Below are 56,284 nucleotides of genomic sequence, written 5' to 3'. Positions count from 1 at the left end.
TGCCGGGTGCTGACCCCCGAGGACGTGCTGCAGGCGAGCAACGCGACGCGCACGGTGGAGTGCACCGACAAGCACACCGCGCAGACGTACGCCGTCGGGCAGCTCCCCCCGCAGTTCGACGACGTGGCGTGGGACGACGAGAAGCTCGGCGCCTTCGCCTACACCACCTGCTCGACCAAGTTCCTCGCCTTCCTCGGGGCCGACGAGAGCCTGGCGATGCGCACGGTCGTCAGCTGGGCGTGGTTCCGTCCGTCGCAGAAGGCGTGGGAGGACGGCGCGCGCTGGTACCGCTGCGACCTGGTGGGCGGGGGCGAGCAGAGCGAGCGCTACGTCACCCTGCCCGAGACGGCCGAGGGCCTGCTCCAGGGGCGGCCGCAGGACCGGTGGATGGTCTGCGCCACCGGGGAGGCGTTGGCCGGCGCGCCGCGGATCCCCTGCACCGAGCCGCACGACTGGCGCGCCGCCACGACGATCAAGCTGGGTGACGCCGAGGCGCCCTACCCCGGCGACCGCGTGGTCGAGGTCAAGACCCGTGACTTCTGCTCCACCTCGGTGGGTGCCTGGCTCAACTACCCCGTCGACTACGACTTCGCCTACACCTGGTTCCACGAGGCCGAGTGGGAGGCCGGCAACCGGCGCTCGGTCTGCTGGGCCAAGACCCCCGACTGATGCTGCGTCCGTCGCGAGCCCTCGCCTCCGTCGTCGTCGCCCTGCTGCTCACCCTGAGCGCGGGGTGCAGCGCCGACGACGCCGAGCCGCCGGAGCCTGCGCCCTCAGCCGCGCCGAAGCCGACGGCGACCGCCGTACCGGGGCCGGCCAAGGGCGCCTGCTACCGGATGTCGTTCGAGGGGGCGCTCGCCGCGACCACGCAGGCCGACGAGGTGCCGTGCACCGAGGAGCACACCTCGCAGACCTACCTCGTGGGCACGCTGGACACGCTCGTCGACGGGCACCTGCTCGCCGTCGACTCCGACCGGGTGCTCGGTGACATCGCCCAGACGTGCCCGCAGCGGCTCCTGGACCTCGTCGGCGGCACCCGCGCGGACGTGCGTCTCAGCATGCTCCGGCCGGTGTGGTTCACCCCCTCGCTGGCCCAGGCCGACGCGGGGGCGTCGTGGTTCCGCTGCGACGTCATCGCCGTGGCCGGGCAGGAGCGGCTCGCGCCGCTGACCGGTCGCATCGCGGGCGTGCTCGACGAGCAGGAGGGGCGCGACCGCTGGGGCATGTGCGGCACCGACCAGCCCGACTCCCCCGACTTCGAGCGGGTGCTGTGCTCGGCGCCCCACTCGTGGCGCGCCATCGAGGTCGTCGACTTCGAGCCGGGCCCCTACCCGGGTGCCGCGACCGTGCGCGACCGGGGGCAGACCCCGTGCGAGGACGCCGGCCGCGAGGTCGCCGACGACGCGCTGAACTTCCAGTGGGGCTACGAGTGGCCGACCCGCGAGCAGTGGCGCTCCGGCCAGACCTACGGCCGCTGCTGGGCGCCGGACTGACCATCGCCGCAGGTCCGGGGGCATGGCAGGGGTTCCGGCCGGGTACCTGACGGCATGGATCGCCGCCGCATTCTCGTCATCTGGGCCATCGTCGTCTTCCTCCTCGTCGGAGCGGTGATGCTGTTCATCGGCATCACCCAGGGCGAGGACACCGACTACGGCGACCGCCCCGGCGGGAGCCCCCAGGTGGGACAGCCGTGAGCACGCGCGAGACGCCGGACACCACGGCGCCGGACCCCGAGGCGGACGGCAAGGTCGACTCCCCGACCGACATCAGCAAGCACTCCTGGATGTACGTCGCCCGCAAGACCGTCCGTGAGTTCTCCGACGACCAGTGCACCGACCTGGCCGCCGCCCTCACCTACTACGCCGTCCTGGCGCTGTTTCCCGCGGTCGTGGCCCTCACCTCGGTGCTCGGCCTGATCGACCAGGGCACGAAGGCCGTCGAGACGATCCTCGACATCGTGCGCGACCTGGGCGGAGCCTCGATCGTCGACAGCGTCGAGGGCCCGCTGCTCGAGCTGAGCAAGTCGCAGGGCGCGGGCCTGGCGCTCGTCCTGGGTCTGGCCGGCGCCCTGTGGTCGGCCAGCGGGTACGTCGTGGCGTTCGGTCGTGCCATGAACCGCATCTACGAGATGCCCGAGGGGCGTCCGGTGTGGAAGCTGCGCCCGGCGATGCTGCTGCTGACGGTGGTGCTCGTCGTCCTGGTCGCCGTGGTGCTGCTGGCGCTCATCGTGACCGGACCCGTGGCCCAGGCGGTCGGCGACGCGATCGGGATCGGCTCGACGGCCGTCACCGTGTGGAACATCGCCAAGTGGCCGGTGCTGCTCGTCGTCGTGATCCTCATCGTCGCGCTGCTCTACTACTCCACGCCCAACGTGAAGCAGCCCAAGTTCCGCTGGGTCAGCGTCGGCGCCGTGCTGGCCATCGTCACCTGGATCGTGCTGTCCGTGGGCTTCGGCTTCTACGTCGCCAACTTCTCGTCCTACGACAAGACCTACGGCACCCTCGGCGGGGTCATCGCCTTCCTGCTGTGGCTGTGGCTGACCAACCTCGCGCTGCTCTTCGGGGCCGAGCTGGACGCCGAGCTCGAGCGAGGACGCGAGCTCCAGTCGGGCATCGCCGCGGAGGAGGAGATCCAGCTGCCGCCGCGCGACACCCGCAACATCGAGAAGAGCCGCGAGAAGCAGCTGGAGGACGTCCGACGTGGTCGGGCGATCCGGGTGAGCAACCGCCGGTCCCGCCCCAAGGACTGACCGGGAGGGCGTCGGGTGCATGGGCGGCGCCCCCGCGGGCACCGGCGAGCATGCGCATCGTCGTCACCGGAGCCACCGGCAACCTCGGCTCGGCCCTCCTCCGCCTGCTCACCCGTGACGGTCACGACGTCGTCGGCGTCGTCCGACGCACCGTCGCCCAGCCCGTCGGCACCGGCACCGTCGAGTGGGTGCACGCGGACCTCTCGCAGCCGTGCGTGCCGACGCTGACCGAGGCCTTCACCGGCGCCGACGCCGTCGTGCACCTCGTGTGGGGCTTCCAGCCCTCCCACGACCTCGACTACCTCGAGCGGCTCGGCGTCGGCGGCACCCGGCAGGTGACCGAGGCGGTGGTCGCGGCCGGCGTGCCGCACCTGGTGCACATGTCGTCGGTCGGCGCCTACTCACCCCGCAGTGTCAAGGACCCGGTCACCGAGAGCTACCCGACCGAGGGTGTGCCCGGCTCGCCGTACAGCGCGCACAAGGTCGCCGCCGAGCGCCTCCTCGACGCCTTCGAGGCCGAGCACCCGGACGTCATCGTCGCGCGGATGCGGCCGGGGATCGTCGGTCAGCGCACCGCCGGCAGCGCGCTCCTGCGCTACGGCCTGCCAGCGCTGGTCCCGTCGTGGGCGCTGCGCGCGGTCCCCATCCTGCCGCTCGAGGACAGCCTCGCGATCCCGATGGTGCACGCCGACGACGTGGCCGACGCGGTCTCCCGGGTGATCGCCCGCGGCGCCGACGGTGCCTTCAACCTGGCGGGCCCGACCGCGGTCACGGTGCACCACATCGCCGCCGCCCTGGGCGCCCGGCACGTAGACGTTCCGGCGGGCGTCGTACGCCGCGCGGTCGCGCTGTCGTGGCAGGCGCGCCTCCAGCCGCTCGACCCGGGCTGGATCGACCTCGCCTTCAACGTCCCCCACCTGGACACCTCACGGGCGCGCGACGAGCTCGGGTGGACACCGAGCGCGGACGCCCCCGAGGTGCTCGAGGAGGTCGTGGCCGGCATGCGCGCGCGTGCCTCCGACGCGACTCCGCCGCTGCGCCCGCGCACGGTGGCGCGGTCGCTGCGGCGGAGCCTGCGGGTGGGTCCGGTCACGCGTCGCCGCGAGCCGTGACCCCGTGGGTCGGGGTGATCAGGGCGTGAAGACGACCTTGATCATCCCGTCCTCCTTGTCGCGGAACTTGCGGTAGGCCTCCGGCGCCTCGCTGAGGGGCAGGCGGTGCGTCGCGAAGCCCTCGGTGCCGAGCGGGTCGCTGTCGTCGATGAGCAGCGGCAGGATGTCGTCGCTCCAGCGTCGGACGTTGGCCTGGCCCATGCGGACCTGCACCTGCTTGTCGAACAGCTGGAACATCGGCATCGGGTCGGTCGCGCCGCCGTAGACGCCCGAGATGGACACGGTGCCACCCCGGCGCACGGCGTCGATCGCACCGTGCAGCGCGGCGAGCCGGTCGAAGCCGACGTTCATCATCAGCGGCTCGGCGAGCTTGTCGGGCAGCAGCCCGACCGCCTTGATCATCTTCTCCGCCACCGGGTTGCCGTGGGCCTCCATGCCGACGGCGTCGATCACCGAGTCGGCGCCACGGCCGCTGGTGCGGTCGCGCACCTCGGCGGCGAGGTCGTCGACCTGGTCGATGTCGATCGTGTCCGCCCCACGGGCGCCCACCCGGGCCAGCCGCTCGGGCACCCGGTCGGCCACGATCACGCGGCGACCCTCGTGCATCGCGATCCGGGCCGCCATGTCGCCGATGGGTCCTGCCCCCATCACCAGCAGGGTCCCGCCGTCGGGCACGTCGGCGTACCGCACGGCCTGCCAGGCGGTGGGGAGCACGTCGGAGAGGTAGACGAACCGGTCGTCCGAGGGGCCCTCGGGCACCTTGATGGGGAGGAAGTCGGCGAACTGCACGCGCAGGAACTCCGCCTGGCCGCCGGGCACCTGTCCGTAGAGCTTGCTGTAGCCGAGCAGGCTGGCGCCGGTGCCGTGCTCACGGTTCTGGGTCGTCTCGCACTGGCTGTGCAGGCCCTGGTCACAGGTCCAGCACGAGCCACAGCTGACGTTGAACGGCACCACCACCCGGTCGCCGACCTTGAGGTCGCTGACGCCCGAGCCCACCTCCTCCACGACGCCCATCGGCTCGTGGCCCACGATGTCGCCGGGCGTCATGAACGGCGCCAGCGGGTCGTAGAGGTGCAGGTCGGAGCCGCACAGGCCGGTCGTCGTCACGCGGATGATCGCGTCGGTCGGGTCGATGATCGTCGGGTCGGGGACGTCCTCGACCCTCATGTCCTGCGGGCCCTGCCAGGTCACTGCCTTCATGTGTGCTGTCTCCTCGAGATGGCTTGGGGGCTGGCTCTTCCGGTACCCGGCGCCTCCCGAGGCATGCCGGTGTCCCCGCCGGGGTGATGGTGGCGGGGTGTGGGGCGGTCAGGGTCGTCGTTCGGGCTCGAGTGGGGTGGTGCCGGTGTGGTCGCGGCGGTAGGCGTGGCCGAAGGGCGAGTGCCACAGGTAGGTGCCGCGGTCCAGGACGTCGTAGGTCCATCTGCCGTGGGTCTTGAGGCGGTGGTGCCCACGGCACAGTGGTGCGGTGTTGCACGAGCAGGTCGGCCCGCCCTCGGCGTGGGGGATGGCGTGGTCGATGTCGCACCTTGCCGCGGGTCTGGTGCACCACGGGAACACGCAGGTGTGGTCGACGAGATCGCCCTGCTCGCGCAGCCGGTCGGGGACCTCGTAGGCCGCGACGTGGACGTGGTCGGCCAGGTCGCGCACGGGCTTGACGATGACGCGGGTGCCGGGGTTGCCGCACCAGGTCCGGATCGTCTCGGCCAGCACCGGGCTCCGGGTGTTGCCCAGTCGGCCGACCCCGTCGAGGTCCTCGTGCACGTGGACCACGACTTCGGTGGTTGAGGTGCGAGCGGAGCGAGCCTCGAAACCACCCTCAGCGGCGTGCCCAGCATCCTCGAACGGCAGCGAGTCATACCCGCGAGCCAGGTCCCCAGCAGCGATCGACCGCCGCACGTCGAGCGACTCTTCGGAGCCGGCGGCCTTGATCTCAGCGGCGCGCCGGGAGAGTGCGGTGTCGAAGTCGAGGGCGTCGACGTAGTCCAGGGTCCCGGTGACCTCGACGGTCCCGTTGATCGACACCTCGCCCTTGTGGACCTCGAGCCGCCGCCCGTCCGCGGCGAGCCGGCGGGCTTTCTCGGCTGCTTCGGGGTCGAACCGGGCCTGCGCGGTGGCGATCTGTCGTTCGATCTCGGCGTAGGACACCGAGTGCGCACAGAAACCCACCGCCTGATCGACGTAGGCCGCGGCCTGCGGAGACAGGGCCATGGTGTGCTCGGCGATCCAGCGGGCCTTGTAGAACGGCAGCTCCATCGCCTCGACGCGTCCCCAGATGCGAGGCAGGCGATAGCGGGTCTCGAGGGTCGCACCGACGTAGCGCTTGGCAGCATCGGTCGACATGCCCAACGCGGCCCCGAGCTCCATCACCGCGAACTCGGACACCCAGGGTGCGCCGTCCCCGGCCAGCGGGATCCCGTGGTCCCCGAACGAGGCCTCGCCCTCGTCGGTGGTGGCGTGCAGGGTGCACCAGTCGATGACCGCGCGCAGGCGCTCCACCTCGACCGCGGCGGCGGTCCGGGTGGTGGTGCGCATGACCTCGAGGAGGTCGGCGGCGGAGCTGGTCATGGGTCCACTCAAGCACCCGCCACCGACAGTGAAGGGCCTCAGAAGGCCTTGTCCACAAGGGCTGTCGAAACTTTCTCAAGCTTTTTCCTGGGGTGGTTTCGAGACGGGACTTCGCCCCTCCTCAACCACCGGGCCGGCCCCCGGTGGTTGAGGAGGTTGCGCTAGCAACCGTCTCGAAACCAACCCCGCACCCGCACGCCCAGCCTTCCCTGCAGGGGTCTCGACGGACGCTCCTCGCCGGCGCTCGTCACTGCTCGACCACCGGTGGTGGTCGCTCTTCGTTGGTTGAGGAGGTTGCGCTAGCAACCATCTCGAAACCAACCCCGCAACCGCACGCCCAGCCTTCCCTGCAGGGGTCTCGACGGACGCTCCTCGCCGGCGCTCGTCGCTGCTCGACCACCGGTGGTGGTCGCTCTTCGTTTGTTGAGGAGGTTGCGCTAGCAACCATCTCGAAACCAACCCCGCAACCGCACGCCCTGCCTTCCCTGCAGGGGTCTCGACGGACGCTCCTCGCCGGCGCTCGTCACTGCTCGACCACCGGTGGTGGTCGCTCTTCGTTGGTTGAGGAGGTTGCGCTAGCAACCATCTCGGAACCAACCCCGCACCCGCACGCCTTGCCTTCCCTTCAGGGGTCTCGACGGACGCTCCTCGCTGGCGCTCGTCGCTGCTCGACCACCAGCGGGGTGGCTTCGTGGGCCGCTGCGCTCGCGCCTCAACCGCCGAGACTGACCAGCGCCTCGGCGAGCTGGTCGGGGCTGATGCCGGCACGGCGCGCCGCGGTGCGGATGCGGTCGCGGGCGGTGGTCGGATCGACGTGCTGCAAGTCCGCCACGACGGCGGCCGAGCGGTCCAGCACCGACTCCGCCTCGAGGATGTGGGGAGCATCCTCCGCCACCCCTCGTGTGGAGAAGGTGAGGTCGGCGTTGGTGACGATCCGGTCGGCGGTGGTCTCGAACAGCGCGGCCATCTGCTCGTGCGTGTCGTCGAAGGCGTCCGACGTGGCGCCGTAGAGGTTGACCGAGCCCTGGATGACGCCGTCGGTGATCAGCGGGAGGGTCAGGGTGGACCCGATCCCGGTCGCGGCGGCGGCGCGCGCGAACAGTGCCCACGCCTCTTCGTCGGTCGCCTCCGGGACGGTGTAGGCGACCTTCACCCCGCGCTCGATCGACTTCACGCACGGCCCGCCGTCGAGGAACTGCACGGCGTCGAGGAACGCGACCTGCAGCGCGGAGGCCACGAACGTGAACGTCACGCCGTACTCGCGGGAGGAGACGCTCATCCCCACGCAGCGGGGCGCGGCCCGCTCCACCTCGCGGCTCAGGGCGGTCAGGGCCTCCAGCAGCTCGCCCTCGGCCACGAACGGCCCGAGCTCCTCGATCGCTCTCACGGTCTCCGGAATGGGTTCCATCTCGTCAAGCTCCCACGCACGTCACGGTTCGGCAGTCGCGCACAGGTACCCGATCCAGGGCGACCCATCACACCGGCTCAGAAGCCGAGCTTGCGCAGCTGACGCGGGTCGCGCTGCCAGTCCTTGGCGATCTTGATGTGCAGGTCGAGGTAGACCGGGGTGCCGAAGAGCGCCTCGATCTGGAGCCGGGCGGCCTTGCCGACGTCGCGCAGGCGAGCGCCCTTGTGGCCGATCATGATGCCCTTCTGGGAGTCGCGCTCGACGTACAGGTTGGCGTGGATGTCGAGCAGCGGCTTGTCGTCGTCGCGACCCTCGCGCAGCCCCATCTCCTCGACGACCACCGCGATGGAGTGCGGCAGCTCGTCGCGCACGCCCTCGAGCGCGGCCTCGCGGATCAGCTCGGCCACGATCGTCTCCTCGGGGGCGTCGCTGAGGTCGCCGTCGGGGTAGAGCTGCGGGCCGGCCGGGAGCAGCCCGACGAGGAGGTCGGCCAGGAGCCCGACCTGGTCGCCGGCCTGGGCGGAGACCGGGACGATCTCGGCCCACTCGACGCCGGCCTCGGCGCCGAGCTTCTGGATGTCCAGCAGGTGCTCGCCGATCCGCTCGGCGTCGGCGAGGTCGGTCTTGGTGGCGATGGCGACCTTGACCGTGCGCTTGATCTTGGCCATCTCGCGCACGATGAACCGGTCGCCGGGGCCGGTCTTCTCGTTGGCCGGCAGGCACACCGCGACGACGTCGACCTCGCCGAGGGTGGTCTTCACGAGGTCGTTGAGGCGCTCGCCGAGCAGCGTGCGGGGGCGGTGCAGCCCGGGGGTGTCGACGAGGATCAGCTGGGCGTCGGGGCGGTGCACGATGCCGCGTACGACGGTGCGCGTGGTCTGCGGCTTGGAGCTGGTGATCACCACCTTGGTGCCCACCAGGGCGTTGGTCAGCGTCGACTTGCCGGCGTTGGGCCGCCCGACGAAGGACACGAAGCCGCTCTTGTGCTCGGCCTGCTCCCCCGGCTCGTCCTGCTGGTCCGGAGTGTCCTGCGTGTCAGCCATCGCTCGCCCTGTCGTAGTCGGCCCAGATCTCGTCGTCGCTCTTGCCTGCGGCCTTGCCGGCGCGCCAGATCGGTCCGGGGTCGACCGAGCGCGGCTGCCGGGCGGCGACGCCGCGCCAGTAGCCCATGACGTCGTAGGCGGTCGCCGGCATCCGTCGCTCGCGCATGAGGTGCTTGCGTATCGCGCGCATCTGCGCGGACTCCCCCGCCATCCAGAAGTAGCCGTCGCCGTCGGGCCACTCGATGCTCTCGACGACGCTGGCCAGGCGGCTCTCCCCGTCGTGGGGCGCGTCGAGCCAGTGCACGGACGCCGCGGCCGGCAGGTAGTCGCCCAGGTCGTCGGGCACCTCGGCCCAGACGGCGGCCGGCACCGGGCACGACTCCAGGATCCGCGCCATCGCCGGCATCGCGGTGAGGTCGCCCACCAGGATCAGCCAGGCGGCGCCGTCGGGCAGCGCGAAGCTGCCCTTGGGCTCGGTGATCGTCACCGTCTCGCCCACGCACTCGCCGGCCGCCCACTCGGTGACGAGGCCGGTCGCGTGCAGGACCACGTCGATGGTGAGCTCGCCGCCGGTCCAGGACCGCACGGTGTAGTAGCGGCTCTGGAACTGGCCCGGGACCACCAGGCCGACCCACTCGTCGAGGATGCCGGTCGAGGCGAAGTCGGCCAGACCCGGCCCGCCGAGGACCAGCCGCACGAGGTGGTCCGAGAGCGGGGTACGCCGCAGCACCTGCGCGTCGTACGTCCGGGCCCTCGTGCTCACCCGTGCAGGCTAGTCACCATGTGGGTCGGAGGGGGAATCCGTTGCTCCCGCCGTCGGTGACGCGGACCCCCAGTACCTGGTGCAGCTGGATCTCGTTCCACTCGAAGCCGAGGCGCGAGCTGGCGATGTAGAGCCCCCACACCCGGGCCGTCCCGATGCCGACCTCGTCGACGCAGGCGTCCCAGTTGTCCACCAGGTTGCGGTTCCAGTCGCGCAGGGTCATCGCGTAGTGCATCCGGAGGTTCTCCGAGTGCATGACCTCCAGGCCGGCGTCCTGCGCCTCCTTGATGATCGTGCCGGAGCCGATCAGCTCCCCGTCGGGGAAGACGTAGCGGTCGATGAACGCACCGGTCTCCTCGCGACGGTTGTGGTGGCGGGTGATCGAGTGGTTGAGCAGCCGTCCCTCCGGCTTCAGCCGGTCGTGCAGGAAGCGGAAGTACGACGGGTAGTTGCGCACCCCGATGTGCTCGGTCAGCCCGATGGAGCTGACGGCGTCGAAGTCGCCCTCCATCACGTCGCGGTAGTCGAGGTGGCGCACCTCGGCGAGGTCGCCCAGGCCGTCGCGGTCGATGGCCTCCTTGCCCCAGTCGGCCTGCTGCTGCGAGAGCGTCACGCCGAGCGCCTTGACGCCGTACTCCTTCGCCGCGTGGCGCACCATGCCGCCCCAGCCGCAGCCGACGTCGAGCAGGCGCTGACCGGGCTTGAGGTCGAGCTTGCGCGCGACCAGGTCGAACTTCTCGGCCTGCGCCTCCTCGAGCGTGGCGTCGGCGTGGGGGTAGACCGCGCAGGTGTAGGCCATCGAGGGGCCCAGGACGTGGCGGTAGAAGGCGTTGGAGACGTCGTAGTGGTGCGAGATCGCCTCGGCGTCGCGGCCCATCGAGTGACGCAGGCCCTCCATCGCCCGGCGCCAGCGCGGCAGGTGCTCCTGCGGCGGCGGTGGCGGCGGCTTGAGGTTGGAGATGCCGAGGCCGCGCACCAGCGTGAGGATCTCGCCGGGGCTGACCTTGCGGAACTTCGTGTGGTCCTTGAGCCGCGACATCAGCTCGTAGGGGTTGCCGGGGTGCACTCCGTGCACGACGAGGTCGCCCGCGACGTAGGCCCGGGCCAGCCCGAGGTCCCCCGGCGCGGTCAGGAGGTAGGCCAGGCCGCGCTGGCTGGTGAGCTCGAGGGTCATCGGCGAGTCCTCGGGGCCGGTCGCGCTGCCGTCGTACGCGGTGAACCGGACGGGCATGCCGTCGCGCAGCAGGTCCGCAATCGCGTCCGCGATCCTGATGGTCGTCATCGTTTCCTCACTGCCTTGTCGAAGAGGGTGGTCAGTCGGTCGTCGGGGTCGTAGCGGCGCTTGACCGCGGCGAGGTTGGCGCCGTCGTAGAGCCGGTCGAAGGTCTCGGCGTCGTAGAACGCCTCGCTGTAGAGCGACTTGTGGCCGCCGAGCTCGTGCACCTTGGCCTCGATGGCGCGGTTGAGGGGGCCCTCGGGGGCGTCGTCGCCCACGTGGACGGTGCCCCAGAACCCGACGTTGACGTAGGTCTCCCCCGGCTCGAGCGGGTAGGTGCTCCACGGGCGCTTCGCGACCAGCGGGCACAGCCAGACCGGTCGCATGCCGACCTCGGCATCGAACCACTCGAGGAACTCCGGGAGCCGCTCGACCGGAACCTCGACGTCCTGGATGACGCGCTCGCGCATCGGCCGGCCGGCGCGGCGGTCGAGGCGGTCGGCGATCGCGAAGCGGCGGTCGAGCCCCAGCAGCCGGTGGTAGACGTCGGAGCGTCGCAGCCGGGCCGGCCACACGCGCCGAATCAGCGGGTGCTGCGCACCGAAGGCCCCGGAGCACCAGAACCAGTCGGTGTCCCACCGCCAGAGGTAGTCGTACATCGTCAGCAGGTCGGTCGCGCGCTCCTGCACGGAGCGGAAGTAGACCTGCTGGCCGGTGTAGTCGCTGGGGACGGCGCCGTCGGCGGAGTCGGTCCAGCGCGCCAGCGTGAGGTACAGCTCCCCGGGCTCGAACGCCGTGCCGTCGAGGCCGTCGACGCGCTCCCCCGCGTGCTCGCCGGTCTCCACGATCTCGGCCACGGTCTTGGCCAGCAGCGCCGCGTCGTCGAAGCGCACGTGCCGCAGCGCGACGTACGTCGGCACCGGCTCGAGCTCGATGCGCAGCCGGGTGGCGTAGCCCAGCGAGCCGTAGGAGTTGGGGAACGCGTCGAAGAGGTCGTCCCCCGGACGGCACGTGACCACCTCGCCCGCGCCCGTCAGCACGTCCATGTCGAGCACCGACTCGTGCGGCAGGCCGTTGCGGAAGCTGGTCGACTCGATGCCGAGGCCGGTCACGGCGCCGCCGAGGGTGATCGTGCGCAGCTGCGGGACGACGTAGGGGATCAAGCCGTGGGGCAGCGTCGCGTCGACGAGGTCCTCGTAGGTGCACATGCCCTGCACCTGGGCCGTGCGCGTCTCGGGGTCGACCTCGATCACGCCGGTGAGGCCGGACACGTCGAGCCCCGGTGTGGTCGTGGCCTGTCGCGGCCGGAAGAGGTTGGAGGTGCGCTTCGCCAGCCGCACCGGCTGTCCGGCCGGAATGGCGGCCGCGGACTCCACGAGCCGGCTCACCGCACGCTCGTGCTGCTCCCAGGGGTCTCCCGAAGTCACTGACTGCACGTTACTCCGATCCGCACTCCGTCGTGTCACGTCTCGCGTCGTAGGCCGGGCCCAGCACTGCGGGGTACGTCGAGCGGCCCGCACGCGCGTCCGCTACGACGTCGTCGAGCCGGTCGAGCACCCCCTCTTCCCCTTCGCCGTCACTCGATGCCTCCAGCCCGTCCTCGCGGGTGACGACGTAGCCGTGCGGCGTCGTGACGTGCACGAACGTCCCGCGCACCACGTCGACCAGCCGCCCGTCGAGCTCCTCGAGCAGCGCCTCGGAGCCGTCGTCGCACGCGTCGCAGCCGCAGTACGGCAGGCGGGCCAACGCGATCGACGGGCGACCGACGCCCAGCTCGAGCACCGTCTCCCCAACGCCGTCCATGCCCCTGAGCGACACCAGCACCGGCAGCGCGCCAGGACGACGCGGCTCGATCCGGTACGCCCGGTCCGGGGTCGCGGCGGCCACCGAGCGCGGCACCTCGTCGAGGTCCGTCACCTCGACGACGTCCGCGAGACCTCGGCCCACCAGCACGTCCGCCCACGCCTGGGCGCGGGCACGGAGGACGAGGTACTTCGCAGGGTCCAGGCAGCGGGAGTACTCCTCCTCGGAGGGACCGTCTCCGGCGTGGGGGTCCGGCCAGGACGTCAGGCCCGCTCCCGTCACCCGGTAGCGGTGGGCCACCGCCTCCAGGAGCTCCACGTCGAGGGGGTGGACGGGGCCGGTCAGGTGCACCCGGCGACCCTAGGGTGACGGGGCGGGCGGTCGCCTCCCGTTTTCGACCTCGCCAGGGCGACGGTCGGGCCGGAGGCGCCGAAGATCGACACCGGTGTCGGCAGTTCGGGCCTGGGGCGGAGGTCTTCACGCTTGGCCGGGCCGGGGTGGCGACGAACTGCCGACGTTGACTGTCGGTAGCCGCACCACCAGTCACACCAGCCCACCAGGAGCCTCGCCATGGAGGGTGCCGCGCCTTGCGCGGGCGGCGCGGGCGAAGCCCGTGTCGCCCCGTGCGCCGTCAAGCCGGTCGAGAGAGGCTCCGGGTCAAGGACGGCCGCAGGCCGCCGCGAAGCGGGCGCCGCAGGCGATCCTTGACGCGGAGACGCGACCGGCTAAGCGCGCGGCACCCCGGCTCGGCCCGGAGGAGACAGCCAGAGGTGCAGGGGTCTCGACGGGCGCTCGTCGCTGGCGCTCCTCACTGCTCGACCACCGGTGGGGTGCGGCGGCGTGGTTTCGAGGCTCGCTGCGCTCGCACCTCAACCACCGTGGGTCGCTGCTCGGCGCTCGACTCACGGGGTCTCGACGGGCGCTCGTCGCTGGCGCTCCTCACTGCTCGACCACCTGTTGCGTGCGGCGGGGTGGGTCAGGTGGTCGAGGTGGAGGCGATGGTGCCGCGGGCGTCGCCGCGATGGACGAGGACGCCGGGTCCGGCGAGCTCGCTCAGGGCGGCCAGGTCGGCGGGGGCGAGCTCGGCGGCGTCGCCCAGGACGACGGCCGCCTCGAGCCCCTGCGAGCCGCCGGCGACGGCCATCGCGACGCACACCTGGAGCGCCGAGACAGCCAGGGAGGGCAGGGCGACCGTGGCGGCGGCGTAGGTGCGGCCGTCGGCGTCGCGGATCGCGGCGCCCTCGGCGGCGCCGGTGCGGGCGCGGGTGGCGCGGGCGAGGGTGACGAGCTTGGCGTCCTCGGCGGTCAGGTCACTCACTGGCGTTCTCCAGGGCGGGTGCGGGCTTGTCGTGGTGGGTGGTGGCGTCCTCGGGCTCGACCCGGTGGATGAGCACCGTGCCGATCTTGTTGCGACGGCCGGCGGCGTCCTCGGCCACGAAGCGCAGGCCGTGGGCCTCGACCGTGGAGCCGGGGATCGGGACGCGGCCGAGGTGCTTGGCCATGAGGCCGCCGACGCTGTCGACGTCCTCCTCCTCGACGTCGAAGCCGAAGAGCTCGTCGAGGTCGTCGACGGGGTAGCGCGAGGACACCCGGACGACGCCCTCGGGCAGGGTCTCGACCTCGATCTCGTCGTCGTCGTACTCGTCAGTGATCTCGCCGACGATCTCCTCGAGCAGGTCCTCGATGGTGATCAGGCCGGCCGTGCCGCCGTACTCGTCGACGACGACCGCGATGTGCTGGCGGCGCGCCTGCATCTCGCGCAGCAGGGCGTCGACGGGCTTGGACTCCGGCACCCAGTGGACCGGCCGCATGACCTCCTCGATGCGCTGGGTGAACTCCACCTCGGGCGCCTCGAAGTCACGGCGGACGATGTCCTTGAGGTAGGCGAACCCTCGGATGTCGTCGAGGTTCTCCCCGATGACCGGCACCCGGGAGTAGCCGCTGCGCAGGAACAGCGACAGCGTCTGCCGCAGGTTCTTGAAGTGCTCGATGTAGACGACGTCGTTGCGCGGCACCATCACCTCGCGCACCGAGGTGTCGCCGAGCTCGAAGACCGAGTGGATCATCCGGCGCTCGTCGGACTCGATCAGCGCCGACGCCTCGGCCATGTCGACCATCTCGCGCAGCTCGGTCTCGCTGGAGAACGGGCCCTCGCGGAAGCCGCGCCCCGGGGTGATCGCGTTGCCCACCAGGATCAGCAGGCGCGGCAGCGGCCCGAGCACGGTCGTGAAGAGCGCGAGCGGCGCGGCCGAGACCAGCGCCACGGTCTCGGAGTGCTGGCGGCCCAGGGTGCGCGGCGCGACGCCGATCACCACGAAGGACACCAGCAGCATCACGCCGATCGCGGTCAGCACGCTGGCGAGCCACGAGCCGTCGACGAGCTCGTCGATCTGCAGGGTGACCAGGACGATCGCGGAGATCTCGCAGAGCAGCCGCAGCAGGAGCGCGGTGTTGAGGTAGCGCGGAGCGTCCTCGAGGATCGAGACCAGGGCGCGCGCACCCGCGCGGCCCTCGGCGACGAGCTCGGTGGCGCGTGCCTTCGAGAACGACGCCAGCGCGGCGTCGGCGGCCGTGAAGAGGCCGGCCAGCAGGACGAGGGCGGCTGCCGTCACCAGCAGCCAGAGATCGCCCGAGGTCATGGCTCGACCGTGGCGGGACCCGGCCGCAGCTGGGTCCGCCACGCGGCGAGCAAGGTGTCCTGGAGGCCGAACATCTCGGCGTGCTCCTCCGGCTCGGCGTGGTCGTAGCCGAGCAGGTGCAGGATGCCGTGGACGGTGAGCAGCTCGATCTCGGCGTCGGTGCCGTGGCCGGCCTCCGCGCCCTGCCGTGCGGCGATCGCGGGGCACAGCATCAGGTCGCCGAGCACGCCCTCCTCGGGCTCCTCGGTCACCAGGCCCGGCCGCAGCTCGTCCATCGGGAACGCCAGCACGTCGGTCGGCCCCTCCTTGCCCATCCAGTGCCCGTTGAGCTCGGCGATGGTGTCCTCGTCGACGGCCTTGATGCACAGCTCCGCGAGCGGGTGGACGCGCATCTCGTCCATCACGAAGCGCGAGAGGCGCGCGAGGTGCTTGACGTCGAGCGGGAGCCCCGATTCGTTGAGGACCTCGATCGTCATCGCGGCGACGCCTGGGTGCTGCGCTCGGCGTCGAACTCGTCGTAGGCCGCGACGATCTTGCCGACCAGCCGGTGGCGCACGACGTCCTGGCTCGTCAGCGTGTTGAACGAGATGTCGTCGACGTCGTCGAGGATCCCCTGGATGACCCGCAGCCCGGACTTCATCCCGTTCGGGAGGTCGGTCTGCGTCACATCGCCGGTGACCACGATCTTGGAGCCGAAGCCCAGCCGGGTGAGGAACATCTTCATCTGCTCCGGCGTGGTGTTCTGCGCCTCGTCGAGGATGATGAAGGAGTCGTTCAGCGTGCGCCCGCGCATGAACGCCAGGGGCGCCACCTCGATGGTCCCGGCCGCCAGCAGCTTGGGGATCGTCTCGGGGTCGACCATGTCGTGCAGGGCGTCGTAGAGCGGACGCAGGTAGGGGTCGATCTTCTCGCTCAGGGTCCCGGGCAGGTAGCCGAGGTTCTCGCCGGCCTCGACCGCGGGCCGGGTCAGGATGATCCGGTTGACGTTCTTCGACTGCAGCGCCTGCACGGCCTTCGCCATCGCGAGGTACGTCTTGCCCGTGCCAGCCGGACCGATGCCGAACGTGATCGTGTGCTTGTCGATGGCGTCGACGTAGCGCTTCTGGTTGAGCGTCTTGGGCCGGATCGAGCGGCCCCGGTTGCTCAGGATGTTGAGGCTGAGCACGTCGGCGGGGCGCTCGGTCGTCTCGGCGCGCAGCATCGCCAGCACGCGCTCGACGGTCTCGGCCGTCACGCCCTGGCCGGTGCGGATGATCGTCACCAGCTCGTCGAGCAGGCGCTCGGCCAGGGCGACCTCGCCGGGGTCGCCGTTGAGCGTGATGCGGTTGCCGCGCACGTGGACGTCGGCGCCGAAGGAGCGCTCGATCAGCGCGAGGTGCTCGTCGCCGGGGCCGAGCAGGCTGACCATGTTGATGCTGTTGGGGACGACCACGGTGTGCCGCGTCTGGCGGGCGTCGCCCGCGGGGGTCCGGTCGGTGCTGCTGTCAGTCATGGGTGCCCTGGGCGGGCGGCCTTTCGGTCGGGTACGGAGCCACCCTCCATGCTACGGGAGCGTGGCGCAGCGGCCCACCGGGTTGTGCCCCGTACCGTGGAGCCATGCGGGAGGCCGACGAGTACGACGAGGACTGGGACGGGGACGACGACTCCCCTCCGGTCTGGTTCCCCGGCGGCCACCTCCCCCCGGACGCGCGCGGCATGGGCCTCACCCACCACGTGCCCGACGGCGCGCTGCTCGACTTCGCGGGCAAGCTCGATCCCAGCTTGCGGCGCCACCGGATCACCGCGTGGGTGCTGCTCGTGGTCTTCGGGCTGCCGGTCCTCTTCGCCGTCCTCCGCCTCGTCGACGCGGTGCTCCCCGGCTGAGGCGGGCCCGGTGCAGCTGGAGTTCGCGGGCGAGGTCTGGGAGTGGCGCGGCCCGGCGCCGTACCACTTCGTGAGCGTGCCGGAGGACGAGTGCGAGGCGATCGCACTCGCCGCGGCCGCCGTGACCTACGGCTGGGGCATGATCCCGGTCGCGGTCCGCATCGGCGGCACCGACTGGACGACCTCGCTGTGGCCCAAGGACGGCGGCTACGTCGTCCCCCTCAAGGACGCCGTCCGCCGGGCCGAGGGCATCGCGCTCGGCGACGCGGTCGACGTACGCCTCACGATCGACGTCTGAGAGGCCGCTACCGGTCGAAGGCGACCTGCAGCATGCCGAGGCACATCTCGTCGGTGGTGCCCTCGCCCCAGAGGACGTAGCGGTCCTCGCGCTGGGTCTCGAAGGCGGGCAGCCGGTCGCGCAGCCACTGCGCGTGGCGACAGGTGACCTTGACGGTGTCGAAGGCGTCGACGTGGACCGGCTCGATGGGGCGCGAGCCCTGGTCGTCGAAGTTCCACGGACGCACGTCGAGCACCGTGCGCGCCTCGGGGGTGCCGGGGTTCGTCTCGATCGTGATGCGCCGCCCCAGCAGGTGCATGTGCCCGGCGACGCCGTGGACGGTCATCCCGCGGCCGAGCGTGCGGGTGCACTCGGTGGTGCCGGACGGCACCACGTCGCTCCCGCAGAGGAAGTGCAGGCCCTGCGCGAGCGCCCCGCCGGCGGAGCCGAAGCGGTCGCGGGCGTCGGCCAGGGCGGCCTCGCGGTCGCACAGCGGCGAGGCGTCGCGGCCAGGACGGCACGGCATCTCGACCGGCGCCGGCATCAGGAACGTGTGCAGCGCGGTCGTGCGCGGGTCGCGCCGGGTGACGCGGACCTGGGTGGAGCTCATGTCGGGGCTGGCGCCGGCGAGCAGGTTGTAGTGGACCTGCATGACGATGCGCGATCCCCGCGGGAGGTCGACGCCGTAGCCGGCCTTGACCGTCGTCTCCTCGCCACCGGGCGCCCAGGCGCCGAGCCAGGGCGCGTCGTCGGGGTTGGTGAACTCCCCCTCGAGGCCGCTGCCACCGAAGCAGGTCCAGCCCTGCCCCTCGGTGTCGGCGTCCTTCTGCTCGGCGGCTGCGACCTGCTCGGGCGGCACCCGGAAGAGGATGACGTGGTGGACGACGTCGGGGTTGCCGGGCACGACGTTGGTGCCGGTGAGGTAGCTGTCGCGGGCCAGGTGCGGGTCGAGCAGGAAGCAGCGGTAGTCGTCGGTGCCGGTGCCGGTCGGCGCGGACGGCGTGTAGGTCTCGGGCATCGTCATCGTGATGCGCTTCTCACCGGCGCGCAGCGGCTTCAGCCTCGCAGGTGCGACGTCGGGGTGGTGCGCGGCGGGCGGCGGGCTCGCCGTCTCCGTCGGCGTCGCGGAGGCGTCGGCCGACGGCTCGGTGGCCGCCGCCGGAGCGCGGTCGTCGGTGCCGGAGCACGCGGACAGCACGACCGCGAGCAGGGCCGCGCCCAGCAGCGTCGTACGCCGCCGGCTCATCCCGGCGGCCAGGTCAGGTCGCGCCCGGCCAGCACGTGCACGTGGGCGTGGAAGACGCTCTGCCCGGCGCCGGCGCCGGTGTTGAAGACCAGCCGGTAGTCGTCGTGGCCCTCGGCCTGCGCCACCGCGGCCGCGGCAAGGACCAGCTCGGCGGAGGCGGCCGGGTCGGCGGCGGCGAGCTCGGCGGCGTTCGCGTGGTGGTCGCGCGGCACCACGAGCACGTGGGTAGGGGCCTGCGCGTTGATGTCGCGGAACGCGACCGTGCGATCGGTGGCGTGCACGATGTCGGCGGGGATCTCCCCGGCCACGATCTTGCAGAACAGGCAGTCGTCCACGACAGGCCCCTCTCCCAGGCTCGGCGCCTCCATGCTCGCACGGCGCACCCGCTCCGGGCAGGCGAACCGCGAGGGCCGCGGGCGACCGACACGCCCCCGATCACCGTGCAATAGCGGGGCCGCCCCGCGAGGATGGAGGCCATGAGCACCCCTCGGAGTCGTTCTCTCGCCCTCGCGCTCGCCGGCCTCGTCGGCAGCGTCGTCCTGGCCGGCTGCGGCGACGACCCCGACCCGGTCGCCGACGACCCCGAGGGCACGGGCGGACAGAGCTCCGAGGCCACGCCGTCCGGCGAGCCGGCCCCGACGCCGAGCGACGCGGGCGACGGCTCGGGCGGCTCCGGCGACGGCTCGGGCGAGCAGGTCACGGTGCCGGTCTACTTCGTCGGCGACACCCCGCAGGGCCGGCGGCTCTACCGCGAGTTCCGCAAGGTCGAGGGCGACGACCCGCTCGCCGAGGCGGCGGCGTTGATGACCGCCGGGGACGCGAACGACGCCGACTACGGCACCCTGTTCAGCGCCGGCGACTTCGCCTCGGTGTCCTACGACGCCGGGTCGGGCTTCGTGGTCGAGCTCGCCGACAGCGCCTACGCCACCGCCCCGGAGGGCATGAGCAAGCGGACCGCGCGACTCGCCGCCCAGCAGCTCGTCTACACGCTCCAGGGCGTCCAGCAGCAGAAGGACCCGGTGACCGTCGAGCTGGGCGGCTCCCCCAGCACGCTCTTCGGCGTCGACACCTCCTCCGGGCTGAAGCGCGCGGGCGAGATCGACACCCTCGCCCTGGTCAACGTCACGGCTCCCGAGGAGGGAGCGACCGTGAGCGGCACGTTCACCGCGAGCGGGGTGGCGAGCGCCTTCGAGGCCACCGTGCCGTGGCAGGTCAAGCAGGGCGAGGAGGTCGTGCTCGAGGGCTTCGCGACCGCCGAGGGCTGGATGGACAAGCTCTACCCGTGGGAGAGCGAGGTCGACGTCTCGGGCCTGGCCCCCGGCGACTACACCTTCGAGGCCACCACCGGCGACCCGTCGGGCGGCGAGGAGGGCTTCGGCCCGACGGTCGACACCAAGACGATCACGGTCGAGTAGGCCGGCTCCCGTGAGGCAGGTCCGGTGAGGCTCACGCAGCGGCGGCTCAACCGCACCCTGCTGCGCCGCCAGCACCTGCTCGAGCGCACCGACCTGACTCCGGCCGGGCTGTCCCACCACCTGGTCGGGCTGCAGGCGCAGGAGACCCTGCCACCCTTCCTCGGCCTGGCCGCGCGCCTCACCGACCTCGACCCGCACGAGGTCACCCGCGGCCTCGAGGAGCGCTCGCTGGTGCGGCTGCTGTGCCTGCGCGGGACCATCCACCTGCTGGTGGCCGAGGACGCGCTGTCGTTGCGGTCGTGGACCCAGTCCCGTCAGGAGCAGGAGCTGCGCTCCAGCCAGAACACCCGACCCGCGCTCGGGGTCGACCGCGCCGCCTTCGACGCCGCGCTGTCCGCCGCGCTGGCGGAGGGGCCGTCGACCCAGAAGGCACTCGGCGCGGCGCTGGCGGAGCGCTTCCCCGGCGTGCCGCCCGCAGCCCTGGGCCAGCTCGCACGGCTGGTCGCGCCGCTGGCGCAGCTCCCGCCACGCGGCACCTGGAAGGGGTCGGGCGGGGTCGTCTACCAGTACGTCGACCGATGGCTGGGCCGCCCGCTCGCGGAGCCGGACGTCGAGGACCTGGTGCGCCGCTACCTGCGTGCCTTCGGACCCGCGACCGCCGCCGACGTCACGACCTGGTCGGGCGTGACGCGACTCGGCCCCGTGCTGGCCGGGATGCCCGACCTGGTCCGCCACGAGGACGAGCGCGGGCGGGTGCTCCTCGACGTCGCGGACGGCGTCGTCGCCGACGAGGACGAGCCCGCGCCGGTGCGGCTCCTCGGCTGCTACGACAACCTCTGGCTCTCCCACAGCGCCCGCGACCGGGTCACCGACCCCGACAAGCGCACCGCATGGTCGGGGGTCAACGGCGGCACCGGCCACACGCTGTTCGTCGACGGCATGCTCGAGGGGATCTGGCGCGTCGAGGAGGGTCGCGTGCGGGTGCTCGAGACGCTGCGCCCGCTCACCCGCGCGGAGCGGGCGGAGCTCGACGAGGAGACCGCGCGCGTCGAGGCGCTGCTCGCCCGCTGACCGGCGGCTGCCGGGTCAGGCGCCCCAGCGCGACGTGCGCGACAGCAGGGCGGCGCACGCGACGACGCCGGCGGTCGACGTGCGGAGCACCTCGGCGCCCAGGCGGACGCTGACGGCGCCCGCCCCGACGAAGGCCGCCACCTCCTCGTCGGTGAGACCGCCCTCGGGGCCGACCACGACCAGCACGGTGCCGGCGCTCGGGGCCTCGAACGCGGCCAGGTGCTCGGTCGCGTCCTCGTGCAGCACCACGGCGAGGTCGGCGGCCGTCACCAGCGCGACGACGTCCGAGGTCGAGGCGAGATCGGCGACCGTGGGGTGCCAGGGGCGGCGCGACTGCTTGGCCGCCTCGCGCGCGGTGGCCCGCCACCGGCCCAGCGACTTCGTGGCGCGGTCGCCCTTCCAGACGGCGACGCTGCGGGCGGCTGCCCAGGGGACGACGGTGTCGACGCCCACCTCGGTGAGCACCTCGACCGCGAGCTCGCCCCGGTCGCCCTTCGGCAGCGCCTGCACGACGACCAGGGAGGGCGCCGGGGCCGGCAGGTCCTCGACCGCCTCGGCCAGCACGCTCAGGAGCCGCTTGCCGGTGCCGGCGACGCTCCCGGTGATGGTGCGGCCGCGGCCGTCGGTGAGGACCAGCCGCTCCCCCACCCGGGTACGACGCACGGCGACGGCGTGGTGCGCCTCGTCACCCTCCACGGTGACGGTCGTGCCGACCGAGACCCCGTCGAGCGACGGGACCAGGTGGACGGGCAGCGACATGTCAGTGGTTGAACGCGTCGCGCAGGCGACCGAAGACCGAGCGCTGGGCCCCGGCGGGCACCTGCCCCGTCGGGGACTCCTCGTGCCGGATCGCCGCCAGCTCGCGCAGCAGCTCCTCCTGACGGGCGTCGAGGCGCTGCGGGGTCTCGACCAGGATGGTGACGACGAGGTCGCCACGGCCGCCGCGCAGGCCCGGGACGCCGCGGGCGCGCAGCACCTGCTGGGTCCCCGACTGCGTGCCGGAGCCGATCTCGAGCTCGAAGGACGTCTCGACGCCGGAGTCGGCGCCCTGCTCGATGTCGGCCTCGAGGGTCGGCAGCGTGAGGGACGTGCCCAGGGCGGCGGCGGTCATCGGCACCGAGACCGTGCAGTGCAGGTCGTTGCCGTGGCGGGTGAACGTCTCGTGCTCGGCCACGTGGATCTCGACGTACAGGTCGCCGGCGGGGCCACCGCCGGGGCCGACCTCGCCCTGCTCGGTGAGCTGGACGCGGGTGCCGTTGTCGACGCCCGCCGGGATCTTGACCGTCAGCGTGCGGCGCGAGCGGACCCGGCCGTCGCCGGAGCAGGAGCGGCAGGGGTCGGAGATGATCGAGCCGAAGCCGCGGCACGCCGCGCACGGGCGCAGGGTGCGGATCTCGCCGAGGAACGAGCGCTGGACCTGGGCCACCTCGCCCGCCCCGCGGCAGGTCTCGCACGTCACCGGGTGGGAGCCGGGGGCGGCGCCCTCGCCGTGGCAGGCGTCGCACAGCACCGCGGTGTCGACCTTGAGCTCGCGGGCCACCCCGAAGGCCGCCTCCGCGAGGGAGATCTCGAGGCGGATGAGCGCGTCCTGGCCGCGTCGCACGCGCGAGCGCGGTCCGCGACCGCCCTGACCGCCGGCACCCGGCTGGCCGCCGAAGAAGGCGTCCATGATGTCGGTGAACGAGAAGCCGGCGCCCTGCCCGAAGCCCGCCTGGCCACCGCCGAACGGGTCGCCGCCACGGTCGTAGGCGGCCCGCTTCTGCGGGTCGGAGAGGACCTCGTAGGCCAGGGAGATCTCCTTGAAGGTCTCCTGGGTGTCGGGGTCCGGGTTGACGTCCGGGTGGTACTGCCGCGCGAGGCGTCGGTAGGCCTTCTTGATGGCGTCGTCGTCCGCGTCGCGGGCGACACCGAGCAGCTCGTACAGGTCCTTGCTCAACGTGGTTCCTTGTCTGGGTCGGGAGGTTCGGGCGCGCGTGGGCGCCGCTCAGTCCTCGTCGAGGATGCGGGAGACGTAGCGGGCGACCGCGCGCACCGCGGTCATCGTGCCGGGGTAGTCCATGCGGGTCGGACCCACCACCCCCAGCGTGGCGAGGGCGTCGTTGGTCGGGCCGTAGCCGGTGGCCACGACGCTGGTGGAGGCGAGCTGCTCGTAGGGGCCCTCGGCGCCGATGCGCACGGTCACCATGCCACCGGTGGTGGCCTCGCCGAGCAGCTTGAGCAGCACGACGTGCTCCTCCAGGGCCTCGAGCAGGGGGCGCACGGCGGAGTCGAAGCTGTCGCCGTAGCGCGCGAGGTTGGCGGCGCCGCCCACCGCGATGCGCTCGTCGGAGCGGTGGTCGCTCATCGCCTCGGCCAGGGCCTCCACCACCGGTCCGACGTACGCCGCCAGGTCGGCCGTGGGCGGCTCGGCGGCGAGGGCGCGCAGCGCCGTGACCGCGGTGGAGATGATCTCGCCGGCGGCGACGGAGTTGACCCGTGAGCGCAGGTCGGCGAGCGCCTCGTCGCTGAGGTCGGCGCCGAGCTCGACGATCCGCTGCTCGACCCTGCCGGTGCTGAGGATGAGGACGGCCAGCAGCCGGCGCGGGGCGAGGGCCACCAGCTCGACGTGGCGCACGGTCGAGCGCGAGAGGGTGGGGTACTGCACGACGGCGACCTGACGGGTCAGCTGCGAGAGCACCCGCACGGAGCGCTGGACGACGTCGTCGAGGTCGACCGCGCCGTCGAGGAAGGTGGAGACCGCGCGCCGCTCGGCCGCGCTCATCGGCTTGACCGTGGTGAGCCGGTCGACGAAGAGCCGGTAGCCCTTGTCCGTGGGCACCCGTCCGGCGCTGGTGTGGGGCTGGGTGATGTAGCCCTCGTCCTCCAGCGCCGCCATGTCGTTGCGGACCGTGGCCGGCGAGACGCCGAGGCCGTGCCGCTCCACCAGGGCCTTGGAGCCGACGGGCTCCTCGGTGGCGACGTAGTCCTCGACGATCGCGCGGAGCACGGCCAGCCTGCGCTCCTCCTGCATGTCCGCCTCCCGCCCGTTTGGCACTCCGATGATCCGAGTGCCAATCCTACCCGCGGCCCGAGCACACCCGACATTCCCTCGCGGTGGGCGTCGCCGTTGAAGCGCGTATCAGTTAGGGTTGCCTTACCTCACCTCCAGGAGCGCCCATGAGCACGGACACCAGCCACCTCACCGCCCTCGACGAGCCCCGGCAGCTGGCCGCGGCCGCCCGCAGCATCCTGGCCTGCCCGGCCGGGGTGAACCTCGTCGTCGACGGCGTCGAGGACGTCCTGGCCGGGACCGCCGACCTGGGCATGCAGGACCTCGACGGCACCCCGACGTTCTCGTGCGTGCCCGGCAGCGACCTGGCCGCCGCCGCGCAGATCGGCGCCAGCGCCCTGCTCACCCTCGAGAGCGGCCTCGGCGCGCCGGGCTCCTCCGACCGGGCGGCCACGCTCACGCTGGCCGGCACGCTGCGGGTCACGGCCCGCGAGGACTGCGGGTGCTGCGGCGAGGCGCGCGACATCGTCGAGCTCTCCATCACCTTCGCACTGCTCGCCCGCACCGGGAGCCGCCCCGAGCAGCAGTACCGGGTGCCGCTGGCGCCGTTCCGCTCCCCCGACCACCGCCTCAACCGCGGCTACCTCCAGCGCTCCGTCGAGCACGCCAACCACTGCCACCAGGAGGAGCTGCGGCGCGCCGTCGCCACGACGAGCGGCACCCGGCTCTCCCAGGTGGTCGGGGTCGCCCTCGCCGACCTGCGCCCCGACGGCGTGCTGGTGCACTGGGTCGACCTGGACGGCGCCCACACGCGCGAGCTGACGTTCGCCACGCCGGCCTCCACGACCGAGGAGCTCGGCGAGCTCCTGCGCCGCCAGCTGCACTCCGGCCTCTGCTGACCCCGACCGGCGGCCTACATTGGGCCGCGTGGCATTCCTCGAGGTAGCCGACCGCGTCTGGGTCGCCCGCTACGACTGGTTCGACGTCAACGTCACGCTCGTGCGCGGGTCGGGCGGGCTGCTGGCCGTCGACACCCACGCCTCGGCGCTCGCGGCGCGCCAGGTGCTGGAGGACGTCCGCGCGCTGGGCGTCGGCGACGTCACCGGCGTGATCAACACCCACGAGCACTTCGACCACACCTTCGGCAACCACGAGTTCCGCACGGCGTACGGCGCCATCCCGATCCACGCGCACGAGGCCGCCGCCGCGCAGACCCTCGCCGCCGGCGAACGGGTGAAGGGTCTCTACCGCGACGACCCCGACGACCCGCACCGCGACGAGGTCGTCGCCACCGAGGTCGTCGCGGCCGACCACACGTTCTCCTCCGCGGTCGTGCTCGACCTCGGTGACCGCCTGGTAGAGCTCGTCCACCCGGGCCGCGGCCACACCGCGGGTGACCTGGTCGTGCGCGTGCCCGACTGCGACGTGCTGCTGGCCGGCGACCTGATCGAGGAGTCCGCCGCGACCGGGGGCGTGCCCGGCTACGGCGGCGACTGCTACCCGCTCGAGTGGCCGTGGACCCTCGACATCCTGCTCGGGCTGACCACCTCGGCCAGCGTGGTCGTGCCCGGCCACGGCGCTGCCGTGGACCGTGAGTTCGTGGAGACCCAGCGCAACCAGGTCGGCCTCGTCGCCGAGACCATCCGCGAGCTGGCCGGTCGCGGGGTGCGCCCCGAGGACGCGCTGGCGGCCGCCGAGGAGTGGCCCTTCCCGCGCGAGGCGCTCGCTCACGCCGTACGACGTGGCTTTGCGCAGCTCGAGCGCGGCGAGCGACGTTTGCCGCTGGCCTGAGGAGGGTTACGTTCGGAGCATGAGCGACTCCGAGACCACCCCCAGCGACCACGACGACGCCGTCGGCGTCTCCGACGACAAGCTGCCCGAGGACCTCCAGCCGGGCGAGGACAACCCGCTCGCCGAGGGCCTCGACGACAACGAGACCGTCGAGGGCCTGCTGGACGGCGGCAAGGACGCCGAGCAGCTCGGCGAGGACGGCACGACGGCAGGGTCGGAAGAGTCACAGGAAGGCTGACCCCGGCGCGGGAGACCCCGGAAGGCCCTCTCCCGCCTCTAGCGTCAGTCGGGTGAGCGACCGATACGGCACCGACGTCCTGTCCGGCGACTGGCGCAAGCCCCAGCGCGGGCGCGCCGTCGAGGCGCCGGCCGACCTCGGGAGCGTCGTCGAGGAGGTCACAACCGACTGGGTGGGCGAGATCGTCGCCGTCGACCGCGACCTGCACACGCTGACCCTCGAGGACCGCCGCGGCCGCCGCCGTACCTTCCCCCTCGGGCCGGGCTTCCTGCTCGAGGGCAAGCCGGTCATCCTCACCGCGCCCGTGCGCCGCACGGCGCCCGCCGCGCCCACTCGCACCGCGTCCGGGTCGGTCGCCGTACCGAACGCCCGCGCCCGCGTCGCCCGGGCCAGCCGGATCTTCGTCGAGGGCCGCCATGACGCCGAGCTCGTCGAGAAGGTCTGGGGCGACGACCTGCGCATCGAGGGCGTGGTCGTGGAGTACCTCCAGGGCGTCGACGACCTCGTCGCCCACCTGCGCGACTTCGGCCCCGGCCCGGAGCGCCGCGTCGGCGTGCTCGTCGACCACCTGGTGCCGGGCTCCAAGGAGAGCCGCATCGCCGCCGACGTCGCCGCCTCCCCCGTCGGCAGGCACGTGCTCGTCGTGGGCCACCCGTTCGTCGACGTCTGGCAGGCCGTCAAGCCCGACCGCATCGGCGTCGCTGCCTGGCCGACCATCCCGCGCGACGTCGAGTGGAAGAAGGGCGTCTGCCGCCACTTCGGCTGGCCCGCCGACGACCAGGCCGACATCGCCCGCGCCTGGCAGCACATCCTGTCGCGCGTGCAGTCCTACGACGACCTCGAGCCCGCGCTCCTCGGCCGCGTCGAGGAGCTCATCGACTTCGTCGCCGGCTCCGACTGAGCACCAACCTCCGGTGGTCGAGCAGTGAGGAGCGCCAGCGACGAGCGCCCGTGAGCCGAGCGCCGACTCACGGTGGTTGAGGTGCGAGCGCCAGCGAGCCTCGAAACCACACCACCGGTGGTCGAGCAGCGAGGAGCGCCAGCGACGAGCGCCCGTCGAGACCCCATGAGCCGAACGCCCAGCGGCGACCCACGGTGGTTGAGGTGCGAGCGCCAGCGAGCCTCGAAACCACCCCGCCGATGCGTGGCTGAGGTTGGCCCGCCCGCTAACAGCGCGGGCCCTGCCTATCGGTCACCTATGTCGGCAGTTCGCGCCTGACGCCGGGCTCTCCACGCTCGGCCGGCCTCATGCGGTGACCAACTGCCGACGCTGAGTGTCGGTAGACGCACCACCAGCCACACCAGCCCCACCAGAGGGGTGCCGCGCCTTGCGCGGGCGGCGCGGGCGAAGCCCGTGTCGCCCCGTGCGCCGTCAAGCCGGTCGAGAGAGGCTCCGGGTCAAGGACGCCCGAAGGGCGCCGCGAAGCGGGCGAAGCTCCTTGACGCGGAGACGCGACCGGCTATGCGCGCGGCACCCCAGTCCGGCCCCGAGGAGACAGTCAGAGGTGCAGGGGTCTCGACGGGCGCTCGTCGCTGGCGCTCCTCGCTGCTCGACCACCGGAGACGTGGTTTCGAGGCTCGCTGCGCTCGCACCTCAACCACCGGACCGAAGGTCGGCGCTCGGGTCACCGGGTCTCGACGGCCGCTCGTCGCTGGCGCTCCTCGCTGCTCGACCACCGGAGACGTGGTTTCGAGGCTCGCTGCGCTCGCACCTCAACCACCGGCCCGGAGGTCGGCGCTCGGGTCACCGGGTCTCGACGGGCGCTCGTCGCTGACGCTCCTCACTGCTCGACCACCGCTGCTATGCGTTGGGTGGTTTCGAGGCTCGCTGCGCTCGCACCTCAACCACCGTAGGGTCGCTTGGCGTTCGGCTTACTGGGGTCTCGACGGACGCTCGACCACCGAGGGGCGGGTCAGCGGAGCATGAGGCCGTTGGCGTCCTTGCTGTCGGTCGCGAGCATGAGGATGCCGTCGATGACGGGCCAGAGCGCGCCGACGCCACAGGTGAGGATCGTGACCAGGAGCTGGGCGGTGCCGATGCCGTTGTCGCCGACGTAGTAGCGGCCGATGCCGAAGGGCACGAGGATCTGGAGCAGGCCGGCGATGACCTTCTGCTTGTCGGAGTACGGGATGCCCGTCACGGGGTGCACGCCGTAGGGGGCGCCGGGCATGCCCATCGGCATGACGCCGGGGTAGCCGGGGTAGGGCTGCGGGTGGCCGTAGCCACCGGGCTGGCCGTACGGCTGCTGCGGCTGGCCGTAGGCCGGCGGGGGCGTGCCGTAGGGCTGTCCCCCGGGCTGTCCCCCGGGCTGTCCCCCGGGCTGGCCACCCTCGGGCTGGCCGCCCTGCGGCTGGTACGGGTCGTACGGGTTCTCGGGGCCCTGGCTCATGCGAGCACCCTATGGGAGGAGGTCGCGCACGACCGCGTCCGCCAGGAGGCGACCGCGGCGGGTAAGGACGAGCCGCTCCGTGCCGGGCTCCAGGAGGCCGTCGTCGACGAGCCGAGGCACCGCCCCGAGGCCCGCCGCGTCCAGCACCCGCGGGTCCAGGCCGTCGCGCAGCCGCAGCTCGAGGAGCACCCGCTCGACGCGGCGGCTCTCGGGGTCGAGGACCTCGCGCGCGTGCGCCGGGCTGGCGCCCGAGGCCAGCCGGTCGGCGTACGCCGCGGGGTGCTTGACGTTCCACCAGCGCACACCGCCCACGTGGGAGTGCGCGCCCGGTCCCACGCCCCACCAGTCACCGTCGGTCCAGTAGCCCAGGTTGTGGCGGCACCTGGCGGCGTCGTCCCGCGCCCAGTTGGAGACCTCGTACCAGCCCAGTCCCGCCGCGGTCAGGCGGTCGTCGGCCAGGTCGTACTTGTCGGCCAGGTCGTCCTCGTCGGGCATCGGCAGCTCGCCGCGGCGCACCCGACGGGCGAGGGCGGTGCCGTCCTCCACGATCAGCGAGTACGCCGACACGTGGTCCGGCCTGCAGGCCAGGGCCTCGTCGAGGGTGCGGCGCCAGTCGTCCTGCGACTCCCCCGGCGTCCCGTAGATGAGGTCCAGGCTGACCTGCTCGAAGCCGGCCTCGCGCGCCCAGCGCACCACGTCGGGGACGCGGGCCGGGTCGTGGGTGCGGTCGAGCACCGCCAGCACGTGCGGGACGGCCGACTGCATCCCGAACGAGATCCGGGTGAAGCCCTCCTCGCGCAGCTGGGCCAGGTCGTCCGGCGTCACGCTGTCGGGGTTGGCCTCCGTCGTGACCTCGGCGTCCGGGGACAGGCCGAACTCGGAGCGCACGGCGCCCAGGACGGCGCCGAGGTCGCCGGGGCTCAGCAGCGTCGGCGTGCCGCCGCCGACGAACACGGTGTCGACGGGCGCGTCCACCTCGCCGAGCACCCGGCGCGCCTGGCGGACCTCCGCGACCGCCGAGGCGGCGTACGTCGCCCGGGAGGCGCCGGGTCCCAGCTCGTCGGCGGTGTAGGTGTTGAAGTCGCAGTAGCCGCAGCGCACGCGGCAGAACGGCACGTGCACGTAGAAGCCGAAGGGGCGCTCTCCCAGCCCGGCGAGGGCGGCGGCGGGCAGCGACCCGTCCGCCGGGACCGGGTCACCGGCTGGGAGGACGGACGGCACGTCCTCATCCTCCCACCCGCCCCGTCACCGTTCGGACTGGGACGTCGAGCCCGACGGTGCGGTCATGGGGTCCTCCGGAGATGCGAACGGGTGCCGGCGGTCTCCCGCCGGCACCCATTCGATCCGGTCCACCTGTGCGTCCCCCGAGCGAGGAGCGTCAGGGGGCCGTCAGCTGTAGAACGACGCGATGCGCTCCTTGTTGTTGTCCTCCACGACGTTGCGCTTGACCTTCATCGAGGGCGTGAGCTCGCCGGACTCGATCGTCAGGTCGTGGTCGAGGATCTCCCACTTCTTGATGGTCTCCCAGCGGTTGAGGCGCCCGTTGAGCTCCTCGACGTAGCCGGCGACCATCTCGTGCGCCTTGTCGGAGGTCACGATCTCGGAGTACGACTTGCCGGCCATCCCGTTCTCGGCGGCCCAGCCCTCCATCGCGTCGGGGTCGAGGGTGACCAGCGCGACGACGTAGTTGCGGTCGTTGCCGAAGACCATGAACTGGCTGACGTAGGGGCAGATCGCCTTGAACTTCGACTCGATCGCCGACGGGGCGATGTACTTGCCGCCGGAGGTCTTGAAGAGGTCCTTGATGCGGCCGGTGATGGTCAGGAAGCCGTCGGCGTCCAGGCTGCCCTTGTCGCCCGTGCGCAGCCAGCCGTCGTCGGTGAGCGTCTTGGCGGTCTCCTCGGGGAGGTTGTGGTAGCCGTCCATGACGTGGGGGCCGCGCAGCAGCACCTCGTCGCCCTCGCCGATCTTGACCTCGCTGCCGGGCAGCGCGCGACCCACCGTGCCGATCCGGTTCTCCTCGGGGTGGTTGACCGTCGCCCCGGCGGAGTTCTCGGTCATGCCGTAGCCCTCGAGGATCACGATGCCGGCGGCGTTGAACCACTCGGCGATCTCCTGGTTGAGGGCGGCCGAGCCGGAGATGAAGAACCGCACGCGGCCACCGAACCGCTCGCGCACCTTGCTGAAGACGAGCTTGTCGAAGAGGCCGTGCTGGAGCTTCAGCGGGAGCGGCACGGACTTGCCCTCGCGCTTGAGCCGGTCGGCCTTGAGGCCGACCTCGAAGGCCTTGTGGAAGATCTTCTCCTTGGCTCCGCCCTCGGCCGCCTGCATCGTCTGGATCCGGCCGTAGGCCTTCTCGAAGATGCGCGGGGCCGCGCCCATGAACGTCGGCTTCACGATGCCGCAGTTCTCGACGATCTTCTCCACGCGTCCGTCGATGGCGGAGGCGAAGCCGCAGGCCAGCTGGGCCGAGAGCAGCACCTTGCCGAAGGAGTGCGACATCGGCAGCCACAGGAACTGCAGGTCACTCTCGTCGAGGATGTGCTGGACCTTGATCGCGGAGCCCTCGTAGACCCAGGACTCGTGCTTGAGGCGCACGCCCTTGGGACGTCCGGTGGTGCCGGAGGTGTAGATCAGCGTCGCCAGCTGGGTGGGCGCGATGCTCTTCGCGGTCGTCTCGATGACGTCGGGGTGCTCGGCGAGGTAGGCGTCGCCGAGCTCGGCGAGCGTGTCCATGGTGATGACCCAGTCGCCGGGTCCGGCGCCGTCGGCGGCGCCATCGAACGTCACGACCTTGGTGAGGTGCGGCAGCTCGGACTTGTGCTCGCGGAGCTTGGCGAGCTGCTCGTCGTCCTCGGCGAACACGACGCGGGACTCGGAGTCGCCGAGGATGTAGGCGGTGTCCTCGGCGTTCGTCGTGGGGTAGACGGTGGTCGTGGCGCCGGCGGCGCACATGACCGCCAGGTCGGCCAGGATCCACTCGTAGCGGGTGCCGGAGACGATCCCGATGCGCTGCTCCGGCTCGATGCCGAGCGAGAGGAGTCCGGCGGCGAGGCGGCGTACGAGCACCCCGGCCTGCTCCCACGTGACGGACTCCCAGTCCTCGCCACGGGGGTAGCGGAACGCCTCGGACCCGGGCGAGGCGGCCACCCGGTCGAGGAACTGCACCGCCACGTTCTGAGGAAGGTTGTCGACGAAGGTCGTGTCGTGGTTGACGGGCATGCCACTCCTGGGTGAAGCCGAGACGGGTGTGTTTCGGAGTAACCTAGATCACTTCGGCTACCCGCGGGTAGCCGACTGACCGGCGAGCCGGGATTCCTGCGCACGGCCGGCCCACGCCACCGCCGGCCGGGTGCCCACGGCCGCCGCCAGCAGCACCGCACCGAGCAGCAGCCAGCCGGTCAGGCCGAGCGCGAGCGGCAGCAGCGCCATCACCGTGGGCGCCAGGAAGGAGCTGATCGAGAAGCCCATCCCCCAGACGCCCTGGTACTGGCCCATGGCCTCCTCCGGGGGCAGCTCGAAGCCGAGCAGGAACGACGCCGACGCCTGGCACAGCTCGCCGGCGACCAGGACCAGGGAGCCGACGACCAGCAGCACGACGGCCAGCGTCACGGGGACGCCGCCGCTGACGCCGAGGATCGCGCACGCCCCGAAGAAGAGCAGCCCGGAGAGCAGCGTGGCCCGTACGGCGGCGTCGAGGGTCACCACCCGCTTGGCGACCGCCACCTGGGCCACCACCACCGCGACGGTGTTGATGACCAGCAGCACGGCGACCACCGCGCGGGGCGCCTCGGTCTCGTTGACCACCCAGAGCGGGATCGCCAGCTCGAGGATCCAGTAGTGCATGGTCAGCACCGAGCTGACGAGCACCACCGCGACGAACGGCAGGTCGCGCAGCGCGCTCAGCATGTGCAGCGCCTGGCCGGCCGGCCGCGGCGGCACGTGCGGCACCATCGACATGAGCAGCGCCGTCACGGCGTACGTCGCCACGTCGACGTACATCACCGCGAGGTAGGCCTCCCGCGTGTCGAAGTGCAGGGCGATGGCCGCGATCCCGGCGCCGATCGTCATGCCCACGTTGGTGACCGAGCGCAGGTAGGCCTTCGTCGTCGCGCGGTCGGAGCCTTGGACGAGCCCGGCGATCAGCGCCGCCCGAACGGCGCCGGACCCGCGGTCGAGCACCGCGATGACCGTCGCCAGCGCGACGAACTGCCACCACTCGGTGACCAGGAGGTAGAGCGCCGCCAGCGCCGCGATCATCAGGACCAGCGCCACCTGGACCTCGCGCGGGCCGCGGCGGTCGGCGAGGTGGCCGATGGGGATGCCGGCGAACAGCGCGACGCCGGCGGCGATGCTCAGGCCCAGCCCGACCTCGACGACGGAGAAGCCGACGATGCGGGTGAAGTACAGCGCGCTGAGCGTGAAGAAGATGCCGTTGCCGGTGGTGTTGACCAGGGTCGCCGCCGCCATGCTGCGGACGGCCGGGTCCTCGGGGAGCAGCCTCACAGCCGCGTGTTGGCGACGTAGGCGTCGGCCTTGCGGCGCGCCTGCTCGCTGAGGGAGTCCACGCGCAGGAGCTCGGGCAGCAGGGTGGGGTCGCGGTAGAGCGCGCGGAACATCGTCGACACGGTGACGCCGTGGTCGGGCTCGTGGACGACCGTGACGTCGTCGCCCGCGCGGGCGACGCCGGGCACGACCACCCGCAGGTAGGGCCCGGGCCGGCTGACCTCGGCGAAGCGCTTGACCCAGGCGGTGTTGTCGTAGCCCGAGCGACCCATCCACATCTTGAAGTCGTTGCACGGGTTGCGGACCGTGGTCACCTCGAGGACGGCGTCGCCGACCCGCCACCGCTCCCCGATCTGGGCCTCGTTGACGTCGATGCCGACGGTCGTGAGGTTCTCCCCGAACTGGCCGTCGCGGACCTCCTGGCCGAGCTGCTCGGCCCAGTAGTCGAGGTCCTCGCGCGCGAAGGCGTAGACGGCCTTCTCGAGACCGCCGTGGTGGCGGGTGTCCGACACCTGGTCGCCGGCCGGTCCGTAGGGGCCGATCTCGACGGGGCCGGTCACGGGCTGCTTGTCGATGGAGGTCCGGCCGATGCCGGCCCAGGCGGCCTCACGGGGGCGACCGACGTTGAGGGATCGGAGAACGGCCATGCGCCATTGTCGCTGCCTCCCTCACCGCTCCGCCATCGGATAGGAGCAGTCCGCTCGTCGCTCTCTGCTCGGCCGCTCGCCGCGCGGTCAGTCCTGCACGGCCTTGGCGATCGCCAGGCAGGTGGTGAGCCGGTCCCGGTCCGGGCTGCCGGGGCGGTCCTCGAGCTCGCGCAGGACGAGCCGCAGCATGCGCACGACCACCCAGTCCCGGGCCCGGTCCTCGTCCAGGCCGGCGGCGTCGATCGTCGCGTGGAAGCGGCGCCGCACTCCCCCACGGACGTCACCCTCGAGCTCGTCGAAGCGGTGCCAGAGCAGCGGTGCGACCTCGTAGTGCGGGTCGCCGCTGAGCGGCTTCGGGGCGATCGCCAGCCACGGCTCCCGCTCCCCCGCCAGCACGTGCGCGTAGTGCAGGTCGCCGTGGATCATCGTCCCGCGGCTCGCCGGGTCGGAGGCCAGGTCGCGCCCCAGGGCCACCGCCTGCTCGACCAGGCGGCGTGGGACCGGGGCGCTGCGCGGCAGCGCCCCGAGGCGGGGCGTCCACCGCTCGACGTACGACGGGAGCGTGCGCAGCTGCGGGGGCGCCGGCCGGTGCAGCCGCGTGTAGAGGCCGGCCACCACCTCGCAGGCCTCCAGGTCCCAGTGGTCGCTCAGGTCCGTCGGACCGAGGCGCTCGAGCAGCAGGGCCCGTCGCCGCGGGTCGGCGCGCAGCAGGGCGACCGCGCCCCCGCCGTGCCAGTGCTGCAGCGCGAGGGCCTCGTGCTCCCCGGCCACGTCGGGGAACGCGATCTTCAGCACGGCCGGGTCCCCCTCGGTCCGGACCGGCTGGACCAGCGCGGCGCGGCCGTGGGTCGCCGGGCCGTCCGGCACCAGGTCCCACTCGTCGAGCAGGTCCCGCAGCAGGCGCGGCAGCGTGGCCGCGAACGAGGCCCACTCGGGTCCTCTCTCGGGGGGCTCGAGCACGCCCGGCGGGGATTCGGCCCAGGACGACACGTCCCGAAGCCTGTCAGATGTGTGGTGGGCCACGTTTCGGGCACAGGCCGTCACCCGGGCTGACCTGCGGCGTTAACCTCGATGTGACAACACTGTCGCGATCTTGTTGACTAGGTCGTGACTAGTTCGAAATGACTATGCGTCTTGGTCAGTTCGGACCATGCATGGCCCACCTGGCGGAGTTTCGGGGGGCTCGGGCTTCTGCCCGTGCCTGCCAGGGGCCAAAGCAAGAGTCATATCCTGGGGGGGATACCGCATGAACGCACGACCGATCGACCTGATGCCCTGGCTCAGGAGCATCCGTCCGTTGCTCACGCTCGTGGACCCGGTGGCCGTCGTGCTGGCCGCGCTCATCGTCCGCGACCACGTGAGCCCCGCGTCCGTCGTGGGCGCCGTCGCGGCGGCGATGTTCGTCAGCCGCGCCAGCGACCTGCACCGCTCACGCCTGGTGCTCTCGGTGCTGGAGGAGCTGCCCAAGCTGGCGCTCGGCGCCGTGGTCGCCGCCTTGACCCTCGTCGCCGTCGCCCCGCTCGGGGGCCTCGGCGGCCGTCCGGCCTGGTCGGTGCTCGCGATCTTCTCGGCCAGCATGTTCGCGCTGCTGGTCGTCCTGCGCACCGCGGTCTACACCGCGACGCACGCGCTGCGGCGCAGCGGCCGCGCCGCTCACCCGGTGATCATCGTCGGCTCGGGCGAGGTGGGCAGGCGCCTGGCGGAGGCCTTCCTGGCCCGGCGCGAGTACGGCCTGAACCCGGTCGGCATGATCGACTGCGCGCCCGACCTGCACGCCCGCGACCTGCCCGTCCCGCTGCTCGGAGGCATCGACTCGCTCGAGCGCGCCATGATCGACCTCGGCGTCGACGACGTCGTGTTCGCCTTCCCCGGCCCGCCGGACCACCACACCATCGACGTGGTGCGCCGCTGCGTGCAGAGCGACCGTCAGGTCTTCGTCGTGCCCCGCTTCTTCGAGATGATGGGCGTCGACCGCCACCGCCGTACGGAGGTCATCCGCGACGTGGCCGTGATGCGCCTGCGCCGCACCGCGCTGCGCTCGCGTGCCCTGTTCCTCAAGCGCGTCCTCGACGTGACGGTCTCCTCCGTCGCCATGGTGCTGCTGTCGCCCGTGCTGGCGGCCATCGCGATCGCCGTGCGGATCGAGACCGGACCGGGCGTCATCTTCCGCCAGACCCGCGTCGGCCTGCACGGCCGCACCTTCACGCTGTTCAAGTTCCGCTCGCTGAAGCCCGCCTCCACCGAGGAGAGCCAGACCACCTGGTCGATCGACAACGACGCCCGGGTGGGCCCGGTCGGCCGCATCCTGCGCCGCACGAGCCTCGACGAGCTGCCGCAGCTCGCGAACGTCTGGCGCGGCGACATGAGCCTGGTCGGTCCGCGTCCCGAGCGTCCCCACTTCGTCCGGGAGTTCTCGCGGTCGCAGGAGCGCTACGAGGACCGGCACCGCGTGCAGACCGGCATGACCGGCTGGGCGCAGGTCAACGACCTGCGTGGCGACACCTCGATCGACGACCGGGTGCGCTTCGACAACTTCTACATCGAGAACTGGTCGCTCTGGGGCGACGTCAAGATCATGATGCGCACCGTGCGCGCGGTCCTGCGCGCCCCGGGCTCCCGCACGAAGGTGCTGGCGCTCACCTCGTCGGCGACCGAGGAGCGGCGAGCCGCCTAGTCACCTCGGCGACCGTCTGCGCCGCCTGCGCCGCGTCGTGGTGGGCCTCGACGTGGGCTCGGCCGGCCGTCCCCTCGGCCGCGGCGAGAGCCGGGTCGAGGAGTCGCACGACGAGGGCGTCGGCCAGCGCGGCCGGGCTGGCCGCGGGCACGACGGCACCGGCGGCGGGCGGGACGCTGTCGGCCACGCCCGTGACGTCGGTGGCAACGACGCTGCGGCCGGTCGCCATCGCCTCGAGCGGGACCAGGGCCATCCCCTCCCAGCGGGACGGCACCGCGACGACGTCCGCCGCGGCGAGCCACGTCGCCACGTCGGAGCGGGCGCCGACCAGGCGCACCCCGGGCAGCGACCTCGCCCGCTGCTCGAGCTCGGCGCGGTCGGGGCCGTCGCCCACGAGCACCAGGCTCGCCCCCGGCGCCCGGTCCCGCACCTGCGGCCACGCCTCCAACAGGTCCGCCTGACCCTTCTGGGGCGCCAGACGGCCCACGCAGACGACCGTCGGCGCCTCGGCCAGCCCCAGGGAGGCACGGACCGCCGAGCGCGAAGCGTCATCGCCGGCGGTCAGGCGGCCCAGGTCGACCCCGTTGGGCACGACGGTGGTCGCGGCCAGCACGCCGCGGGAAGCGCCGAGCAGCCGCTCCCCCTCGCTCACGCACACGAGCTCGGTGGTCCAGCGGACTGCGCGCCGCTCCCAGGCCAGGGAGCCGGCGCGCACCGGGCCGGAGGCCGCCAGGAACGACCAGGCGTGCGGCTGGAAGATCGTGGGCACGCGCCCCCGCAGGACGAGCCGACCCGCGAGGCCGGCCTTGGCGCTGTGCAGGTGGACGACGTCGGGACCGCTGGTCGCGACGACGCGCGAGAGCGTGGTCACCTCGCGCGCCAGCGAGGGGCCGGGTGAGCGGCGCGCCCGCCAGGTCAGCACCCGGACGCCCGCGGCCTCGGCCTCGGGCCCCAGCCAGCCGGTGTCGGGGCAGGCGAGCGTGACGTGCCAGCCACGGCCCACCTGGTCGCGGAGGTAGTCCAGGGCGACCCGGGCGACGCCCTCGGTGGTGGGCGCGGAGACGTGCAGGACGCGCGGGGCGACCGGGCGCCCGCTCAGCCGGGGACCCGCTCGGAGCGGCGCGTGACCAGGACGGTCCCGAGCAGCCGTACGCCGACGGCGCGGACCCGCTCGGAGTGCAGGCGCAGCTGGTCGGCGGAGACCGCGCCCTCGGGGACGGCGAGCAGCATCGAGCCACCCATGGCCATCACCCGCGCGTCGTCGCACACGTCCAGGGGCGGCGCCAGGACCACGACCACGTCGAAGCGGGCGGACATCTGGGCCATGGCGTCGGCGAAGCGCGTCTCGATCAGCGTCTCGGTGGGCTCCCCGCCCCAGCTGCCCGAGGGCAGGACGGTCAGCTCGCCGACGGGGCCGGGGCTGAGCGCGGAGTCGAGGTCGGCGCCGTTGAGGACGTCGTAGAGACCGGCGGTGTCCGGTCCCCCGACGATCGGCTTGCCGTGGCGCTCACCCATCCGGCCGTCGACCAGCAGGACCTTGCGCCCGACGTTGGCCAGGGAGATCGCCAGGTTGGCGCCCAGCCAGACGTTGACGTCGGCGCTGGTCACCCCGGTGACCACGACCCGGCTGACCGGGTCGTGGCTCGCCTCGGCCTCGAGCGCGATGCGGAGCTGGCGGAAGACGGCGGCGGCGCTGGTGCCGGGATAGAGCGCGGGCAGCGTCGTGGGGTCGCGCGGTGCGGCCACCTGCGCCAGCACGGGGGCGACGGCCGCCTCCGCGATGTCGGCGGGGCCGTCCATGTTGCGCCCCCGCCGGTCGCGCAGCAGGGCGGCGGAGACCGCGAGGATCACCGCCAGCAGCGCTCCGACGCCGATGCCCAGCAGCAGGTTCGGGCTGGAGTACGTCGCCGGCGGCTGCGCGGGATTGCTGGTGCTGAAGAGGAAGGCGCCGTTGCTCGGGTCGTGCAGCGGGAGCACGTCGGCGACGATGTTGGCGATGCGCGCGGCGCTCTTGGGGTCCTGGTCCTCGACCGTGATCTGGACCAGGATCGTCCCGTCGACCCACATGCCGCTGATCGAGCCGCGCAGCTGCTCGAGCGAGCGGTCGACGTCCAGCCGGGAACGCACGTCCTCCAGGACGGCGCGCGAGTTGGAGATCTCTCCCAGCGTCCCGCGCAGGGAGTTGAGGTCCTCGCTGCTGGTCGTGCTCTCCGGCGCGGCCGTGGCCGCGACGGTGGCCGTGGACGTGTAGACCTTCGGCGCGGCCATGAGCCCCGCCGCCACTGCGGCACCGGTCAGTGCCAGGATCAGCACCACCAGCACCTTCTGGCGCCACAGCGCCCCCCCGATGTCACGCAGCTCCACTGGTCATCCTCACTCGTGCCGGTACATCCCCTAGCCGACCGGAGGGGACTCCGGCCGTACTGCCCCCCGTGTGAGACACACGTGCACGAGGTCAGTCCCCGACCGGTTCGAGTGCCGGTGGACCAGACCAACGAGCGCCCCCCAGCCTACGTGACGGCGCCCACTCGGGCTAACCGGCGACGACGGCGTAGAGGCCCCGGTACGCCGCCAGCATCGCCGCCGACGTGAACCGCTCCTCCCACAGCGCACGCCCCGCCGCGCTCAGGGCCGCGTGCCTGACCGGGTCGTCGAGCACCCGGGAGACACCGCGGGCCAGGTCGGCTGCAGATCCCGGCACCACCAGCTCCACCGTCGCGGCGTCCAGCGCCAGGAGGCCGCCCACGGCGGAGGCCACGACCGGCACGCCGGCGGACATCGCCTCGAGCACGCTCACCGGCAACCCCTCGCGGTCGCTGGCCAGCACCAGCGCGTCGCTGGCCGCCAGGAGCCGGTCGACGTCGCGCCGGTCCCCGAGCAGGGTGATCCGCTCGGTCAGCCCGGCCTCCGCCACGAGGCGGGCGACGTTCTCGCGCTCGGGGCCGTCGCCGGCCACCAGGAGCAGGGCGTCGCCGGGGAGGCTCCCCCACGCGGCGACGAGGAGGTCGTGCCGCTTGGGGGCCGCGAGGCGGGCCACGCACAGCGCCGCCGCACGGTCGGGGTCCAGCCCCAGCTCACGGCGGGCGGCGGCCCGGTCGGGCGTCTCCACCCCGGCGGTGGCGTTCTCGACCACCTGCACCGCGCCCGGGTCGAGGCCCGCCTCGACGAGCCGGTCGCGCACGTCGCCCGACACCGCGACGACCAGGTCGGCGCACCTGCCCAGCAGGCGGGCCGCCTGCGGGTAGTCCTCGTCGGCGAGGCCGTGGACGGTGCACACCAGCGGCGGTCGTCGTCGCAGCCGCTGGGTGCCCAGGCGGGCGGCGAGCGCGGCCCGCACGTTGTGGGCGTGCACGACGTCGACGGGCCGACGGCGCGCCTCCCGGCGGATCGCCAGCACCGCACGCAGCAGCGAGCGCGGGTCGCGGGCGCGCAGGGGCACGGTCAGCGTGGCGAGACCGTCGGCCGCCAGCAGCTCGGCGCGCCAGCCACCGTTGCTCACGGCGGTGACGTCGTCCCCTTGCGCCGTGAGCCCGCGGGCGAGGTCGTCGACCATCGTCTCGGCGCCACCGGAGCCGAGCTCGGCCACCACCATCAGCGCGCGCACGACCGGGCCCTCGCATAGCTCTCCAGCAGGCCGTCGAGGCAGTGGTCCTCCGTGTAGCCCTCGAGGATGCGGGCGCGGGCGGAGTCCCCCATCCGCCGGCGGGCCGACGCGTCCGCCGCCAGCGAGCCGAGCGCGGCGGCGAACCCGGGCACGTCGCCGGCCGGGCACAGCAGGCCGTCCACGCCGTCGCGGAGCACCTCGGGCACGCCACCGACGGCCGAGGCCACCGCGGGCAGGCCGGAGGCCATGGCCTGGAGCAGCGCCAGCGGGCAGTTCTCGGCCGCGGAGGTGAGCGCGAAGAGGTCGGCGTCCGCGAAGAGCGGCGCCGGGTCGTGGACGCGGCCCAGGAGCGAGACCCGACCGGCGAGGCCGGGCTGCGCCGCGCGGCGCTCGACCTCCGGCAGCAGGGGCCCGTCCCCCGCCACGAGGAGCCGCAGGTCGGGCACCCGCTCGGCGGCGTCCAGCAGGACGTCGACGCGCTTGACCTCGCCCAGGACGCCCAGCCACAGCGCCGTGGGCGGACGCCGTGGCGATGCGCCCGCGGGCGCGAAGCGGACCGGGTCGACGCCGTTGGGCACGACGTCGACGCGGTCGGGGTCGAGCCGGACGTGCTCCAGGGCGAAGCTCGCGACCGCCGCGCTGGGGACCACCACGCGCGCGCCGCTCCACCGGGTCACGGCCCGCTCGCCGTCGAGGTAGTACCAGCGGTCGCGGCGCCGCCGCGGGGCCGCCAGGGCGTTGCCGGGCACCAGGTCGGAGAGACCGTCGGCCACCCCGTGGAGCGTGTAGACGATCCCGGCCCCGCGGAGGCGGCGCGCCAGGAGCCTCCCGATCCAGCCCGCGCGCCGGTCCTGCAGGTGCAGCACGTCGGGGCGGAGGGAGACGAGGCGACGCGCGACCGCCGCGCCGCCGCCGACGTCCTGCTTGGTGGCCATCTCCAGGGGGTGCCAGGTGACGCCGGCGGCACGGGCGCGGGCGGTGCCGTCGGACTCGGGCCCGACGACGTGGCTCTCGTGACCCCGGCCGGCCATCCCGACGGCCACGTCGACCGCGTGGTCGACCGGTCCCCCGGTCCGCTGGGTCAGGAGCTGGACGACGCGCATGCCGCTCACTCCCGCGCCGGCGCGACGGCAGCACCGAGCGCCGCCCCCAGGGCCGCGAGCAGCCACAGGGGCAGGAAGTACTGCTCGGTGACGAACGCCGCCGCGACCGCCGTGCCGAGCAGCGCGACGCACACCGCGGCCCCGAGCGGGTCGCCGGTGCGCCGCCAGTGCGAGCGGGCGCCGGCGTAGGCCGTGACCAGGATCGAGAGGAAGACGAGGAGGCCCACCACGCCGGTCTCCGAGGACACCTCGAGGTAGGTGTTGTGGGCGACGTCGAGGGTGTGGTTGATGTTGATCGGCAGGGAGTCGGCGAAGTCGCGGTGCTGCTGGCTGAACGCGCCCGGCCCCAGCCCCAGGACGGGGTTCTCCAGCGTCATGCGCCCGGCGGACTGCCACAGGTCGAGCCGCTCGGAGACGTTCTGGTCGGCCACGTGGCCCTTCTGCGACAGGCTGGTGTCGATCATCTGCGGGAACGCGGTCAGGACGACGAGCAGGCCGACGACCGTGAGCGCGGCGAAGCCGAGCGCCACCTTCCAGCGGATCAGCCCCATCAGCAGTGCTGCGACGGCGATCAGCGCGATCCCGACCAGGGCGCCGCGCGACAGCGTCCCGAGCACGGCGAGCAGGATGACGCCGGCGGCGAGGTCGTAGACCCACGCCCGTCGCGCCGAGCCGCGCAGCGCGAAGGCCAGGGGCAGCGCCGCCAGCAGGAAGAACGCGAGGTCGTTGGGGTCGCCGATCGGGCCGCCCACGCGCCGGTCCTCGCCCATGATGTACTCCGTGATCCCGCAGGCCGAGGCCACGGTGCACGACAGCACGTAGACACGCGCGACGCGGGCGGGCGCCAGTCCGGCGCGCATCACGTCGGTGAGGACGGCGAGCACGGCGAGGAAGCCGGCGTAGCGCAGGAGCACGTCGATGCTGGCCTGGCCGTTGGTGTGCAGCGCCGTCGCGGCGAGCAGGACGGCGACGAACGCGAGCGCGCACGCCAGCACGGTGCTGCGGCCGCCGTCATGCAGGCGGCCGGTGCACCGGCGCAGCATCCAGGAGCCCACGAGGAGCAGGGCCAGCGCCTTCATCACCCGGGGGTCGACCGGCGCGAGGTAGTCCTCGAAGACCGCCGTGCCGACGACGGCGAGGGCGGCCCACTCCACGCGGAGCAGCAGGGCCACGACCACCACGAGGGCGATCACCCCGAGCAGCGCCGCCACGGGGGCGAAGCCGGCGAGCAGCCCCAGCACCGGCGCGGCCGCCACCGCCCCGACGACGATGCCCCGGCCCGACCTGGTCGCCGACGCCGTGCTCACCACGGGGTCTCCTGGCGGCGCAGGGTGTCCAGGGGGCGCAGCACCGTGTAGCCGCCGTCGAGCAGCGGCCGGACGTTGCGCGGGTCGTGCGGCACGAAGGCCCGGCGCAGCGAGTGCTTCGGGGTCCGGGCGGTGTTGAGGCCGCGGTCGACGGTGATGCCGGTGGCGTAGCCGGCCTCCTCGGCCGCACGGCGTACGCCGGGGTCCCACCCACCGGTCGGGTAGGCCACCGACGTGACGGCGCGGCCGAGCAGGTCCTCGAGCGCGAGCTTCGACTCCTCCAGCTCGCGCCGCAGCTCCCGGGTGCCCAGCCGCGGCAGCCACGGGTGGCTCACCGTGTGGGACCCGATGTCGAGCCCGTCCTCGCAGGCGGCGACCAGCCCGTCGGCGCTGACCAGCCGGAGCCCGTCGTGGTCGGGCTGACCGAGGTCCCAGGGCAGGCGACGGTCCGACCCGAGGTAGCCCGAGACCGCGTACAGCGTGGCCGGGAGACCGCGCTCCTTCAGCATCGGCCACGCCACCTCCACGACGCTGGCGTAGCCGTCGTCGAAGGTGAGGGCGACCGCGCGGTCCGGAAGCGTGCCCGCGTCGAGGCGGGCGACCGCCTCGTCCAGCGGGAGCACGTGCGCTCCCCAGGCCTCGAGCTCGTCGAGGTGGCGGCGGAAGCTGTCGACGGGCGTCGAGAGGTCGCCGCAGAAGTCGTCGACGCGGTGCCAGCCGATGAGCGTCAGCCCGGGCTGGCGGCGCAGGCGGCGGGCCGCGGCGGTGAACGGCCGCAGGGCGTGGCCCATGGCGCGGAGCTCGGGTCTCATGCCGGCCTCCTCAGCAGGCGGCCGGCGTCGCGCAGGTGCTCGCGGTCCAGGACCCAGACCGGGGCCGCGAAGGCGAGGACCCCGATGGTGCCGACGACGAGGAGGTTGAGCAGCGACGGCTCGTCGACCGGGAACAGGTGGCGCACCGCCAGGACGACCACCGTCATGACCAGCGCGCCCGTGGCCGCGGGCCGCAGCGAGAGCGCGAGGCGGCGCAGCGAGAAGCCGCTGACGAAGACGCGCGCGAGCACCAGGGCGACCACCGACACGACGGTGGCGGCCGCGACCTGGCCCACGGCCACGGCGGTGATGCCGCGGTGCGCGACGCTCAGCAGCGTGCCGAGCAGCAGGAGCAGGTGGGTCAGGCGCAGCATCATCGAGACGCCGGGGCGTCCCGCGGCGTTGAGCGAGGTCTGCACGAGCTGCCCGACGCTGAGCAGCGCGGCGTACAGCGCGAGCCAGCCGACCACCGGCACCCCGGGGGACCACTTGTCGCCCAGCAGGACGAGGTGGTCGGAGAAGACCGCGAGGCCGACGCACAGCGGGGCGATCAGGGTCAGCGTCACGGTCATCACGACCGTCGCCGCGCGCCCGAGGTCCTGGCCGCGCATCCGGCACAGGTAGGGGAACGCCGCTCCCGTGGTGACCACGACGATCATCAGGTAGGGCATGAAGGCCAGGCGGAAGCCGAGGGAGTACTGCCCCAGGGCGACCGCGCCGAGCACCCGCGCGACGATCAGGTAGTCGACGTTGAGCTGCACCAGCTCCAGGAGGTTGGCGCCGGCGTAGGGGCCGCCGTAGGACAGCAGGCCGCGCGCGTCCTCGGTGTTCCACCCGGGCAGCACCGGCGGGTGCACGACCCAGCTGAGCGCGAGGGTGAGCACCGCCTGGACGACCTGCCCCACGACGAGCGCCATCACGCCGCTGCCCTGCGTCACCAGACCGATGGCCACGACGGCGCCCACCATCGAGGACACGGTGTCGGGGATGATCCGCCGCAGGAACTCCAGGCGACGCCGCAGCAGCTCGTTGGTCACCGCCGCCACGGCCACGAAGGGCAGCGTGACGGTCAGGCCCCGGATCACCGCCGCACCGCCGTCCTCGGCCTTCAGGGCGGTGGCCAGCCACGGAGCGGCGAGCCACAGCATGCCGGCGAGCACGGCGCCCATCGCGGCCCCGACGGTCACCGCGGTGCGGGCGGCGCGCATCACGTCGCCGCGCCAGTAGACGAGCGCGGAGGCGGTGCCGAGGCTGGTGACGACGAGGGAGACGTTGGCGACCAGGGTGCCGAGGGCGACGAGTCCGAGCGACGAGGGCGCCAGCATGGCCGCGAGCGTCAGCAGCACGATCGTCTGCGAGCCCTTGACGACGACGCCGTTGGTCGCCAACCACAGGGCGCCGCGGGCGGTCCGGGCGGCCTCGCCGGAGGACGCCGGAGGAACGGACGCCTCGTCCGTCTCAGCATCGGCCTCGGCGCGGGGCACCAGCGCGGCGTCGACCGCGTCGAGGTGACGGGTCAGCGTCTCCTCGCCCAGGTCGTGCAGGGAGCGGTTGCGCAGGTAGAGCACGATCGCCGCCACCGCCAGCGCCAGCCGCGTCGGGCGGTCCCAGTCGGCCCAGCGACGGCCCGCGACAACGGTGCCGGCCAGGGGCTCGACGTCGTCGACCAGGGCCAGGATGCGCTCGGTCGGGAGGCGGGCGGAGTCGCCGGCGCCGCGCAGCGCGGGCATCAGCAGGTCGTCCATGCCCTGCGGGGCGTCGGGAGAGGCGTTGTCCCAGTCGATGACCGTGCGCGTGGCGCCGTCGATGAGCACGTTGCCGGGCCACAGGTCGCCGTGGCACCACGTCGTCGGCAGCCCGTCCTCCAGGTCCCGCAGCACCGTCGTCCAGCGGGCCCGCTGCGGGGCCGGCACGACGGCCGCCGCCGAGATCCAGCGGTCGGCCCAGCCGACGGCGGTCGCGCCGGTGACGTGGTCCGACAGCACCCCGGCCACGTCCTCGGCGACCTGCCACTGCTGCTCGGGGCTCGGCCAGGGCCAGCTGAGGGTGCCGCGGTGGCGCGGGGTCCACTCCGTGGCCACCCAGGGGCGCTCGTGGGTGCGGCCGCGAGCCACCACGGCGGGCAGGTAGTCCGCCATCGCGGGGACCTGCTCGAGCACCTGGCTGGCGCGGTCGTTGTCGGCGTCGCGGTCGCGGTCGGGATCGGTGACCGAGACCCGGACGGCCACGTCGCCGTCGGGACGTCGCACGCGCAGCACGGCGTGGCCGGCCGTCGCGACCCCGACGAGCCGCCCGCCCAGGCCGGTGGCGCGCTCGAGGTCCTCGATGACCGCGTCGGCCAGCGTGGGCAGGGCGGGCCCGTGGAGGCTCAGTCGCGGCGCGGACGCCGGTCGGCCGACCGCCAGGGTGGCCCGGCGACGCAGCCACGGGACGGGACCGCTGGTGACGTTGACCGGCCAGCCGCGGCGCCACACGACCTCCGGGCTCTCGGCGCTGGGGTGCACGACGTGGTCGCCGGTCTCGCCCAGGACGGCCAGCACGCCGTCGGCGGCGAGCAGCCCCCGGACGCTCTCGGGGTCGTGGGCGCGCGCGTCGACGACGACCATGCCGGCACCGGTCGGGGCGTCGTCACCGGCGGTCCAGCGGGCCGGGAGCGCCGTGGCGCCGGGGTAGGCGGCCAGCAGGTGCGGGGTCAGCTCGTCGGTCAGCGCCAGCACGACCGGACCCGGAGGGGATGCCGGCAGCAGCACGGCGAAGGCCGCGAGCCGGTCGCCGACCGTCCAGTGGGGAGCCGTCGCGGCGCGCGCGGAGCCGCCGTCGTCCGGGGTCGGAAGGGCAGGTTCGAGCGCCGATCGTGCCCCCCGTGCCATGTGGTCCCCCCACCGTGTCGCAGCCTGCGTCAGCGTCGTCGGACCGTGGACCGGTCCCCTTGTCGCGGCGTACCTGCCTAGGATAGGCGCGCCGGGGCATTTCCGGCAGCCGACGGATCTGGGGGGATCGATGCGCAGCCGCTTCGTCATGACCGTCGTGGGGGGCCTCGTGGGCCTCCTCACCTTGTCCGGTTGCTCCGACATCTCCGCACAGCTGTCCGGCGAGCAGGTCACCGACCCCGAGCTGTCCGCGAAGCTCGTGTCGCCGCTGCTGGAGACCGTCTCGTGGGGCGAGGTCGACGGGATGCTCTCGGTGGTCGTGCGCAACCCCGGCGAGCGCACCCTGCGCCACGCGACCGCCGAGTTCGTGGCGCGCGACGCCGACGGCGCGACGGTGGGCTCGTCCACCTCGTCCGAGAAGAAGGGCACCTGCTGCACGGTCTACGACCTTCAGCCCGACCAGGAGTACGGCTTCTACTTCGACGTGGGCGTCGACGCCGGTCAGGTGGCCGAGGTCGACGTGGCCTACCGCGACGTGGCCTGGCGGACCGGGCAGACCGCGCCGGTCCCGGCGATGCGGGGTGCCCCGGTCACCATGACCTCCAACACCCTGGGCGCGGTCGTCGTCGCGGACGTGACGTCCCCCGCGAGCCCGGTGGGTCAGGCCGTGGTGCAGGCCTTCCTCGACGGGCCGGACGGCGACTTCATCGCCGTCGTGTCGGGCCGCTGGACCTGCTTCAAGGCCGGCACCCCGCGCCGCATCCAGATGCAGCTGTACCACCCGCTGCCGGCGGGGACGACGGTCGAGTCGATGGTGGCCTACCCGGTCGGCGAGGACGCCGAGCACCCGGCCCCGGACTGCGCGGCCTGAGACGACCGCGGAGCCCGGGCCACCGGGAGCGGGTGGCTCAGGCCTGCGAGCTGGCGCGGAAGAGCCAGCCGAGCGGACGGGCGCCCTGCTCGTCCCGGCGCTCCTCGCGCTGGAGGTACGTCGTGTCGTGCGGCACGACCTGCGTCTCGGCGGTGCGCTCGGCGGCGTACGGCTCGGGCGGCACGACGTCGGGCAGCGTCGAGACGGGCTCGGCGGCCGGAGCCGGAGCCGGGGTCGCCGGCGGCGTGCGGACCCCGTCGAGGGTGCCGAGCATGGTGCCGACGGAGCGGAGCGCCACCTGCAGGTGGCTCTCGACGTCCTGGAACCCCGCGCGCAGCTCGCCGAGGGCGTCCTCGGTGCGCTGACGCACGCCGTCGGCCTCCGCGTGGGCACGCGAGACGATCTCCGCCGCCTCGTCGATGGCCTCGACCCGCATCTCGGTCGAGAGGGCCTGTGCCTGCGTGAGGATCTGGTCGGCCTCGGCGGTCGCCTGCTCCTTGATGCGGTTGGCCTCGGCGCGCAGGGCGTCCACCTCGCGCAGCCCGCTCAGGGTCTGGCGCAGGGCCTTCGCGCGCTCGCCGGCGCTCAGCGGCACGCCGGTCGACGCCTCGGCGTCGGCGGCCTGCACGGCCACCGCCGCCTCCGCGGCAGCCACGGTGGGCGCCTCGGCGGCGAGGTCGGCGGGCGCCTCCGGCGCCTCGGCCGACGGGCTCGGCGTCTCGGTCTCGCCCGGCTGCGTGGTCTCCGCGGATGCCGGGACCTGCTCGGACGGTGTGGCCGCGCGTCGGATCATCGACGCGTGCTCGGCGGTCTTCGTGTCGTCAGACATGCTTGTCGTATCCCCCCAGTTGGTCGGTCCGGCCGCGGCACCGAGGCGCGCGGACGGACCTTCTAGCTCCCTACACCATAGGTCGAGCCGGGCGTCGTCACCACCCCGGAGCCGGCTCGAGCGTGGTGGGCAGTGTCACGTCGTCGCACGACCACTAGGGTCGTGCCGTGCCGGCGCCCGGGGGGATCTCGCTGCTCGTCGTCGACGAGCTGGGTCCGCGCGCCGCGGAGTGGGACTCACTCCTGTCCCAGCAGCCACTTCCGTCCCCGTTCCTCCGCAGCGCGTGGCTGCGCAGGGTGACCGATCCGGCCGCTGCCGAGACCGTGCTCGTCCTCGAGGAGGGACGCCTGCTCGGCGGTGTCCCGCTGGTGCGCGACCGGCTCCTCGGCGTGCCGCGCTACCGCTTCGCCGGCCAGGGCGTCCTGTGCCCCGACCACCTGGACCTCCTGGCCGCCCCGGGTCGCGAGGCCGACGTCCAGCGGGCGCTGCGCGGGTGGTTCACGGCGCCGGGCGCGCGGGTCCTGGACCTGGTCGGCCTCGCGGAGGGGTCGCGGCTGGCCGACGCGCTGCCTGAGACCGCCGAGGCGCTCGACCTGGCGCCGTACCAGCCGCTCGACGAGGGCGACTACCTCTCGTCGCGGTCCTCCAACTTCCGTCGCGCCACCCGCAAGGCCGACCGCCGGATGACCGAGGACGGCTACGTGCACACGCGGGTGCCGGCCGACGGCGTGGCCGCGGCCTTCGAGGAGCTGCGGCGGCTGCACGAGACCCGCGACGGGCGGGGCCCGCTGCTCGAGGAGCTGCCTACGCTGCAGGCGGCCTTCGCGGACCTGGTCGCGCGCGACGAGGCGCGCGTCGACGTCCTGGCCTCCCCCGACGAGGTCGTGGCGGTGTCCCTGGCCTTCACCCCGGACGAGCGGCTCAGCCTCTACCAGGTGGCGCGGTCCCTGGACCGCGCCCACGGCAGCGCCGGGACCGTGCTGATCCACCGCGTGATCGTCGACGCCGTCGGGGCGGGCGCCCGCGAGCTGGACATGCTCCGCGGCGACGAGCCCTACAAGGGGTCGTTCGCGGACCACTCACGGACGGTGCTGAGGCTGCGCGCGGGTCACGGCCTCGCGGCCCGGGCCGTGGTGGCCGGGTGGCACGCCGCGGTCAATGGGAGCCGACGCCTCCGGTCCCTCCGAGACCGAGCCGACGCTTGGCGCCGCCGTAGGCCTTCATGAACCCGACCTTGGCGCGGTCGCGCCCCGACGAGGCGCCGTAGGGACGCGGGCTGACGCCGAGCTTCTCGACCTTGGTGTTGAACGCCTGCACCAGGGACTCGCCCTCGTTGTCGTCGTTGAAGAACGTGACCGTCATCGAGAGCGACGTGTTGTCGTAGTTCTTGATCCAGTGCGGCGTGTAGGGCGGGATGTAGCAGCCGTCGCCCGGGCCGATCTCGTACTCCGCGGTGACCTCGGGCAGGGTGTCGAAGCGACCGAAGTCGCCGTTCCAGTACGACTTGATGTGCCGGGCGCGCTGCTCCTCGTCGGCGAACTTGCCGAAGCCGAGGAGTCGGGTGCCGTGGAGCTGCATGCAGAAGCTGTGCTCGATGTCGAAGTGCGCGGCGGTGACGGCCTGGGGCGAGCTCGCGAACACGAAGCCCATCCGGCGGCGCAGGCTGGCGGCGGGCAGGCCCGAGGTGGCGGCCATGCCGTCGATGATCTCGTCGATGAGCGCCTCGTAGCGCTCGGACTGCTGGATGTGCAGCAGCGTGAACCAGGAGCTGTTGACCGCGATGTCGCGGATCTGCGCCGCGATGTCGTCGACCGTGACCGCGACGCTCTCGGCGGAGCCGGCTGCCAGCGGCTTGTCGCCGATCTCGGCGGAGACCGACGCGGGCGGCAGCTCGGCGCCGAGGTCGGCGATCGCGTCGAGCGTGAGCAGCGGGTGGCCGGCGAGGTTGTGCCGGAAACGCGTCGGCGTCCGGCTGGCCAGCTGCTGCTGGAACGTGCGGTCGACCTGCGGACCGATGGTGTCGTGCGATGTCGTGCTCATGGATCCCCCATAGATGTGAGGCCCCCCAGGACCCTCGTGCGGACGCGACAGGACGGTCGAGCCGACCGGTCACGAGGACCAACCTACCCGTCCGGGCGCGGTCCTACTCCCCGAAGAACGAGCGGAGTCACCGGGGGTGACGGGGGCGAGGGGGTGACCCGCGCTACTTCTTCCCGGACTTCTCGCCGCTGGGGGCGTTGGAGAGGGCGGCGATGAACGCCTCCTGGGGGACCTCGACGCGGCCGACCATCTTCATCCGCTTCTTGCCCTCCTTCTGCTTCTCGAGCAGCTTGCGCTTGCGGGTGATGTCGCCGCCGTAGCACTTGGCGAGCACGTCCTTGCGGATGGCCCGGATGTTCTCGCGGGCGATCACGCGGGCACCGATGGCTGCCTGGATCGGCACCTCGAACTGCTGGCGCGGGATGAGCTCCTTGAGCTTGCCCGCCAGCATCACGCCGTAGGAGTAGGCGGCGTCCTTGTGCACGATCGCCGAGAACGCGTCGACGGGCTCGCCCTGGAGCAGGATGTCGACCTTCACGAGGTCGGCCGCCTGGTCACCGGAGCGCTCGTAGTCGAGCGAGGCGTAGCCCTTGGTGCGCGACTTCAGCGCGTCGAAGAAGTCGAAGACGATCTCGCCCATCGGCAGCGTGTAGCGCATCTCGACACGGTCCTCGGAGAGGTAGTCCATGCCCTGCAGGTTGCCGCGCTTGTTCTGGCAAAGCTCCATGATCGTGCCGATGAAGTCGGACGGGCTGAGGATCGTGGCGCGCACGACGGGCTCGCGGACCTCGGCGATCTTGCCGTCGGGGTACTCGCTGGGGTTGGTCACCTCGATGACCGAGCCGTCCTCCATGACGACCTCGTAGACCACGTTGGGGGCGGTCGAGATCAGGTCGAGGTTGAACTCGCGCTCGAGGCGCTCGCGCACGATCTCCATGTGGAGCAGGCCGAGGAAGCCGCAGCGGAAGCCGAACCCGAGCGCTCCGGAGGTCTCCGGCTCGTACGCCAGCGCGGCGTCGTTGAGCTGGAGGCGCTCGAGCGCGTCGCGCAGCGTCGGGTAGTCGTCGCCGTCGATCGGGTAGAGCCCGGAGTAGACCATCGGGTTCGGGTGCTTGTAGCCGCCGAGCGCCTCGCTGGCGCCGTGGTGCTGGCTCGTGACGGTGTCGCCGACCCGCGACTGGCGCACGTCCTTCACGCCGGTGATCAGGTAGCCCACCTCGCCGACGCCCAGGTCGCTGGACTTGACGGGCTCGGGGCTGATGACGCCCACCTCGAGCATCTCGTGCACGACGCCGTTGGACATCATCTTGATGCGGTCGCGGTGGCTGAGCTTGCCGTCGACGACCCGGACGTAGGTGACCACGCCGCGGTAGGTGTCGTAGACCGAGTCGAAGATCAGCGCGCGCGGCGGGGCGTCGGGATCGCCGACAGGGGCGGGGGTCTGCTTCACGATCTCGTTGAGCAGCGCCTCGACGCCCAGGCCGGTCTTGGCCGAGGTCCGGAGCACGTCGGAGGGGTCGCAGCCGATGATGCCGGCGAGCTCGGCGGCGTACTTCTCCGGCTGGGCGGAGGGCAGGTCGATCTTGTTGAGCACCGGGATGATGTGCAGGTCGGCCGCGAGCGCGAGGTAGAGGTTGGCGAGCGTCTGGGCCTCGATGCCCTGGGCGGCGTCGACGAGCAGCACCGCGGCCTCGCAAGCCTCCAGCGAGCGGGACACCTCGTAGGTGAAGTCGACGTGGCCGGGGGTGTCGATCATGTTGAGCACGTAGGTGCCGGGCTCGGCGCCCTGGTCGTTGCCGGCCGGGACCGTCCAGGGCATCCGCACGGCCTGGCTCTTGATCGTGATGCCGCGCTCGCGCTCGATGTCCATCCGGTCGAGGTACTGCGCCCGGGCGGCCCGGGCGTCGACGACGCCGGTCAGCTGCAGCATCCGGTCGGCGAGCGTCGACTTGCCGTGGTCGATGTGCGCGATGATGCAGAAGTTGCGGATGATCGCGGGGTCGGTGTGGCCCGGAGGGGGCGCGGCAGGCGGCGTGGACACGATGCCCGATCCTCCCATGCCGATGGGTGGGAGTGAGAATCCGTTTGCCGGGCCGGCTGCGCCACGTCGAGACTCGGGCGGTGCAGGTGGCCTTCCGACGTACCGCTGAGCGGCGCTTCGCCGTCGACGTGCGACGCCGCAGCGCGGGTGGGACCCGGCCGAGCTCGGGAGCTGACCGGCCCTGGCCCGAGACGACCGCCTGCGGGTCGTGACGGAGGATGTCCGCGTGATCCCGTCCCCCCTCCCCCACGGCCGGACCGCGCGACGTCTCGAGTGGGCGCACCTGCCGCCGTCCGTCCGCGCGCTCGTGGAGCGGCGCTGCGGCTCCCCGGTGGTCGACGCGCGCTCCCAGGGCGCCGGCTTCACGCCCGGCTTCGCCTCGGTGCTGACCTGCGAGGACGGCACGCGGCACTTCGTGAAGGCGGCCTCGGCCAAGGCGCAGCGGATGTTCGCGCACTCCTACCGGGAGGAGGCGCGCAAGCTCGCCGCGCTCCCGCGCGACGCACCCGCCCCGCGGCTGCTGTGGGTGCACGACGCGGACGACTGGGTGGTCCTCGGGCTCGAGCACGTCCAGGCACGCAACCCGCGCCGCCCGTGGCGCGCCGCCGACCTGGAGGCCTCCGTGGCGATGCTCGGGCGCGCGGCGGAGGTGCTCACACCGGCGCCCCCCGCGCTCGGCGGCGACGTGTTCTCCGTCGAGTTCGCGGACTTCCCCGGCTGCTGGGACCACGTGCGCGCCACCCGGCCCGACCTCCCGCACCTGGAGGAGGCGGCGGCGCTGGCCGCCCGCTTCGCCGACGTGACCGGCGGCAGCACGCTGGTGCACACCGACGTGCGTGACGACAACATCCTGGTCCGGCCCGACGGCAGCGCGCTGCTGTGCGACTGGAACTGGCCGGTCGTGGGCGCCGCCTGGCTCGACACCGTGTTCCTGATGATCGGCCCGCGCGGCGACGGCCTCGACGTCGACGCCGCCCTGGCCGCGGCGCCGGTGACCGCCGAGGTGCCCGCGGAGCACGTGGACATCGTGCTGGCGCTGCTGGCGGCGTACTTCCTGAAGCAGGCGGACCAGCCGGTCCCCCCGACGTCGCCGTACCTCCGTGACGCGCAGCGCTGGCAGGGCGAGGTCGTCTGGGAGTGGCTCTGCGAGCGCCGCGGCTGGTGACCTCGCGCTCGGCGGGCGGGGGATTTGGGCGGCCGAGCGGCGCGCTGCTAATCTTGTCCGTCGCGTGATCCGGCAGCACCTGCGCCGACCGCACACCAGACCTGAGACAGCATCCACCCGGAGACGAAGGCACACCTGTGGCGAACATCAAGAGCCAGATCAAGCGGAACAAGCAGAGCGCCAAGGCGCACGAGCGCAACAAGGCGGTCAAGAGCAACCTCAAGACCGCCGTGCGCAAGTTCCGCGAGGCCGCCGAGGCCGGCGACAAGGACCAGGCGATCATCGCCAGCCGCGACGCCGCCCGCAAGCTGGACAAGGCCGCCTCCAAGGGCGTCATCCACAAGAACCAGGCTGCCAACCGCAAGTCCTCGATCTTCAAGAAGGCCGCGTCGCTCTGACCCCGCCTTCCCTCTGACCCGCCCGACACCCGTCGGGCGGGTCAGTGTCATTTGAGGGCCCCTCGCCCCGACCCGCCCGCCGGGGTCGCCGCGACGGATCAGCGGTGGTCGCGGAGGGCGGTGACCGTGAGGACCAGGCGCTCGAGGGTGTAGGACGGGTCGCTGGCGGCGCCCTTGATGTCGGCGTCGGCCTTGGCGACGGCGCGGATGACCTGCGCCAGCCCGGCCTCGGACCACCCCCGCGACTGCTCGCGGATGGAGCGCAGCTTCCAGGGCGGGACGCCCACCTCACGGGCCAGGTCGGCGTCGCGCATGCCGCGCACCGCCCCCTGGTAGCGGGCCAGGCCCCGGGCGCTGCCCGCGAAGGCCGACGTCACGAGCACCGAGGCAGTCCCGCCGTCCAGCGCCCAGCGCAGCTCCTCGAGCGCGGCCTGGCGCTTGCCGGAGAACGCGGCGTCGGCGACCGCGAAGGACTTGGCCTCGGCGCGCCCCCCGAAGTACTGCTTGACCCGCTCGACCGTCAGCGGCTGGCCGACGAAGTCGTTGGTGAGCTGGTGGGCGGCGGCCGACAGCGAGCGCAGGTCGTGGCCGACGGCGGTCACCAGGAAGGACGCGGCCTCCTGGTCGATCGCCGAGCCCAGCTGGCGGACCTCGTGCGTCACGAAGCCGGCGAACTCCGAGGGCCGCAGCTCGTCGGACTTGGACTCGCTCACGCCGGCGAGCTTGCGCAGCTTGGTGAGGACGCCGGAGCCCTTCTGTCCACCACCGTGGGCCAGCACCAGGGCGACGTCGTCGGCCGGGGCGGCGGCGTAGCCCAGGAGGCCGTCGACGGACTCGTCGGGCAGGTGCTCGAGGTTGCGGACCACCACGCACCGCACGGTCGAGAACAGCGACGGCGCGGAGAGCTCCCCCAGCGTGCCGAGCGTGAGCTCGGAGGCCATGGTATCGGACAGCTCGGCCTCCGGGTCGTGGGCGCGGACCGCCGCGCGGACCCCGGCGATGGTGCGCTCGTTGAGGAACTCCTCCTTGCCGGTCACGAGGGTGACCCGACCGAGGACGTCTCCGGCGCGCATGCGGTCAGCCTCCCACAGCCCGCCGACGGTCGCGCCGACCGGGGCGGCGCGCTCAGCGGGTCGCGACCGACACCCCGTCGCCGTCGGGGACCACGAGCACGTCGCCGTCGGTGTCGGTGCGCAGGACCTCGCTGCCGCCGGCGCTGAGCGCCTCCAGGACCACCTCCGCAGGGTGGCCGTAGTCGTTGTCGGCGCCGACCGAGACCAGCGCGACCTCGGCGCCCAGCGAGGTCAGGAGCTCGAGGTCCTGGTAGCGGCTGCCGTGGTGGGGCACCTTGAGCACGTCGACGTCCAGCCCCGCGAGGGTCTCGCGCAGCGCGGCCTGACCCTCGGGCTCCAGGTCGCCGGTCAGCAGGACCCGCACCCCGCGCACCTCCACCAGCAGCACCACGCTGGCGTCGTTGGCGCGGCTGCCGTCGGCGGCGCCGACCTCGGTGCGGTCGGAGGGAGGCCAGAGCACCTGCAGGGTCGCCGCGCCGAGCGTGCGCGTCACGCCGAACGGCGCGAGCTGAGGCACCAGCCCCGCCGCGGCGGCCTGCTCCCCCACCTGGGCCACACCGCCGGGTGGGTCGAGCATCCGGGTCGTCTCCAGGGCGCCCACCCGACGTCCGTCGAGCACCCCGCTGAGCCCGTCGACGTGGTCGGCGTGGAAGTGGGTCAGCACGACCAGGGGCACCTCGTCGACGTCCAGCCGGTCAAGACAGGCGTCGACCGCGCCGGCGTCGGGGCCGGCGTCGACGACGATGCCGGCCGACGCGCCCGCCCGCACGACCAGGGCGTCGCCCTGGCCGACGTCGCACATCGCCAGCACCCATCCGTCGGCCGGCCAGCCGGGGGTGGGCAGGCGCACGGTCACGACGACGACGAGGAGCACCAGCACGGCAGCGCCGGGCGCCGGGTGGCGCAGCGCGCGTGGGAGCACCAGGACCAGCCCGACGCACAACGCCGTCAGGACCGCCAGCGCCACGATGCCCGAGCCCCAGTCGAGGGCGGCCCCGGGCAGGTCGGCCCCGCGGCGGGCGACCGCGACGATCCAGCCGACGCACCAGGCGGCGCCCGTGCCGAGGAGGCGCCCGCTCGGGGCGTGGACCAGCGCCACCAGGCCACCGGCGAGGCCCAGCACGGTCGCCGGGCCCACGACCGGTGCCACGACGAGGTTGGCGACGACCGCCACCAGGCTCACCTGGCCCGAGAGCCCGGCGACCACCGGCGTGCACGCCACCTGGGCCGCGGCAGGGACCGCCACGGCCTCCGCCGCCCAGCGCGGCAGCCAGCGCGCCAGGGCGTCGCGCCAGGGCGGCGCCAGGACGACGATGCCGGCGGTGGCCAGGACCGACAGCGCGAAGCCGGCCGTCATGGCCAGCCCCGGCTGCACCAGCAGCAGCACCGCGACCGCCACCCCGAGCGCCCGGAACGCCCGCCTGCGGCCGTCGACGCCCATCGCGACCAGCCCGATGGCCCCCATCACCGCGGCCCGCAGCACGCTGGGCTCGGTGCGGGCCAGGAGCACGAACCCGACGATCCCGAGGGCCCCGACGAGCAGCAGCCAGCGCCCGCGGACCCCGCACCAGCGGGCGAGCAGCAGCAGGAAGCCGACCACCAGCGTGAGGTTGGTCCCGGAGACGGCCGTGAGGTGCGTCAGGCCCGTCGTACGGAAGTCGTCGGTCAGTCCCGGGTCGAGGCCGGCGTCGTCCCCGTCGACCAGGGCCGGCACCAGGGCCCGTTGGTCGTCGGGCCGGTGGGCCACCGCGTCGCGGATCCCC

The 56,284-nt window shown here is 73.1% G+C and carries 53 protein-coding genes (2 of these 53 only partly in view); 18 read left to right on the top strand and 35 right to left on the bottom strand.

Annotated elements, in window-relative coordinates:
- The 5 genes in view from IRQ30_RS09760 to IRQ30_RS09740 are tightly spaced (at most 54 nt apart) and all read left to right on the top strand, a layout consistent with a single transcriptional unit that may run on beyond the window.
- Positions 1 to 669: the 3' portion of a septum formation family protein gene (locus IRQ30_RS09760; RefSeq protein ID WP_193612710.1), read on the top strand. 147 nt of this gene lie to the left of the window's left edge; the window shows 669 of its 816 coding nt (coding positions 148-816); the start codon falls outside the window, past its left edge; it ends in the stop codon at positions 667 to 669.
- Positions 669 to 1,493, top strand: coding sequence for a septum formation family protein (locus IRQ30_RS09755; RefSeq protein ID WP_193612709.1), 825 nt, complete (start codon positions 669 to 671; stop codon positions 1,491 to 1,493). The genes IRQ30_RS09760 and IRQ30_RS09755 overlap by 1 nt, the downstream gene beginning before the upstream one ends.
- Positions 1,494 to 1,547: 54 nt before the next feature.
- Positions 1,548 to 1,694, top strand: coding sequence for a hypothetical protein (locus IRQ30_RS09750; protein ID WP_193609158.1), 147 nt, complete (start codon positions 1,548 to 1,550; stop codon positions 1,692 to 1,694).
- Complete coding sequence (locus IRQ30_RS09745) at positions 1,691 to 2,749, top strand: YhjD/YihY/BrkB family envelope integrity protein (RefSeq protein WP_193612708.1); 1,059 nt, start codon at positions 1,691 to 1,693, stop codon at positions 2,747 to 2,749. The genes IRQ30_RS09750 and IRQ30_RS09745 overlap by 4 nt, the downstream gene beginning before the upstream one ends.
- A gap of 50 nt (positions 2,750 to 2,799) precedes the next feature.
- Complete coding sequence (locus IRQ30_RS09740; RefSeq protein ID WP_193612707.1) at positions 2,800 to 3,861, top strand: NAD-dependent epimerase/dehydratase family protein; 1,062 nt, start codon at positions 2,800 to 2,802, stop codon at positions 3,859 to 3,861.
- Positions 3,862 to 3,879: 18 nt separating this feature from the next.
- On the opposite strand, the gene IRQ30_RS09735 is transcribed toward IRQ30_RS09740, so the two are convergent.
- From IRQ30_RS09735 to IRQ30_RS09680, 12 genes are all read right to left on the bottom strand, one after another.
- Positions 3,880 to 5,061 carry a zinc-dependent alcohol dehydrogenase gene (locus tag IRQ30_RS09735; protein ID WP_193612706.1) on the bottom strand — a complete coding sequence of 394 codons (1,182 nt, stop codon included), beginning with the start codon at positions 5,059 to 5,061 and terminating at the stop codon, positions 3,880 to 3,882.
- Between the two features lie 108 nt (positions 5,062 to 5,169).
- Positions 5,170 to 6,429, bottom strand: coding sequence for an HNH endonuclease signature motif containing protein (locus IRQ30_RS09730; RefSeq protein WP_193612705.1), 1,260 nt, complete (start codon positions 6,427 to 6,429; stop codon positions 5,170 to 5,172).
- A gap of 712 nt (positions 6,430 to 7,141) precedes the next feature.
- Positions 7,142 to 7,837, bottom strand: coding sequence for a GAF domain-containing protein (locus IRQ30_RS09725; protein WP_193612704.1), 696 nt, complete (start codon positions 7,835 to 7,837; stop codon positions 7,142 to 7,144).
- Between the two features lie 77 nt (positions 7,838 to 7,914).
- A complete protein-coding gene (era, locus tag IRQ30_RS09720; RefSeq protein ID WP_193612703.1) occupies positions 7,915 to 8,880 on the bottom strand; it encodes a GTPase Era in 966 nt (321 codons plus the stop codon).
- Positions 8,873 to 9,643 carry an SIP domain-containing protein gene (locus IRQ30_RS09715; RefSeq protein ID WP_193612702.1) on the bottom strand — a complete coding sequence of 257 codons (771 nt, stop codon included), beginning with the start codon at positions 9,641 to 9,643 and terminating at the stop codon, positions 8,873 to 8,875. The genes era and IRQ30_RS09715 overlap by 8 nt, the downstream gene beginning before the upstream one ends.
- Positions 9,644 to 9,656: 13 nt before the next feature.
- Positions 9,657 to 10,925: a class I SAM-dependent methyltransferase gene (locus tag IRQ30_RS09710; RefSeq protein ID WP_193612701.1), complete on the bottom strand. Its 1,269-nt coding sequence runs from the start codon at positions 10,923 to 10,925 to the stop codon at positions 9,657 to 9,659.
- Positions 10,922 to 12,286: an FAD-binding protein gene (locus IRQ30_RS09705; protein ID WP_193612700.1), complete on the bottom strand. Its 1,365-nt coding sequence runs from the start codon at positions 12,284 to 12,286 to the stop codon at positions 10,922 to 10,924. Before IRQ30_RS09705 ends, IRQ30_RS09710 begins: the two co-directional genes overlap by 4 nt.
- Before the next feature lie 10 nt (positions 12,287 to 12,296).
- Positions 12,297 to 13,013, bottom strand: a complete 717-nt coding sequence (locus IRQ30_RS09700; protein WP_193612699.1) for a DUF6226 family protein — start codon at positions 13,011 to 13,013, stop codon at positions 12,297 to 12,299.
- A 625-nt stretch (positions 13,014 to 13,638) separates the two neighbouring features.
- The gene (locus IRQ30_RS09695; protein ID WP_193612698.1) at positions 13,639 to 13,980 is read right to left on the bottom strand and encodes a cytidine deaminase; all 342 of its coding nucleotides are present in this window, start codon (positions 13,978 to 13,980) and stop codon (positions 13,639 to 13,641) included.
- Complete coding sequence (locus IRQ30_RS09690; RefSeq protein ID WP_193612697.1) at positions 13,973 to 15,301, bottom strand: hemolysin family protein; 1,329 nt, start codon at positions 15,299 to 15,301, stop codon at positions 13,973 to 13,975. Before IRQ30_RS09690 ends, IRQ30_RS09695 begins: the two co-directional genes overlap by 8 nt.
- The gene (gene ybeY / locus IRQ30_RS09685; RefSeq protein WP_193609145.1) at positions 15,298 to 15,777 is read right to left on the bottom strand and encodes an rRNA maturation RNase YbeY; all 480 of its coding nucleotides are present in this window, start codon (positions 15,775 to 15,777) and stop codon (positions 15,298 to 15,300) included. The genes IRQ30_RS09690 and ybeY overlap by 4 nt, the downstream gene beginning before the upstream one ends.
- Entirely contained in the window at positions 15,774 to 16,793 is a 1,020-nt protein-coding gene (locus tag IRQ30_RS09680; protein WP_193612696.1) for a PhoH family protein, read from the bottom strand. The genes ybeY and IRQ30_RS09680 overlap by 4 nt, the downstream gene beginning before the upstream one ends.
- Positions 16,794 to 16,897: 104 nt before the next feature.
- Here IRQ30_RS09680 and IRQ30_RS09675 point away from each other — a divergent pair, with 104 nt between their 5' ends.
- Positions 16,898 to 17,164: a hypothetical protein gene (locus IRQ30_RS09675; protein ID WP_193609143.1), complete on the top strand. Its 267-nt coding sequence runs from the start codon at positions 16,898 to 16,900 to the stop codon at positions 17,162 to 17,164.
- A gap of 10 nt (positions 17,165 to 17,174) precedes the next feature.
- Positions 17,175 to 17,462 (top strand): DUF1905 domain-containing protein, encoded by a 288-nt coding sequence (locus IRQ30_RS09670; RefSeq protein WP_193612695.1) that lies wholly within the window; start codon positions 17,175 to 17,177, stop codon positions 17,460 to 17,462.
- A 7-nt stretch (positions 17,463 to 17,469) separates the two neighbouring features.
- Here IRQ30_RS09670 and IRQ30_RS09665 read toward each other — a convergent pair whose 3' ends face one another.
- Entirely contained in the window at positions 17,470 to 18,687 is a 1,218-nt protein-coding gene (locus IRQ30_RS09665) for a hypothetical protein (protein ID WP_193612694.1), read from the bottom strand.
- The gene (locus IRQ30_RS09660; protein ID WP_338089644.1) at positions 18,684 to 19,022 is read right to left on the bottom strand and encodes an HIT domain-containing protein; all 339 of its coding nucleotides are present in this window, start codon (positions 19,020 to 19,022) and stop codon (positions 18,684 to 18,686) included. The genes IRQ30_RS09665 and IRQ30_RS09660 overlap by 4 nt, the downstream gene beginning before the upstream one ends.
- Positions 19,023 to 19,163: 141 nt before the next feature.
- On the opposite strand from IRQ30_RS09660, the gene IRQ30_RS09655 reads away from it, so the two are divergent.
- A complete protein-coding gene (locus tag IRQ30_RS09655; RefSeq protein ID WP_193612692.1) occupies positions 19,164 to 20,102 on the top strand; it encodes a Gmad2 immunoglobulin-like domain-containing protein in 939 nt (312 codons plus the stop codon).
- Positions 20,103 to 20,126: 24 nt separating this feature from the next.
- Positions 20,127 to 21,173 carry a DNA glycosylase AlkZ-like family protein gene (locus tag IRQ30_RS09650; protein ID WP_193612691.1) on the top strand — a complete coding sequence of 349 codons (1,047 nt, stop codon included), beginning with the start codon at positions 20,127 to 20,129 and terminating at the stop codon, positions 21,171 to 21,173.
- A gap of 15 nt (positions 21,174 to 21,188) precedes the next feature.
- On the opposite strand, the gene IRQ30_RS09645 is transcribed toward IRQ30_RS09650, so the two are convergent.
- The 3 genes from IRQ30_RS09645 to hrcA are packed head-to-tail and all read right to left on the bottom strand — an operon-like array spanning position 21,189 to position 24,183.
- Complete coding sequence (locus tag IRQ30_RS09645) at positions 21,189 to 21,932, bottom strand: 16S rRNA (uracil(1498)-N(3))-methyltransferase (RefSeq protein WP_193612690.1); 744 nt, start codon at positions 21,930 to 21,932, stop codon at positions 21,189 to 21,191.
- A 1-nt stretch (position 21,933) separates the two neighbouring features.
- A complete protein-coding gene (dnaJ, locus tag IRQ30_RS09640; RefSeq protein ID WP_193609136.1) occupies positions 21,934 to 23,109 on the bottom strand; it encodes a molecular chaperone DnaJ in 1,176 nt (391 codons plus the stop codon).
- Positions 23,110 to 23,157: 48 nt separating this feature from the next.
- Positions 23,158 to 24,183: a heat-inducible transcriptional repressor HrcA gene (gene hrcA, locus IRQ30_RS09635; RefSeq protein ID WP_193609135.1), complete on the bottom strand. Its 1,026-nt coding sequence runs from the start codon at positions 24,181 to 24,183 to the stop codon at positions 23,158 to 23,160.
- A gap of 146 nt (positions 24,184 to 24,329) precedes the next feature.
- Here hrcA and IRQ30_RS09630 point away from each other — a divergent pair, with 146 nt between their 5' ends.
- Genes IRQ30_RS09630 through IRQ30_RS09615 form a run of 4 tightly spaced genes read left to right on the top strand, consistent with a single transcriptional unit; the run spans position 24,330 to position 27,092 of the window.
- Positions 24,330 to 25,061 carry a hypothetical protein gene (locus IRQ30_RS09630; RefSeq protein ID WP_193609134.1) on the top strand — a complete coding sequence of 244 codons (732 nt, stop codon included), beginning with the start codon at positions 24,330 to 24,332 and terminating at the stop codon, positions 25,059 to 25,061.
- 28 nt (positions 25,062 to 25,089) lie between these two features.
- Positions 25,090 to 25,953, top strand: coding sequence for an MBL fold metallo-hydrolase (locus tag IRQ30_RS09625; protein WP_193612689.1), 864 nt, complete (start codon positions 25,090 to 25,092; stop codon positions 25,951 to 25,953).
- A 19-nt stretch (positions 25,954 to 25,972) separates the two neighbouring features.
- The gene (locus IRQ30_RS09620) at positions 25,973 to 26,191 is read left to right on the top strand and encodes a hypothetical protein (RefSeq protein WP_193609132.1); all 219 of its coding nucleotides are present in this window, start codon (positions 25,973 to 25,975) and stop codon (positions 26,189 to 26,191) included.
- 52 nt (positions 26,192 to 26,243) lie between these two features.
- Positions 26,244 to 27,092 carry a DUF3097 family protein gene (locus IRQ30_RS09615; protein WP_193612688.1) on the top strand — a complete coding sequence of 283 codons (849 nt, stop codon included), beginning with the start codon at positions 26,244 to 26,246 and terminating at the stop codon, positions 27,090 to 27,092.
- Between the two features lie 1,012 nt (positions 27,093 to 28,104).
- On the opposite strand, the gene IRQ30_RS09610 is transcribed toward IRQ30_RS09615, so the two are convergent.
- The 6 genes from IRQ30_RS09610 to IRQ30_RS09585 all read right to left on the bottom strand — a co-directional run bounded on the left by IRQ30_RS09610 (position 28,105) and on the right by IRQ30_RS09585 (position 34,724).
- Positions 28,105 to 28,581 (bottom strand): TM2 domain-containing protein, encoded by a 477-nt coding sequence (locus IRQ30_RS09610; RefSeq protein WP_193612687.1) that lies wholly within the window; start codon positions 28,579 to 28,581, stop codon positions 28,105 to 28,107.
- A 9-nt stretch (positions 28,582 to 28,590) separates the two neighbouring features.
- A complete protein-coding gene (hemW, locus tag IRQ30_RS09605) occupies positions 28,591 to 29,802 on the bottom strand; it encodes a radical SAM family heme chaperone HemW (RefSeq protein ID WP_193612686.1) in 1,212 nt (403 codons plus the stop codon).
- 168 nt (positions 29,803 to 29,970) lie between these two features.
- A complete protein-coding gene (locus IRQ30_RS09600; RefSeq protein ID WP_193612685.1) occupies positions 29,971 to 31,803 on the bottom strand; it encodes an AMP-dependent synthetase/ligase in 1,833 nt (610 codons plus the stop codon).
- 57 nt (positions 31,804 to 31,860) lie between these two features.
- Positions 31,861 to 33,087: an MFS transporter gene (locus IRQ30_RS09595; protein ID WP_193612684.1), complete on the bottom strand. Its 1,227-nt coding sequence runs from the start codon at positions 33,085 to 33,087 to the stop codon at positions 31,861 to 31,863.
- Positions 33,084 to 33,734 (bottom strand): MOSC domain-containing protein, encoded by a 651-nt coding sequence (locus tag IRQ30_RS09590; RefSeq protein WP_193612683.1) that lies wholly within the window; start codon positions 33,732 to 33,734, stop codon positions 33,084 to 33,086. Before IRQ30_RS09590 ends, IRQ30_RS09595 begins: the two co-directional genes overlap by 4 nt.
- Before the next feature lie 87 nt (positions 33,735 to 33,821).
- A complete protein-coding gene (locus IRQ30_RS09585; protein WP_338089643.1) occupies positions 33,822 to 34,724 on the bottom strand; it encodes an aminoglycoside phosphotransferase family protein in 903 nt (300 codons plus the stop codon).
- 256 nt (positions 34,725 to 34,980) lie between these two features.
- Here IRQ30_RS09585 and IRQ30_RS09580 point away from each other — a divergent pair, with 256 nt between their 5' ends.
- Positions 34,981 to 36,408: a sugar transferase gene (locus IRQ30_RS09580; protein ID WP_193612682.1), complete on the top strand. Its 1,428-nt coding sequence runs from the start codon at positions 34,981 to 34,983 to the stop codon at positions 36,406 to 36,408.
- On the opposite strand, the gene IRQ30_RS09575 is transcribed toward IRQ30_RS09580, so the two are convergent.
- The 7 genes from IRQ30_RS09575 to IRQ30_RS09545 form a co-directional block, all read right to left on the bottom strand.
- Complete coding sequence (locus IRQ30_RS09575; protein WP_227467351.1) at positions 36,371 to 37,477, bottom strand: glycosyltransferase; 1,107 nt, start codon at positions 37,475 to 37,477, stop codon at positions 36,371 to 36,373. The genes IRQ30_RS09580 and IRQ30_RS09575 overlap by 38 nt on opposite strands.
- Positions 37,478 to 37,503: 26 nt before the next feature.
- On the bottom strand, positions 37,504 to 38,772 hold the full coding sequence (locus IRQ30_RS09570; RefSeq protein ID WP_193612681.1) for a Wzz/FepE/Etk N-terminal domain-containing protein: 1,269 nt from the start codon (positions 38,770 to 38,772) through the stop codon (positions 37,504 to 37,506).
- A 169-nt stretch (positions 38,773 to 38,941) separates the two neighbouring features.
- On the bottom strand, positions 38,942 to 40,012 hold the full coding sequence (locus IRQ30_RS09565; protein WP_193612680.1) for a glycosyltransferase: 1,071 nt from the start codon (positions 40,010 to 40,012) through the stop codon (positions 38,942 to 38,944).
- Positions 40,000 to 41,115 carry a glycosyltransferase family 4 protein gene (locus tag IRQ30_RS09560; protein WP_193612679.1) on the bottom strand — a complete coding sequence of 372 codons (1,116 nt, stop codon included), beginning with the start codon at positions 41,113 to 41,115 and terminating at the stop codon, positions 40,000 to 40,002. Before IRQ30_RS09560 ends, IRQ30_RS09565 begins: the two co-directional genes overlap by 13 nt.
- A gap of 5 nt (positions 41,116 to 41,120) precedes the next feature.
- Entirely contained in the window at positions 41,121 to 42,422 is a 1,302-nt protein-coding gene (locus tag IRQ30_RS24175; protein WP_193612678.1) for an O-antigen ligase family protein, read from the bottom strand.
- Complete coding sequence (locus tag IRQ30_RS09550) at positions 42,419 to 43,234, bottom strand: polysaccharide deacetylase family protein (protein WP_193612677.1); 816 nt, start codon at positions 43,232 to 43,234, stop codon at positions 42,419 to 42,421. The genes IRQ30_RS24175 and IRQ30_RS09550 overlap by 4 nt, the downstream gene beginning before the upstream one ends.
- On the bottom strand, positions 43,231 to 46,104 hold the full coding sequence (locus IRQ30_RS09545) for an oligosaccharide flippase family protein (RefSeq protein ID WP_193612676.1): 2,874 nt from the start codon (positions 46,102 to 46,104) through the stop codon (positions 43,231 to 43,233). Before IRQ30_RS09545 ends, IRQ30_RS09550 begins: the two co-directional genes overlap by 4 nt.
- Positions 46,105 to 46,234: 130 nt before the next feature.
- On the opposite strand from IRQ30_RS09545, the gene IRQ30_RS09540 reads away from it, so the two are divergent.
- Complete coding sequence (locus tag IRQ30_RS09540) at positions 46,235 to 46,975, top strand: hypothetical protein (protein WP_193612675.1); 741 nt, start codon at positions 46,235 to 46,237, stop codon at positions 46,973 to 46,975.
- Positions 46,976 to 47,012: 37 nt separating this feature from the next.
- Here the strand turns inward: IRQ30_RS09540 and IRQ30_RS09535 are convergent, their stop codons facing one another.
- Complete coding sequence (locus IRQ30_RS09535) at positions 47,013 to 47,804, bottom strand: hypothetical protein (protein WP_193612674.1); 792 nt, start codon at positions 47,802 to 47,804, stop codon at positions 47,013 to 47,015.
- Between the two features lie 167 nt (positions 47,805 to 47,971).
- Between IRQ30_RS09535 and IRQ30_RS24170 the strand changes: the two genes are divergently transcribed.
- A complete protein-coding gene (locus IRQ30_RS24170) occupies positions 47,972 to 49,030 on the top strand; it encodes a GNAT family N-acetyltransferase (RefSeq protein ID WP_193612673.1) in 1,059 nt (352 codons plus the stop codon).
- Here the strand turns inward: IRQ30_RS24170 and IRQ30_RS09525 are convergent.
- Together IRQ30_RS09525 and lepA are read right to left on the bottom strand one after the other, a co-directional pair.
- The gene (locus tag IRQ30_RS09525; protein ID WP_193612672.1) at positions 48,960 to 49,844 is read right to left on the bottom strand and encodes a JmjC domain-containing protein; all 885 of its coding nucleotides are present in this window, start codon (positions 49,842 to 49,844) and stop codon (positions 48,960 to 48,962) included. The genes IRQ30_RS24170 and IRQ30_RS09525 overlap by 71 nt on opposite strands.
- Before the next feature lie 163 nt (positions 49,845 to 50,007).
- Positions 50,008 to 51,885: a translation elongation factor 4 gene (lepA, locus tag IRQ30_RS09520; RefSeq protein WP_420827600.1), complete on the bottom strand. Its 1,878-nt coding sequence runs from the start codon at positions 51,883 to 51,885 to the stop codon at positions 50,008 to 50,010.
- Between the two features lie 226 nt (positions 51,886 to 52,111).
- Here lepA and IRQ30_RS09515 point away from each other — a divergent pair, with 226 nt between their 5' ends.
- Positions 52,112 to 53,050, top strand: a complete 939-nt coding sequence (locus IRQ30_RS09515) for a phosphotransferase family protein (protein WP_338089642.1) — start codon at positions 52,112 to 52,114, stop codon at positions 53,048 to 53,050.
- 137 nt (positions 53,051 to 53,187) lie between these two features.
- Entirely contained in the window at positions 53,188 to 53,448 is a 261-nt protein-coding gene (gene rpsT / locus IRQ30_RS09510; RefSeq protein ID WP_193609109.1) for a 30S ribosomal protein S20, read from the top strand.
- A 98-nt stretch (positions 53,449 to 53,546) separates the two neighbouring features.
- On the opposite strand, the gene holA is transcribed toward rpsT, so the two are convergent.
- A complete protein-coding gene (holA, locus tag IRQ30_RS09505; protein WP_193612669.1) occupies positions 53,547 to 54,521 on the bottom strand; it encodes a DNA polymerase III subunit delta in 975 nt (324 codons plus the stop codon).
- A 52-nt stretch (positions 54,522 to 54,573) separates the two neighbouring features.
- Positions 54,574 to 56,284, bottom strand: partial view of a ComEC/Rec2 family competence protein gene (locus IRQ30_RS09500; protein WP_338089641.1) — the 3' portion only. 569 nt of this gene lie beyond the right edge of the window; only the last 1,711 of its 2,280 coding nucleotides appear in the window; the start codon falls outside the window, past its right edge; it ends in the stop codon at positions 54,574 to 54,576.

The sequence above is a fragment of the Nocardioides lijunqiniae genome, assembly GCF_015024225.1.
GTDB classification, from domain to species: Bacteria; Actinomycetota; Actinomycetes; order Propionibacteriales; family Nocardioidaceae; genus Nocardioides; species Nocardioides lijunqiniae.
This window is presented reverse-complemented; position numbering and strand designations above follow the sequence as displayed.

Coding starts and splice junctions, on each gene's coding strand:
- IRQ30_RS09755 (WP_193612709.1), top strand. CDS start 669: ATGCTGCGTCCGTCGCGAGCCCTCGCCTCCGTCGTCGTCGCCCTGCTG.
- IRQ30_RS09750 (WP_193609158.1), top strand. CDS start 1,548: ATGGATCGCCGCCGCATTCTCGTCATCTGGGCCATCGTCGTCTTCCTC.
- IRQ30_RS09740 (WP_193612707.1), top strand. CDS start 2,800: ATGCGCATCGTCGTCACCGGAGCCACCGGCAACCTCGGCTCGGCCCTC.
- IRQ30_RS09735 (WP_193612706.1), bottom strand. CDS start 5,061: ATGAAGGCAGTGACCTGGCAGGGCCCGCAGGACATGAGGGTCGAGGAC.
- IRQ30_RS09730 (WP_193612705.1), bottom strand. CDS start 6,429: ATGACCAGCTCCGCCGCCGACCTCCTCGAGGTCATGCGCACCACCACC.
- IRQ30_RS09725 (WP_193612704.1), bottom strand. CDS start 7,837: ATGGAACCCATTCCGGAGACCGTGAGAGCGATCGAGGAGCTCGGGCCG.
- era (WP_193612703.1), bottom strand. CDS start 8,880: ATGGCTGACACGCAGGACACTCCGGACCAGCAGGACGAGCCGGGGGAG.
- IRQ30_RS09710 (WP_193612701.1), bottom strand. CDS start 10,925: ATGACGACCATCAGGATCGCGGACGCGATTGCGGACCTGCTGCGCGAC.
- IRQ30_RS09690 (WP_193612697.1), bottom strand. CDS start 15,301: ATGACCTCGGGCGATCTCTGGCTGCTGGTGACGGCAGCCGCCCTCGTC.
- ybeY (WP_193609145.1), bottom strand. CDS start 15,777: ATGACGATCGAGGTCCTCAACGAATCGGGGCTCCCGCTCGACGTCAAG.
- IRQ30_RS09680 (WP_193612696.1), bottom strand. CDS start 16,793: ATGACTGACAGCAGCACCGACCGGACCCCCGCGGGCGACGCCCGCCAG.
- IRQ30_RS09675 (WP_193609143.1), top strand. CDS start 16,898: ATGCGGGAGGCCGACGAGTACGACGAGGACTGGGACGGGGACGACGAC.
- IRQ30_RS09665 (WP_193612694.1), bottom strand. CDS start 18,687: ATGAGCCGGCGGCGTACGACGCTGCTGGGCGCGGCCCTGCTCGCGGTC.
- IRQ30_RS09655 (WP_193612692.1), top strand. CDS start 19,164: ATGAGCACCCCTCGGAGTCGTTCTCTCGCCCTCGCGCTCGCCGGCCTC.
- IRQ30_RS09645 (WP_193612690.1), bottom strand. CDS start 21,932: ATGTCGCTGCCCGTCCACCTGGTCCCGTCGCTCGACGGGGTCTCGGTC.
- hrcA (WP_193609135.1), bottom strand. CDS start 24,183: ATGCAGGAGGAGCGCAGGCTGGCCGTGCTCCGCGCGATCGTCGAGGAC.
- IRQ30_RS09630 (WP_193609134.1), top strand. CDS start 24,330: ATGAGCACGGACACCAGCCACCTCACCGCCCTCGACGAGCCCCGGCAG.
- IRQ30_RS09620 (WP_193609132.1), top strand. CDS start 25,973: ATGAGCGACTCCGAGACCACCCCCAGCGACCACGACGACGCCGTCGGC.
- IRQ30_RS09610 (WP_193612687.1), bottom strand. CDS start 28,581: ATGAGCCAGGGCCCCGAGAACCCGTACGACCCGTACCAGCCGCAGGGC.
- IRQ30_RS09600 (WP_193612685.1), bottom strand. CDS start 31,803: ATGCCCGTCAACCACGACACGACCTTCGTCGACAACCTTCCTCAGAAC.
- IRQ30_RS09590 (WP_193612683.1), bottom strand. CDS start 33,734: ATGGCCGTTCTCCGATCCCTCAACGTCGGTCGCCCCCGTGAGGCCGCC.
- IRQ30_RS09580 (WP_193612682.1), top strand. CDS start 34,981: ATGAACGCACGACCGATCGACCTGATGCCCTGGCTCAGGAGCATCCGT.
- IRQ30_RS09560 (WP_193612679.1), bottom strand. CDS start 41,115: ATGCGCGTCGTCCAGCTCCTGACCCAGCGGACCGGGGGACCGGTCGAC.
- IRQ30_RS09550 (WP_193612677.1), bottom strand. CDS start 43,234: ATGAGACCCGAGCTCCGCGCCATGGGCCACGCCCTGCGGCCGTTCACC.
- IRQ30_RS09545 (WP_193612676.1), bottom strand. CDS start 46,104: ATGGCACGGGGGGCACGATCGGCGCTCGAACCTGCCCTTCCGACCCCG.
- IRQ30_RS09540 (WP_193612675.1), top strand. CDS start 46,235: ATGCGCAGCCGCTTCGTCATGACCGTCGTGGGGGGCCTCGTGGGCCTC.
- IRQ30_RS09535 (WP_193612674.1), bottom strand. CDS start 47,804: ATGTCTGACGACACGAAGACCGCCGAGCACGCGTCGATGATCCGACGC.
- IRQ30_RS09525 (WP_193612672.1), bottom strand. CDS start 49,844: ATGAGCACGACATCGCACGACACCATCGGTCCGCAGGTCGACCGCACG.
- holA (WP_193612669.1), bottom strand. CDS start 54,521: ATGCGCGCCGGAGACGTCCTCGGTCGGGTCACCCTCGTGACCGGCAAG.